General features: G+C 43.4%; 42 protein-coding genes, 1 tRNA gene and 1 pseudogene (2 of these 44 running past the window's edge). 25 read left to right on the plus strand and 19 right to left on the minus strand.

Annotation, left to right across the window (positions count from 1 at the left end; all coding sequences use genetic code 11):
* Together Q0486_RS08925 and Q0486_RS08930 are read right to left on the minus strand one after the other, a co-directional pair.
* A protein-coding gene (locus Q0486_RS08925; RefSeq protein ID WP_299232201.1) for a nitroreductase family protein crosses the window boundary here: on the minus strand, window positions 1-26 show its start. The gene continues 484 nt to the left of window position 1, outside the view; the window shows 26 of its 510 coding nt (coding positions 1-26); the start codon lies at window positions 24-26; its stop codon lies off the left edge, out of view.
* Between the two features lie 88 nt (window positions 27-114).
* Window positions 115-774, minus strand: coding sequence for a DUF2490 domain-containing protein (locus Q0486_RS08930; protein WP_299232202.1), 660 nt, complete (start codon window positions 772-774; stop codon window positions 115-117).
* A 112-nt stretch (window positions 775-886) separates the two neighbouring features.
* On the opposite strand from Q0486_RS08930, the gene Q0486_RS08935 reads away from it, so the two are divergent.
* Window positions 887-1,540 (plus strand): HAD family hydrolase, encoded by a 654-nt coding sequence (locus tag Q0486_RS08935; RefSeq protein ID WP_299232204.1) that lies wholly within the window; start codon window positions 887-889, stop codon window positions 1,538-1,540.
* A gap of 114 nt (window positions 1,541-1,654) precedes the next feature.
* On the opposite strand, the gene Q0486_RS08940 is transcribed toward Q0486_RS08935, so the two are convergent.
* The 4 genes from Q0486_RS08940 to Q0486_RS08955 form a co-directional block, all read right to left on the minus strand.
* Window positions 1,655-3,844 (minus strand): glutamine synthetase III, encoded by a 2,190-nt coding sequence (locus tag Q0486_RS08940; RefSeq protein WP_299232282.1) that lies wholly within the window; start codon window positions 3,842-3,844, stop codon window positions 1,655-1,657.
* A gap of 105 nt (window positions 3,845-3,949) precedes the next feature.
* Window positions 3,950-5,269, minus strand: coding sequence for an ammonium transporter (locus Q0486_RS08945; RefSeq protein WP_287678984.1), 1,320 nt, complete (start codon window positions 5,267-5,269; stop codon window positions 3,950-3,952).
* A gap of 146 nt (window positions 5,270-5,415) precedes the next feature.
* Window positions 5,416-5,772 carry a P-II family nitrogen regulator gene (locus Q0486_RS08950; protein ID WP_287678979.1) on the minus strand — a complete coding sequence of 119 codons (357 nt, stop codon included), beginning with the start codon at window positions 5,770-5,772 and terminating at the stop codon, window positions 5,416-5,418.
* A 68-nt stretch (window positions 5,773-5,840) separates the two neighbouring features.
* Complete coding sequence (locus tag Q0486_RS08955) at window positions 5,841-6,527, minus strand: hypothetical protein (RefSeq protein ID WP_299232285.1); 687 nt, start codon at window positions 6,525-6,527, stop codon at window positions 5,841-5,843.
* Window positions 6,528-6,942: 415 nt separating this feature from the next.
* On the opposite strand from Q0486_RS08955, the gene Q0486_RS08960 reads away from it, so the two are divergent.
* Window positions 6,943-7,515: a superoxide dismutase gene (locus Q0486_RS08960; protein WP_299232205.1), complete on the plus strand. Its 573-nt coding sequence runs from the start codon at window positions 6,943-6,945 to the stop codon at window positions 7,513-7,515.
* A gap of 90 nt (window positions 7,516-7,605) precedes the next feature.
* Here the strand turns inward: Q0486_RS08960 and Q0486_RS08965 are convergent, their stop codons facing one another.
* A complete protein-coding gene (locus Q0486_RS08965; protein WP_299232287.1) occupies window positions 7,606-8,400 on the minus strand; it encodes a hypothetical protein in 795 nt (264 codons plus the stop codon).
* Between the two features lie 301 nt (window positions 8,401-8,701).
* Here Q0486_RS08965 and Q0486_RS08970 point away from each other — a divergent pair.
* Window positions 8,702-8,774 (plus strand) — tRNA-Lys (locus Q0486_RS08970).
* Between the two features lie 104 nt (window positions 8,775-8,878).
* On the plus strand, window positions 8,879-9,046 hold the full coding sequence (locus tag Q0486_RS08975; protein ID WP_299232206.1) for an Arm DNA-binding domain-containing protein: 168 nt from the start codon (window positions 8,879-8,881) through the stop codon (window positions 9,044-9,046).
* Window positions 9,047-9,216: 170 nt separating this feature from the next.
* Here Q0486_RS08975 and Q0486_RS08980 read toward each other — a convergent pair.
* Window positions 9,217-10,380 (minus strand): annotated as a pseudogene (locus Q0486_RS08980) (IS4 family transposase).
* Window positions 10,381-10,940: 560 nt separating this feature from the next.
* Between Q0486_RS08980 and Q0486_RS08985 the strand changes: the two are divergent.
* The 4 genes from Q0486_RS08985 (at window position 10,941) to nagA (Q0486_RS09000) (ending at window position 17,865) form a co-directional block, all read left to right on the plus strand.
* Entirely contained in the window at window positions 10,941-13,550 is a 2,610-nt protein-coding gene (locus Q0486_RS08985) for a hypothetical protein (RefSeq protein WP_299232207.1), read from the plus strand.
* A gap of 15 nt (window positions 13,551-13,565) precedes the next feature.
* A complete protein-coding gene (locus tag Q0486_RS08990) occupies window positions 13,566-14,606 on the plus strand; it encodes a hypothetical protein (protein ID WP_299232208.1) in 1,041 nt (346 codons plus the stop codon).
* A gap of 904 nt (window positions 14,607-15,510) precedes the next feature.
* Entirely contained in the window at window positions 15,511-16,677 is a 1,167-nt protein-coding gene (gene nagA / locus Q0486_RS08995) for an N-acetylglucosamine-6-phosphate deacetylase (protein ID WP_299232209.1), read from the plus strand.
* A gap of 24 nt (window positions 16,678-16,701) precedes the next feature.
* Window positions 16,702-17,865, plus strand: a complete 1,164-nt coding sequence (nagA, locus tag Q0486_RS09000; RefSeq protein ID WP_299232210.1) for an N-acetylglucosamine-6-phosphate deacetylase — start codon at window positions 16,702-16,704, stop codon at window positions 17,863-17,865.
* 113 nt (window positions 17,866-17,978) lie between these two features.
* Here nagA (Q0486_RS09000) and Q0486_RS09005 read toward each other — a convergent pair whose 3' ends face one another.
* The 10 genes from Q0486_RS09005 to Q0486_RS09050 form a co-directional block, all read right to left on the minus strand.
* Window positions 17,979-18,467: a lipocalin family protein gene (locus Q0486_RS09005; RefSeq protein WP_299232211.1), complete on the minus strand. Its 489-nt coding sequence runs from the start codon at window positions 18,465-18,467 to the stop codon at window positions 17,979-17,981.
* A 113-nt stretch (window positions 18,468-18,580) separates the two neighbouring features.
* The gene (locus Q0486_RS09010; protein ID WP_299232212.1) at window positions 18,581-19,381 is read right to left on the minus strand and encodes a DUF1573 domain-containing protein; all 801 of its coding nucleotides are present in this window, start codon (window positions 19,379-19,381) and stop codon (window positions 18,581-18,583) included.
* Between the two features lie 19 nt (window positions 19,382-19,400).
* The gene (locus Q0486_RS09015; protein ID WP_299232214.1) at window positions 19,401-21,479 is read right to left on the minus strand and encodes a S8 family serine peptidase; all 2,079 of its coding nucleotides are present in this window, start codon (window positions 21,477-21,479) and stop codon (window positions 19,401-19,403) included.
* A 33-nt stretch (window positions 21,480-21,512) separates the two neighbouring features.
* A complete protein-coding gene (locus tag Q0486_RS09020) occupies window positions 21,513-23,306 on the minus strand; it encodes a BACON domain-containing protein (RefSeq protein WP_299232216.1) in 1,794 nt (597 codons plus the stop codon).
* A 26-nt stretch (window positions 23,307-23,332) separates the two neighbouring features.
* Window positions 23,333-25,990, minus strand: coding sequence for a DUF4458 domain-containing protein (locus tag Q0486_RS09025; protein WP_299232217.1), 2,658 nt, complete (start codon window positions 25,988-25,990; stop codon window positions 23,333-23,335).
* Window positions 25,991-25,996: 6 nt separating this feature from the next.
* Window positions 25,997-27,532, minus strand: a complete 1,536-nt coding sequence (locus tag Q0486_RS09030; RefSeq protein WP_299232218.1) for a hypothetical protein — start codon at window positions 27,530-27,532, stop codon at window positions 25,997-25,999.
* A 23-nt stretch (window positions 27,533-27,555) separates the two neighbouring features.
* Entirely contained in the window at window positions 27,556-28,449 is an 894-nt protein-coding gene (locus Q0486_RS09035; RefSeq protein ID WP_299232220.1) for a DUF4984 domain-containing protein, read from the minus strand.
* A 20-nt stretch (window positions 28,450-28,469) separates the two neighbouring features.
* Window positions 28,470-29,972 (minus strand): RagB/SusD family nutrient uptake outer membrane protein, encoded by a 1,503-nt coding sequence (locus Q0486_RS09040; protein WP_299232222.1) that lies wholly within the window; start codon window positions 29,970-29,972, stop codon window positions 28,470-28,472.
* A gap of 15 nt (window positions 29,973-29,987) precedes the next feature.
* On the minus strand, window positions 29,988-32,924 hold the full coding sequence (locus Q0486_RS09045; RefSeq protein WP_299232223.1) for a TonB-dependent receptor: 2,937 nt from the start codon (window positions 32,922-32,924) through the stop codon (window positions 29,988-29,990).
* Window positions 32,925-33,494: 570 nt separating this feature from the next.
* Window positions 33,495-34,772, minus strand: coding sequence for a hemolysin family protein (locus tag Q0486_RS09050; RefSeq protein WP_299232224.1), 1,278 nt, complete (start codon window positions 34,770-34,772; stop codon window positions 33,495-33,497).
* Between the two features lie 304 nt (window positions 34,773-35,076).
* Between Q0486_RS09050 and Q0486_RS09055 the strand changes: the two genes are divergently transcribed.
* The 14 genes from Q0486_RS09055 to Q0486_RS09120 all read left to right on the plus strand — a co-directional run bounded on the left by Q0486_RS09055 (window position 35,077) and on the right by Q0486_RS09120 (window position 54,472).
* Complete coding sequence (locus tag Q0486_RS09055) at window positions 35,077-37,407, plus strand: TonB-dependent receptor (RefSeq protein ID WP_299232225.1); 2,331 nt, start codon at window positions 35,077-35,079, stop codon at window positions 37,405-37,407.
* Window positions 37,408-37,433: 26 nt separating this feature from the next.
* Entirely contained in the window at window positions 37,434-38,828 is a 1,395-nt protein-coding gene (locus Q0486_RS09060; RefSeq protein WP_299232226.1) for a DUF4374 domain-containing protein, read from the plus strand.
* 19 nt (window positions 38,829-38,847) lie between these two features.
* Window positions 38,848-39,966, plus strand: coding sequence for a PepSY-associated TM helix domain-containing protein (locus Q0486_RS09065; protein ID WP_299232227.1), 1,119 nt, complete (start codon window positions 38,848-38,850; stop codon window positions 39,964-39,966).
* Window positions 39,967-40,284: 318 nt separating this feature from the next.
* Window positions 40,285-41,535: an HlyD family efflux transporter periplasmic adaptor subunit gene (locus Q0486_RS09070; protein WP_299232229.1), complete on the plus strand. Its 1,251-nt coding sequence runs from the start codon at window positions 40,285-40,287 to the stop codon at window positions 41,533-41,535.
* A gap of 14 nt (window positions 41,536-41,549) precedes the next feature.
* Window positions 41,550-42,854, plus strand: coding sequence for an ABC transporter permease (locus tag Q0486_RS09075; RefSeq protein WP_299232230.1), 1,305 nt, complete (start codon window positions 41,550-41,552; stop codon window positions 42,852-42,854).
* A gap of 6 nt (window positions 42,855-42,860) precedes the next feature.
* The gene (locus tag Q0486_RS09080; RefSeq protein ID WP_299232231.1) at window positions 42,861-44,171 is read left to right on the plus strand and encodes an FtsX-like permease family protein; all 1,311 of its coding nucleotides are present in this window, start codon (window positions 42,861-42,863) and stop codon (window positions 44,169-44,171) included.
* A 55-nt stretch (window positions 44,172-44,226) separates the two neighbouring features.
* Window positions 44,227-44,892: an ABC transporter ATP-binding protein gene (locus Q0486_RS09085; RefSeq protein WP_299232289.1), complete on the plus strand. Its 666-nt coding sequence runs from the start codon at window positions 44,227-44,229 to the stop codon at window positions 44,890-44,892.
* A gap of 19 nt (window positions 44,893-44,911) precedes the next feature.
* Window positions 44,912-46,231: an ABC transporter permease gene (locus Q0486_RS09090; protein WP_299232233.1), complete on the plus strand. Its 1,320-nt coding sequence runs from the start codon at window positions 44,912-44,914 to the stop codon at window positions 46,229-46,231.
* A 4-nt stretch (window positions 46,232-46,235) separates the two neighbouring features.
* A complete protein-coding gene (locus Q0486_RS09095; protein WP_299232235.1) occupies window positions 46,236-47,537 on the plus strand; it encodes an FtsX-like permease family protein in 1,302 nt (433 codons plus the stop codon).
* Between the two features lie 37 nt (window positions 47,538-47,574).
* Window positions 47,575-48,858, plus strand: coding sequence for an FtsX-like permease family protein (locus Q0486_RS09100; protein WP_299232237.1), 1,284 nt, complete (start codon window positions 47,575-47,577; stop codon window positions 48,856-48,858).
* Window positions 48,859-48,933: 75 nt separating this feature from the next.
* Window positions 48,934-50,232 carry an FtsX-like permease family protein gene (locus tag Q0486_RS09105; RefSeq protein ID WP_299232238.1) on the plus strand — a complete coding sequence of 433 codons (1,299 nt, stop codon included), beginning with the start codon at window positions 48,934-48,936 and terminating at the stop codon, window positions 50,230-50,232.
* A 31-nt stretch (window positions 50,233-50,263) separates the two neighbouring features.
* On the plus strand, window positions 50,264-51,757 hold the full coding sequence (locus tag Q0486_RS09110; protein ID WP_299232291.1) for a TolC family protein: 1,494 nt from the start codon (window positions 50,264-50,266) through the stop codon (window positions 51,755-51,757).
* A gap of 40 nt (window positions 51,758-51,797) precedes the next feature.
* Window positions 51,798-53,153, plus strand: a complete 1,356-nt coding sequence (locus Q0486_RS09115; protein WP_299232240.1) for a sigma-54 dependent transcriptional regulator — start codon at window positions 51,798-51,800, stop codon at window positions 53,151-53,153.
* 11 nt (window positions 53,154-53,164) lie between these two features.
* A complete protein-coding gene (locus tag Q0486_RS09120; RefSeq protein WP_299232242.1) occupies window positions 53,165-54,472 on the plus strand; it encodes an ATP-binding protein in 1,308 nt (435 codons plus the stop codon).
* 57 nt (window positions 54,473-54,529) lie between these two features.
* Here the strand turns inward: Q0486_RS09120 and Q0486_RS09125 are convergent, their stop codons facing one another.
* Complete coding sequence (locus Q0486_RS09125) at window positions 54,530-55,534, minus strand: aldo/keto reductase (RefSeq protein ID WP_299232244.1); 1,005 nt, start codon at window positions 55,532-55,534, stop codon at window positions 54,530-54,532.
* Window positions 55,535-55,665: 131 nt separating this feature from the next.
* On the opposite strand from Q0486_RS09125, the gene Q0486_RS09130 reads away from it, so the two are divergent.
* The 3 genes in view from Q0486_RS09130 to Q0486_RS09140 are tightly spaced (at most 45 nt apart) and all read left to right on the plus strand, a layout consistent with a single transcriptional unit that may run on beyond the window.
* On the plus strand, window positions 55,666-56,895 hold the full coding sequence (locus Q0486_RS09130; RefSeq protein ID WP_299232246.1) for a 3-phosphoshikimate 1-carboxyvinyltransferase: 1,230 nt from the start codon (window positions 55,666-55,668) through the stop codon (window positions 56,893-56,895).
* A 4-nt stretch (window positions 56,896-56,899) separates the two neighbouring features.
* On the plus strand, window positions 56,900-57,319 hold the full coding sequence (locus Q0486_RS09135) for a phospholipase (RefSeq protein WP_204391331.1): 420 nt from the start codon (window positions 56,900-56,902) through the stop codon (window positions 57,317-57,319).
* A 45-nt stretch (window positions 57,320-57,364) separates the two neighbouring features.
* Window positions 57,365-57,671, plus strand: partial view of a metal ABC transporter permease gene (locus Q0486_RS09140; protein WP_299232249.1) — the start only. Its footprint extends 503 nt past the window's final position; only the first 307 of its 810 coding nucleotides appear in the window; it begins with the start codon at window positions 57,365-57,367; its stop codon lies beyond the right edge, outside the window.

The following is a 57,671-nucleotide window of genomic DNA, read 5'->3' on the forward strand; positions in this document are numbered from 1 at the left end:
TTATTTACCAAATCAAGAAAACTCATAAATTAAAGTATTAAAGTTGTACAATTATAAAGCTGTCTAGTTGTCCGTTATAAAACTGTATGAGGCAAAATGTTTCTTTTTAATCTATTACAGATTGACTATAAATTCCACACCCGCAATATTGGTCTTTGTGGAAATATCATCCTGCCTGCAATAAAAAACTGATAATGAATACATATCAGTAAGATTTATCCTTAATCCCGGCATATATCGGATTCTTTCTGCTTTGAAAGAATCATTATTCTCCAAATCATTGAAGGCCTCAATTGAAAAATAAGGGACCAATATAGTTGATGGTATATTATAGTCAAACATCAGTCTGGAACGAATTATCATCTCATCATCGCCTAAAGCGAATGTATGCTGAAACCTCTCTCTCCAGCGGATTCTGAAATCGCCCTTCTTCCAGAATACTTCAGAACCCAAATGATATCTGTAGGCATTGAAGTTACCCTTCGAAACACTGCTCCTGCGATGATAGGCAAAAACACCTTTCACTTCCCATTTTGGCAGAACCCTGTAACCCAATCCGGCATTTATAAAAAATCTCTCAAAAGCACTGAAATTATCCCTTGACCTGACTTGCACTTTCGACATAATCCTAAGGTTCTTATTAAACTTATGGTTTACATTTACAGAAGTCCATGAACTCCAGTCAGCTCTTTCCTGTGCAATCAATGGAAAATTTACCAATGCAAGAAGCCCGCAAAATACCAACAATAATATACCCGACCTATGTGTTTTCATAATTTTATAACTTTTTACAATCACAAAGATATAACAAATCAAACGATTTAACTAAGTTTGCAGTCGATTTATAAACTATAGGATAATCAAACAAAAAGAAAATTCTTTATTCATGAAACTTGTAATATTCGATTTAGACGGCACATTACTGAACACAATAGCCGATTTGGCTGCGGCTACCAACTATGCACTTGAACAATATGGACTTCCTACACATAACGAAGAAGAATATAAGTTTTTCGTAGGAAACGGAATAAACAAGCTGTTCGAACGTGCATTGCCTGAAGATAAGAGAAACGATGAATATGTTATGAAAATACGCTCTGAATTTGTACCTTATTACGATGCGCACAATTCAGATCTGAGCAAACCTTATCCCGGAATGAACAGTCTTCTGGCAGATCTGCAGAAAAACAACATACAGATAGCAGTAGCTTCAAATAAATATCAGGCAGCAGCCGTAAAGCTGGTAAGACAGTATTTTCCTGACATAAACTTCTGCGAAATACTCGGGCAGCGTGATGGAGTTCCATCAAAACCGGACCCTACAATAGTAAATGAGATATCAGAACATGCAGGTATATGTAAAGAAGAAATCGTGTACGTTGGCGATTCATGCGTTGACATGGAAACTGGTAAAAATGCAGGAGTAAAAACTGTAGGAGTAAGCTGGGGATTCCGTCCTAGAACAGAACTTGAAGCATATAAACCGGATTTCATTGCCGATGATGCGAAAGAGTTGAAAAGTTTCTTATTGGAACAATAAATAAAGTAGTAAATACATTAATACTATCATAACAACACACAGAGCCGATACACCATCACGGCGTACCGGCTCTTTCTCTGAATTAAACAACCAATAAATAGAGAATCGTATATGTTATCGTATGAACAATAACTCACGATACTTAGGTAAAGTCCACATCTGATCGTCAACTATCAACTCAAGCTTATCAATATGATAACGGATAAGTTCAAGCATAGGAGCGATATTGTCGTGATAAGCTATGGCCTTTTCGCGTTCGGAACTTATCTTATTTGCTACCTTGCGGGCCTCAACCATTGCATCAACATGTTCCTTGATATATGCCGTACGTTCAGATATTTCTTTGATTATAGCAACATTACCTGCAGAAAGTTTCTCGGCTTCTTCAGCTGCAAACAAGCTCTTCATCTTGAATACATTGTCAATGAGTTTAGTCTGATAGCTGATAGCAACAGGCACTATATGGTTCATAACCAAATCACCCAATACACGAGCTTCAATCTGAATTTTCTTGGTATAAGTTTCCCATTTCACCTCATTGCGTGCCTCAAGTTCCTTACGTGTCATTACACCTGTAGATTCGAACATGGCCACACTTTCAGGTTTCAGATAGTTGTCAAAGATAACAGGACAGCTGGTCTCGCAATCCAATCCACGTTTGAGAGCTTCTTCTTTCCATTCTTCGCTGTAACCGTTGCCATCGAAACGGATAGGTTTGCTTTCCTTGATATATTTGCGCAATACCTGAAGAAGAGCAGAAACCTTAGGTTCACCCTGTTCTATAAGGGCATCCACTTCTTTTTTGAATATAACAAGCTGTTCTGCAACTGCCGTATTCAAGGCAATCATCGCACTTGCACAGTTAGCTTCCGAACCTACAGCACGGAACTCGAATCTGTTTCCTGTAAACGCGAAAGGTGAAGTACGGTTACGGTCTGTATTATCTATCAACAATTCAGGAATCTGAGGAATATCAAGCTTCATACCCTGCTTTCCACCAAGGGAAACCAAATCTTCGTTGGCATTTTCCTCGATATGGTCAAGTACTTTGCTCAGCTGTGAACCAAGGAAAGAAGAGATAATTGCTGGAGGTGCTTCGTTAGCTCCCAGACGGTGAGCATTTGTCGCGCTCATGATAGAAGCTTTCAGCAATCCGTTATGTCTGTAAACAGCCATCAATGTATTTACTACGAATGTCACGAAACGAAGGTTCTCTTCCGTTGTCTTTCCTGGCCCCATCAGCAACACACCTGTATCTGTACCAAGCGACCAGTTGTTATGTTTTCCTGATCCGTTTACACCCTTGAATGGTTTTTCATGCAGAAGAACACGGAATCCGTGAGCACGTGCCACCTTACGCATAAGCGACATAACCAACATATTGTGGTCAACAGCCAGGTTACATTCCTCATAGATAGGAGCAAGCTCAAACTGGTTAGGAGCTACCTCATTATGACGTGTCTTAACCGGAATGCCAAGTTCAAGTGCCTGAATTTCCAAATCTTTCATAAATGCAGCCACTCTGGTAGGAATTGCTCCAAAGTAGTGGTCTTCAAGCTGCTGGTTTTTAGAAGCTTCATGTCCCATCAGTGTACGTCCTGTAAGCAACAGGTCAGGACGAGCAGCATACAAACCTTCGTCAACGAGGAAGTATTCCTGTTCCCATCCAAGGAAAGCCGTAACTTTCTTTACATTAGTATCAAAATAATGACATACAGCCACTGCAGCCTTATCTACTGCGCTAAGTGCTTTTAGCAAAGGAGCCTTATAGTCGAGTGATTCACCTGTATAAGCTATGAACACTGTAGGAATACACAATGTATCACCTACCACGAATACCGGTGATGAAGGGTCCCAAGCACTGTATCCGCGAGCTTCGAAAGTGTTACGGATACCACCGTTAGGGAAAGACGAAGCATCAGGTTCCTGCTGTACTAGAAGTTTTCCTGAGAATTCTTCCATCATTCCACCCTTTCCGTCGTGTTCTACGAAAGCATCATGCTTTTCCGCTGTTCCTTCAGTCAGAGGCTGGAACCAGTGTGTATAGTGTGTAGCCCCAAGTTCGCTTGCCCAACGTTTCATACCTGCAGCAACTTCATCTGCAGTAGCTCTGTCAAGAGCTGCTCCGTGATCCATTGCATCTACCAGTTTTGCATAAACCGTACTAGGAAGATACTTGAACATCTTTTCCCTGTTAAACACATATTTTCCGAAATACTCACTCGGACGGCAGCTTGGTACGCTTACCTCCATTGGCTTTGCCTGGAAAGCCTTTTCTACTACATTAAAACGAATCATATTTATTTAGTTGTTGGTTATTCAATGAATAATTAATAATTAAAAATTAAAAACAAGTTGATGTTTTCATTATTCACTATTAATTATTCATTGTTTATTATTAATTATAAATCATCTGTTATATGCCGATTCACCATGTTCATAAATATCCAATCCTTCTTCTTCAATACGTTTTGAAACACGGAGACCGAATATCTTGTCAAGAGCTTTGAAGATTACAAATCCCATAAATGCAGCCCATAAACCTACTATTATTACACCAAATACCTGTGCTCCGAGGAATCCCCATCCACCTCCATAGAAGAGACCGTCTGAGGTTGCAAAAAGTCCTGTAAGAATTGTTCCAAGAGAACCGCAAACACCGTGTACTGATGATGCACCAACAGGATCATCTATTTTCAGTTTGGTTTCGATGAACTCAACAGAGTATATCATTACAAATCCACAAATAGCACCGATAATGGCAGCACCTAAAGGAGAAACGAGGTCACATCCTGCAGTTACACCAACCAGACCGGCAAGAATACCGTTCAGAGTAAATGACAATGAAGGCTTTCCGTATTTAACCCATGTTGTGAATAGTGCAACTATACCACCAGCACATGCAGCAAGGTTTGTTGTAAGAAACACATGCGAGATTGCTATTCTGTCTGCCTCACCAGATGCGGCCAACTGTGAACCAGGGTTGAAACCGAACCATCCGAACCAAAGGATAAATACACCAAGACATGCCAATGTCAAACTGTGTCCAGGTATAGCCTTAGCCTTACCGTCATGACCGAACTTACCTACACGAGGGCCAAGGATTGCAGCACCAACCAATGCTATCCATCCACCTACTGAGTGAACCACTGTTGAACCTGCAAAATCATGGAAAGCGATACCGAACCAATCTCCCATCAAAGAACCTTCGGAAGCATTGCTCAACCATCCTCCGCCCCATGTCCAGTGTCCTGAAACAGGATAAATCAATACGCTGATAGCTACTGTATATATAAGATACATTGAAAATTTTGTACGTTCCGCCATAGCTCCTGAAACGATTGTAGCGGAAGTAGCACAAAACACTGTCTGGAAAATAAGGAATCCTTCGATAGGCAGACCGTTATTGATAATAGAATCCATGATCTCCAGATTTCCGAGATGCGGAGCTCCTACAAATCCTCCGATACCGAACATAAGTCCGAAACCTATAATCCAGAAAAGAATGGAACCTACCATAAAGTCCACAAGGTTCTTCATCAATATATTAGCTGTGTTTTTGCATCTTGCAAATCCTGCTTCAACCATTGCAAAACCAGGCTGCATAAAAAATACCAGCATAGCAGCCAAAAGCATCCATACAGTATCAAGACCAGTTGTAGTCTGTGCCAGAGTCTCGGCAAGTGTATCGACAGTTGCCGCTTCTTCAGAAATAGTATCCTGAGCCATAACAACGCCAGGAAGTGCTAACGATAGGGATGCGACGCCCCTGAGGAATGTACTGCTACATCCCTTTGATATAAGAGTTTTCATAAAAATCAAAGATTATTTAAACGATGTATTCTGTTTTACAATAAAAATGACAAGCCATGCAATCATTTCTCCTGTTCGGCATTATAAAGAGCGATATCACCTCTTTCACCTGTACGTATGCGTATAGCATCCTCTATAGGAATCACAAATATACGTCCGTCGCCAATCTCGCCTGTATGTGCGGCTTTCATTATGGCTTCAACTGTTTTTTCCACATTCTTGTTTCTCACAACAATAGAAATCAGAATACGTTCTATCGAACTCGTATCGTAAACTACTCCACGATATATACGTCCTTCCCGTGTTTTTCCCACGCCTCTTACATCATAATAGGAAAACCATTCAATATCGGCTTCCAAAAGCGCTTCTTTTACATCGTCGAACTTTGTCCGGCGAATGATAGCTTCAATCTTTTTCATAATCTCGTCTCGTTATTGTATTTGTATGTTGTATATGTATATTGTATTTGTATGTAGATGCTAGAATATCAAAAACTGATTCCGGCTACGAAATATGCTCCTTTAGTTGTAGGATTCCAGATAGCCTGAGCCCAAAGCGGAAGAGAAAAACAATCTGTTATCTTTATCTCTTTTGATGCCTGAAGACTTATGGCAGAAACTTTAAAACCGTTGGAATAACCATTATAGAAATCATTAGCCCAAGGAGTGGCTCCAATCTCTGCTGTCCAATCAATGCCTCCCAATGAGAATGGTGCCGAAACAGAAAAATATGAAGCATATGCATCTTTACCATCTTCGTTTACACCTACCGAACCAGCAAAATTAGTAAACCAATTGACCGCTACAGGTCCGAAATCGTAACCCAAGGCAACTTCAAATGTATGAGCATCCTTATAATCGGAATAACGTGCAGGCGAATCCGCACTTGTAAACCAATAGTCAGTCACTCCGACACTAAAACCACCATACTCATATCCAAGGGTCAAATCAAGTTCTTTAGTATCTGTGCCTTCAAAACCTACAGACCCCCAGGCCGACAAAGAGAAACCTTTGTACGAAAGTCCTGCTCCCGGCTGGATGCTTACACCACCCAGATCCTGACCACGCCAGATGTAACCACTGACCAAGTCAGCTCCTACCGACGCTTCAACCTTGTCCTGCGCCTTAACACCCGATGCTGATGCCAATCCAATAATAGCAAAAAGCAACATCATTTTTCTACCTTTAATCATTTTCATATCTCTTTACCTTTTTAAAATGAACTTTTGTCTTATTTAAACCAACATCCATGGATTATTGCTATCTATTAGAAAGCATTAAAGTTATATTTATATCTTTATGTCTTTCTTTACTGCAAAAGTACAGCTTTTTGAAAGAAAAAATTCAATTTACCTATACTTTATGTACACTAAAATGCACAAGTAACAAATCCAAAGAAAATAAGATATTTTTAATTACAGTTTTCAATTATTACATATATCATTTTTACTATTTAATACATCGCTAAAATATAAGAGAAAATATATACCGGATTTATGCCATACAACATATAAATAACTCCTTCTTTTGACAACATATTATACTAAAGTTTATAACTTTGCAATATAATGATTTTAAAACGTTTTTACTATGATTCACGAAATGCCAAAGCTTCCTTACGACATGGAAGCACTAGCTCCTAAAATGAGCAAAGAAACTTTCGATTACCACTATGGCAAGCACCTGCAAACCTATGTAAACAACCTGAACAAACTTATAGCAGGTACACAATTCGAGAACATGAGCCTGGAAGACATCATCCGTAACGCCCAAGGACCAACATTCAACAATGCGGCACAGACATGGAACCATACATTCTTCTTCATGTCGCTCACACCTGAGCAAAAGGAAATTCCATCAACACTGTCCGACAAGATAAACTCCATATTTGGTTCCATAGAAAAATTCAAAGAAGAATTTACCAAATCAGCATTAGGCGTGTTCGGCTCAGGATGGACTTGGCTCGTAAAAGACAATGAAAATAATCTGAAAATAATGAATACAGCCAATGCCGGCAACCCTATCACCGACGGTTTTACACCACTTATGGTTATTGACGTTTGGGAACACGCATACTATATTGACTACAGAAATAATCGTGCAGCTTTTATTGAAAACTTCTGGTCACTTATCAACTGGAGCAAAGTTGCGGAAAGATTATAAATAGGCTTTCAACACCTCATAAAAAAACGCTTTGACGTTTTAATTAAAATAACAAAGCATTTTAGTTAAAACGTCAAAGCGTTTTTATTTTTACTCAATCACGGTCTCAGCTATCTTCTTTTTAAGAAACTGAACCTTCAAATTAGCTTCTTTCTGTTCTTTTCTAATCTCCTCCATCGAAGCCAAAACCTGTGCCAATTTGCTAACCTCAACTATTGCCTTGATATCAGGAGAATACATTACAGTCCTATATGTTCTATCACCAATAAATTCAAGTTTCAATGACTTGGCATCTTTATTTGCTATTATAAATCCAACTACTCCACCATCTGAACCAACCTTATAATCTGCCTTTTCTATCTTACGTCCCAAATCTGAAGTGACATACATATCTGGTGATGCAGGTGTCTGAGCAAATGCATCACTAGAACTAACTTTTACCGAAGTATGGTTCAGCGTTCCTCCGGCACAATAAATCGAAGTGAGAGACATTTCTCCTTTTTCGCTAACGCAAGCCCTAAGAAACGTACGACCTATATTCTTTTCTACCACCTGAGAAGGATAAAAATAGTTTCCTACCTCCTGATATGCTGTATCTTTTTCCAATACGAATCCGACTTTCATCGAGTCTAAAACAGATTGTTTAACAGCCAACATGCTGTCAAGATATGCCAATGAAATATTCTGTTCTTCCAGTTCAACCTGCTGCATTAACTTTATTGCTTTCTTACGCACATCAAACACTTTCGGATATAAATTTCTGATACTGTCTATTTGCAACTTGGCTTCACTATAATTTGCCGAACGAAATGAAGCTTCTGCTCTGCTCAATAGTTCTGAAGCTTTTTTTTCTTCTTGTCCACATGAAACAAGAAACAAAATCATAAACGGTACAATAAATCTTCTGACTTTCATATGTACATTATTATATATTAATACGGCAAAAATACATAATATTACATCAAACAAACACATTATTTGATAAAAAATAATCACAGAGTTATCTTTCTATTCCTAAAACACAAATAAGAACAAAAAAACATCATTTACATAACATCTGATTATCAAAGAATTACGCATCAAGCAGTAAAAATAATCACAAAAAAGTTTATAAATAATTTGCAGTTTCAAAAAAAAGTCATACCTTTGCACTCGCAATCGAGAAATAACGATAGCAAACAGGATTGATTCGCTAGCTCAGCAGGTAGAGCACAACACTTTTAATGTTGGGGTCTTGGGTTCGAGCCCCAAGCGGATCACTCAGAAATTCAAGCGATTATCTCAAAAAGATAGTCGCTTTTTTCATTATAATATACTACGTTTTGGCGCATTTGTGTAAACCAGTGTGTAAACCGAAAAACAAATGAGCGAAACAATTAAAGTACTATGTTACAAATCAAAAATTCTTAGTAATGGAGAGTATCCCCTGATGTTATGTGTCTGCAAAGACCGTAAAAGAAAGTTTCAAAGTCTTGGACTATCCATAAAAGCGGAACAATGGGACTTCAAGACGAACAAGCAAAACAGGTAAGGGAAGCATATAATTTCATGCGAATAAAGATATTAGACCATATTCATTATTTCTAATGCAGGTTACTACAGTTTTACGGATGAAGTGATACTGTAACATTAAGGGCACTCAATCGGGTGTCCTTAATTTATAATATTCACTTCACTACTGTCCACTAAAAATGGACAAGGTTAAAAATTAAATAAATTCGGTTCACTTGAATCATATCGGTCTTTGACATTTTTGAAATTCGATTTGTCAAACAAGTCACTGAGATGTGTTTTGTCGGTCAGAGAGATTCCGAGTATTTGGAGAATTTCATAGACGTTACGTTCTAATTTCATATCGTGTTTGACTATTGCTACTAAGCAGTAAGTGATTATCGCACAATAGATTTGTATGCGTACAGCGTTTTCCGATGTTCCCCAGAACTTCTTAATCCTGAGGTGTTGTTTTTATCCATTTGAAGAACAGTTCAACACTCCATCTGTTTCGATAAAGCGATGATATAAACTCTGCAGATGCGTCAAGATTATTTGTCAGGAAGATGTATCGTGTACCGTCTTCAGGATTTTCAATGATGAGTTTTCTAAGTTCCTCTGGGTAATCCTTAGAACTTTTATAAACCGTAAAGCATCCGATTACATCCGATACTACACCTTCTGGCAATCTTCGTTTCCAGGTTTTAGGCTTGATCCGTACATTTGTTTTGGCTCGTACAATGAAGAAAGCACCTATACGATTTATTGTATTAAGGTTGCTGAAATCGTTATACCCTCGGTCGAATATATAATGCGCTCCTGATTCATATGGAATCTCAGGCATAGCCTTTGAATCGTGAATATTGGCAGGTGTAATATACACAAATGCAGGCACTTCCGCTTCAATATCGTAGAGTGTATGCAACTTTATTCCGCCTTTATGTTTGCGAAATTTAGCCCACTCAAACACTGACAGGCACAGATCAATCGTTGTAGAGTCAAATGCATAAACATGACCGTCAAGTTCGAATATTTTATTGATTCTACGCTTGCGGGCCTCGGCAATCATGAATGTTGCGTACTCTTCGAAGATGAGGTAGTTACGTTGCTCATTAGCCTTACTAAGATTGCTCCGAGTTACAGACTTCCCGATTCCGAGATGGTAAAGTTTTCCAGCATGAGCTTCAATAGCCACAATCAAATCTCTAAGACTATCTCGATTGGAAGCTGACCGAACATCATCGTAAGCAGCTGATTCCAACAGGTATAGCTCTTGATATACTTATCGCCTTCATACTTTGTAACGATACGATTGAATTTACTTCGGTCAAGGAACTTAACTAATTGGGCAAAAATATATGGGTCTTTATGCATAACGGCCTGAAAATTACTACAAAAGTAAATTCAAATCCGTTCCCCCAAAAATCTCCTATAACAAATTGAATTTCAATAATTTCAAAGAACTTCTATGATTTTTTAGTGGACACTAATGAGAATCTCTATATATTTATTTGTTAAACTGATTAATACAAAACAAAAATGATAAATAGATTAATTACTTTTTTTATTAGGGATAATAATCTCCATACCACTATTAGCCGATAGAGGAGAACGTGGCGCCTGGAATGAGGTTAATAAAGATTCATCATCAACTCCATTCTGGCTCATTGCATTATTAGTCATTGTAGGTTATATAACTTACAACATTTTTAATGATGATGATGAAAATGATACGCCTAAAGGTTGCATAGCAACAATAATTGTTTTCATTCTCATATTTATACTTATTTACATTATTAACCATTAGGAAATTATAGAAAATATCTTGTGCATTTTATAATCTCAAAGTATTAATTTTCTAAAGTTAATAAGTTGATAATTTTATTAGTCTAAATAATATTATATCTTTACCAAGAGATTAATAAATGAATGTTATGGCAGAAATATCTGATATTCTCAAGATAGGAAAAGAAAAATACTTGAAAGAAAATCTTCAACAAGAATTCTATGAACAAATAAAAATGTTTAGCGGTCGTACAACAAGTTTTCAATGTAAGGAAGAATACGGAACAAAAAGATATGAAATTAAAACTTTCAAACTTTATCCCGATATGCATCGAGAAGAGCGAAAATATCAAATTGATGAAAAAGATGGCGAATTTATAATTAAATATGGACTTAAACCTTATTTAATTTTACAAGCCCTTCCTTATCGTGATAAAGAAGATTTTCTAATTGAATTCAAAGAAAGGTTAAATCGGTTAATTTCTAAAGTTAGAAAAGAAGACTATGATAATAACAGAGCCTTTTATGAAGAAGTACACCTAATGAATAATATGATTCTTGACATAGAAGACCCTGTACATGACCAAGAAGGTCTTATACGCTTAGGTTCAATGACATATAATGATAAAGAAAAGGAATTTGCAAAGAAGTACGGAGATAATTTTTTAGCTGATTGGAAATCTTTTAGAAATAAGCAAAAAGAGGATTATAAAAAAATAGAAAATTATTATATAATTTATGAAGATTTATACAATAGTCACTTTGAAGATTTAAAATTATATTCCTTAATGTTTAGAAATGTATGGCTGGGTAACTATTATAGTGACCCATTGTCTGTAATATATTTTTCTGAAAACTACAACAACATTGTTGGATATAAAGAAAAATTAAAAACGCAAAATACACCAAAATCACAAATTGCATTTCTCTATTATGAAAATGAAGCATTATTTCCATATATCTGTAGTGAATATGCTCAAGTATGTTTTTCGAGAAAGACCCAAACTGTTCCTATTATAAATGCTCTGAATATATTTCAATCAGGAATAATACCTCAAGTCTTTAGCATTGGCAATATGACAGAGGAACAATGTCAAGACATTTTAGATAAAATGGATAATCTAAAAGAAAAATACTTATCAATATATGACAAATGCGGTAAGTCAGAAGTAAATATATGCTATAATAAAATTCAATTCACACAAGAAGTTTTTATTCCTATACTTGCAGGAATTAACTATTATTTTAGTGGGCTTAGCATAGAAAAGCATGATTATTATTATAAGTCTTTTGAAAGAAAAAGATTATTTCGTTTCCTTTTTAAAAAATATAATAAAAAAGATGATGTAAAAGATGAGGTTCAAAATATTAAAATCATTTTTAATTCGTATGTCAAACAAGTAAACGATAGGTTACAAGAACTATATTATCAAATTAGTAGTCTATCTAATAAAATTCATGCAATAAAAGAAAATATTCAGGCACAAGAAAGATATTGTGAACTAAATGCAAATGGTTATGATTATTTTTCAATAAGAGATTATGAAATGAATCAAGAACTTGAAAGAAAAAAACGAGAAATAACGAACAATTTTATCAAATGGGAAAATGAACAAAACCAAAAAATCCAAGAGTATGATAATATTATCAATGGAATAAGAGGACAAATAGATACAACAAAAAAACATTTTGACAGTGAAATAACGAAATTATTGAAAGAAACCTCTCTGTGGAATTTTGTCTATAACAACCAAAAAGAAATAATATATTACATTAACAATTGTAATATTAGGGCATATTATATATGCTGGATAAAAAAGCCAGATAAAATGAGGAAATTAGATAAAGATAAATCTATTGCGCCAAATTTTAATTTACATTACAGATGTTTATTTTCAAATGAAACAAACAATATACATATATCTTACTCACACCTAATACAATTATGGATAGAGAACATTAAATTAGAAGAAAAGAAAAAACTGGAGCTTAAAAAACAAGAAGAAGAAGCACGTAAAGAAAAATTCAGATTTAATCAAAGGAATACTCATCCTCTTGATTCTAATATATCTTTCCATGCGTCTGACCATACTTACATAGTAAATGGAATCCATTTAGAATCTGTAACAACATTTGTTAATAATGCTTTTCCTAAATTCGATGTAGAAGTTCATGCGAAACAGAAAGCTGAGAAACTGGGCATTTCCATGCAAGAAGTAATAGAAATGTGGGAGCAAAAAGGAAAAGAAAGTCGAGATTTGGGTACTATAATGCATCAAAATATAGAAAACTATTTCAAAGGCATTGATTCTCCTAACGATAAAACTTTTATGTTGTTCAAAACATTTGCAAATAATTTTAAATTATCTCCATACCGTACAGAATGGTCTGTGTATGATTGGGATTATAAAATAGCAGGAACTATTGATTTTGTAGATTATCAAAATGGAGAATTTTCTATTTATGACTGGAAACGTAGTGATAAAGTTATTACAAACGGACTTCCAATAAAAAACAATAAGTATGGAGAAAAAGGAATTTATCCACTAGAGAATTTAGACAACTCGCCTTATTATCATTATGCTTTACAATTAAGTTTATACAAATTTATATTGGAAAGAAATTATAATATCAAAGTTTCAAAATTGAGATTAGGGATATTCCATCCAAGCTATAACAAACCATATATTTTAGAAATGCCATATCTTGAAAAAGAACTAAATTCAATATTTAACCTTCACTCTGAAATTATATTTTAATACTATCATAAATTTATGAAGAAGATTCCCATTCTTATATTAATAATTATACTGCTTGCATCTTGCAACATTAAAAACAATAACACAAGTAATGTTTCCACCATTGATAGCACGATGAAAGAGGAAAAAGAATTAAATTCTGGACTGTTTACTGAATGCTCTAAAGAGGAACAAACATCAGATGTTGAAAGTCTTGAATTTTGGACAGCAGATATAGTTCTGCAAACAAACCGAGAACTCGTTACACTGATGAGCCCTCTTTATCAATATGTTTATGCAGATTCATTATCCAGTCTTACTTTCGAGAAAGATTTAAAGTGGATGAATGAATACCGTAATAAACTATGTAGTTATTATAATGCAAATGAGTTGGGAACAGATACTATCTCACCTTATGCAAAAGCTGATGCAGTAATTGAAGTAAGCCGTAAATTGTGGAAACTAGATTCAGATGATTCTACAATGGGAATGAATGTAAAAAATGGAGTAGAATATACTCGTCTGGTTTTCCAACAATTTAATGAATATGCACAATTACTGGATATATGTAAAACAGAGAAGCAAAGGAAGCTATTGAAAGATGAAATGATTGCATGGTATGAATTAGAGGAATTACTATCAAAAGCCTATACAGATTGTACTTATTTAATACGTTGGGGTGGCTCTTGTGCCAGTACTGCATCTTCTGCAGGAATTCTGAATATTTGGGAATTACATATTAATCTATATAGAAAGAATAAAAGCATATTGAAATATGACTTTAAAACACCGAACACTCAAGGAGTCTATGTGGAATACGTTAAAAAACTGCCAGTAAACTGCTTCCTCAAAAAATTAAATGAATGCATCTTCGAAGAAGAAAACGGAGATAAATACACAGAACAATTAAGCACTACCAAGAAAGATATATATAAGCTATCTTCAAAAATCAACAATTGGATTACAGCATATCAATTATGGATAAAAGAAATGGACGAATATAACTTAGAAGATATTTCTGATAAATATTTAGGAAGAGTACTTATTGAATTATCATGCTTAATTAGTTCGATATAACTATACAAAATAATAACAAAAGCCAACCTATCCAATAAAGCGGATAAGTTGGCTTTTTCAGTTCTATATAAACATCATATTAACATACAATCATATACTTAAATACTCGATATTGCAAATCAAAATAATGAATTAATCACAGGTGGATTTTTATGAAATAATTGTCTTATATAGCCATTAGATAATTTTACACCGTTATCATATAATCTACTTTAGATACTATATATGAGTGAATTTATTGGACAGAGAAATCTACAGAAATTCAATATATGCAATATCGTATGATAGACAAAAAAGTAACTGTAATCATCATAACTATTATGATTATTCATTGCATAAGAGAGCTATATTGAGTAATTTTGTGATGCAGCAGTAAAACTGCAAAGAGATTATTAATTTATTGTTGAATTTACATTGATATTCACAAATGTGTAAACCACAATACTAATTGAAGAAAGAAGCAGAAAAGTAATAGATAATCGAAAGCTTCGCTAGTTCAGCAGGTTGCCTTTGAAAGTCGAGCCATAGGCGAGGCTTTTAAAGGTCTTGAGAGTAACAATACTTTTAATGTTGGGGTCTTGGGTTCGAGCCCCAAGCGGATCACTAAGAAAAAGCGGTTATCTAAATAAAGATAATCGCTTTTTTATTTATATATACTACAACGTAAAAATCTGAGGGATTCTCGAATTACATATTTTTTATATATTCTATACAGAAAAATAAATCTGACTAATATACAGGTCTATAATTAAAAAGGACTATATATAGATAAAATAATCATAAATATTCACGCAATACGACTTACATATAATAAAAAATGACATACCATGAGAACATTAAATAATTTTATTGATTAAATTTGCAGCATAAAAGAAAATATATAAGAAAACAATCACTTTTTATCATGTTAACCCAAATAATTAATGCTCGCATTTTAACGCCACAAGGATGGCTTAAAGATGGATCTGTAATAATCTGCGACAACAAAATTCTAGAAGTAACCAATTGCGATCTAGCAATTGTAGGTGCCAAACTGATTGATGCAAAAGGTATGTATATTGTGCCTGGAGGAGTAGAAATTCACGCTCACGGAGGTGGAGGAAGAGACTTCATGGAAACCACCCCCGACGCATTCAGAGCCGCAATAAAGGCGCACATGCAGCACGGAACCACAAGTATATTCCCCACGCTGTCGTCGTCCACAATGCCGATGATACGCGCAGCGGCTGAAACCACAGCTATGATGATGAAGGAGCGGAACAGCCCGGTGCTGGGGCTGCATCTGGAAGGACACTATTTCAACATGAAAATGGCAGGAGGACAAATGCCGGAGAACATAAAGAATCCGGACCCCGAGGAATACATCGGCCTGCTGGAGGAAACGGACTGCATAAAGCGATGGGACGCCGCGCCCGAGCTGCCGGGGGCGATGCAGTTTGCCAAATATATCACCTCGAAGGGGGTGCTGGCGGCGGTGGGACACACACAGGCCGAATATGAGGACATACTGACGGGATACGAGGCGGGATATACGCACGCCACGCATTTCTATAACGCCATGCCCGGATTCCACAAGCGAAGGGAGTATAAGTACGAGGGGACGGTGGAGAGCATATACCTGATAGACGACATGACGGTGGAGGTGGTGGCCGACGGCATTCACGTGCCGCCCACTATACTGAGGCTGGTGCACAAGATTAAGGGTGTGGAGCGCACGGCCCTCATTACGGACGCCCTGGCGTGTGCGGCAAGCGACAGCACCGAGGCCTTCGACCCCCGTGTGATAATAGAGGACGGGGTGTGCAAGCTGGCGGACCGGTCGGCGCTGGCAGGAAGCATAGCCACCATGGACAGGCTGATACGCACAGCCGTGCAGAAGGCGGACATCCCGCTGGAGGACGCCGTGAGAATGGTGAGCGAGACTCCGGCGCGCATCATGGGTGTGCTGGACAGGAAGGGTACGCTGGAGAGAGGTAAGGACGCCGACATCATTGCCCTGGACAGGGAGCTGAACGTAAGGGCCGTGTGGGCCATGGGCGAGCTGGTGGAAGGCACGAACAGACTGTTTTGACATGAAAAGGAAAGGAGGAACAACATGCTGACACAACTTATAAACGGATGTATTCTCACCCCGCAGGGGTGGATGAAGGACGGTTCGGTGCTGATGAGCGACGGACGGATTCTGGAGGTGACGAACAGCGATCTGGCTGTGATAGGGGCCAGGGTGATAGACGTGAAGGGGATGTACATTGTGCCGGGATTCGTGGGCATGCACATCCATGGAGGCGGCGGACACGAGTATACGGAGGCCACGGACGAGGCTTTCGCCGCGGCAACAAGGGCGCATCTGGCGCATGGGGCCACTACGGTGTTTCCCACTCTGACTTCGGCGCCTGCCGGGGTGATAGCCCGTGCGGCGGAGGTGTGCCGCAGGATGATGGCGGCGGACGGTGTGACGGGTGGTCTGCACATAGAGGGGCCGTATCTGAATCCGAAAATGGCCGGAGCGCAGTGGAAGGAGTTCCTGAAGATGCCGGACAGGGAGGAGTATGCGGCGCTGACGGACGAGGCGGGATGCATACGCCGCTGGGACATCAGTCCGGAGCTGGAAGGGGGATACGAATTCGGAAGATATGTGTCCGAAAAGGGTATCCTGGCGGCCATTACGCACACCGAGGCGGAATACGAGGAGATAAGGAAGGCGTACGAGGCGGGATTCAGGCATGCGGCGCATTTCTACAACGCGATGCCGGGATTCCACAAGCGCAGGGAGTATAAGTACGAGGGCACGGTGGAGAGTGTGTATCTGACGGACGGCATGACGGTGGAGGTGATTGCCGACGGAAGGCATCTGCCGGCCACTATCCTGAAGCTGGTGTATAAGCTGAAGGGGGTGGAACGCACGTGCCTGGTGACGGACGCGGTGAAGTATGCGGCGTGGAACGGCACGGTGGACGACGAGCGCTATGTGATAGAGAACGATGTGTGCAAGCTGGCGGACCACTCGTCGCTGGCGGGAAGCCTGGCCACTATGGACACTCTGGTGCGCACCATGGTGCAGAAGGCCGGTGTGCCGCTGGAGGACGCGGTGCGAATGGCTTCGGAAACTCCGGCCAGGGTGATGGGAGTGGACGCCGCAAAGGGCTCGCTGCAGAGGGGCAAGGATGCCGACATCGTGATCCTGGACAGGGAGCTGAACGTGAGGTGCGTGTTCTCGCACGGGGTGATTGTGGAAGGTACGGACACACTGAACCGCTGACACGGGGCGGACAGTGGGGATGAAAAAACGGCTGTGCCGGCATGACTCGAATGTGGTCTTGCCGGCACAGCCTGTTATTGCGGATGCCGCACACATGCGCGTGAAGCGTGGGATCAGCGGCTTCGCGAGCCCTGAAGCACTTCGTCGGGTACGGCGGCGCAGCGGGTGTAGACGGACACATCGGAGGCGTCGTCTCTGACGGTCCATTTCATGGTGTCGGAGGTCATCTCGGAAACCACGTACTCTCTCCATGGGGCGTGCGAGAAATCGTACTCGCCTGTCAGGATGTAGCCGTCGGTATCGTCCTCGGTTATGAGGTATGTGCCGGTGGATTTGTGGGAGTACATGCTCGACATGTTGTCGTACATCACGAAGGTGTGTTCCTTGCGGTCGAAGGTGATATATACGTAGCGGCCTTCTTCAATGGGCTGTCCGTTGTGCTCGGTCAGGGTCCATGTGCCGCTCAGGGTGGAGTAGTTCACTGCCTCGTATGCCACTGGCTCGTCGGCGTCTTCGCGGCACGAGGTGAAACCGGCGGCCAGCATGAGGCACAGGGCCGCGGTGCGGATAAGCTTTCTCATGTATATGCTGTTTGTTCTCATATATGCTGTTTTTTTCTGATTATAGGTTTGTTTTTTCTGATTATCGGTCTGTTTCTTCCGGTTATCGGTCTGTTTCTTCTGATTATCGGCTTGTTTCTTCCGGTTATCGGCGATTATTCCGTTATCTCCATATCTGCCTCTATCGTCCTCTCGGAAGGACGTGTGTCGATGCCCTCGAGGAGTATCCTGAAGGTGCGCTTTCCGGAGATGCCGGAGGGGATGCGGCCGTCTGTCTGCAGTATCAGGTGTCCTTCCTCCGAGGGCTGGAGCACCTGTGGCTCGGTGCGGATGGTTATGAATCCGGGAGCGAAACCGGGGGCGGCGCTTATCTTCAGGGGCCTGCTCCCGGCATTGGCGCAGGCTATGCGCTCTGTCCTGACGGTGCCCCGGCGTATCTGACCCGCACGGAAGACCTTGGAACGCAGCTTCAGGGGGCCGCAGGTGTATCTGTAGTCTTTCCACAGCGTGGCAGAGGGTGTGACCTCGCCGCTTACCGTGAGCACGGCTATGGGGCTGACGGACGAAAGGCTTGAATAGACAAAGGCACGGAGGAAGGTTTTGCCGGGATGTCCGAACGGATTGAAGACCAGACGCACACGGGCATCGCCACCGGGCTCTATCACAGGATTGCTGACTACGGCCTCGGTACATCCGCACGTGGTGGATATACGGGTTATGACTACGGTGTCGCGGCTCACGTTGCGGCAGCTGAAGACGTAGCTTCGGGGGCTGTCGTCCTCCGATATGGTTCCGGCATCGGCCGAGGTACGGTCGAAACGCAGGACATCGTCGCTGCCGGAAAGCACGGAGGGGTTCATCATGGAGTCGAGCTCTCCGGTGGTGAATACTTTCTGCGGAAAGAGTGTCGCCGCCGGAAGTATGAACATCATTGTCAGGAACAGGGCTTTTCTCATATCTCGCTCCTCCGGGGGATTACATCCAGCCGTTGCCGGACGTGCCGCGCACTGTTATGGTGAATTCCCGGGTGCTGCCGTCGGTAGCGGTGACGGATGCCTTTGTGGCTCCTGTGGCGGTGCCTTTCACCTGAAGGATATTGCCGCTCAGGGTGACGGAGGCGATATTGCTGTCGGCCACATGGCATGACGCGGCGGATGTTCCTTCGCTGTAGACGGTCGATAGATCGAACGTGTATGTCTCGTCGGGCGACAGGCATACGTTAGGGATTCGCATCGGACGGGCGCCGTATTTATCGCCTTCGATATTGTCGAGCAGCATTCCGGCGTCTATCAGTCCGCCCATCATTCCTCTGTAGGCCGAAAGGTTCATCGTCATGTGAGGTGCCGATTCGCCGTAGACTGACCAGCCGTACCAGTAGGATTTTGAGCCGGTCAGGTTGTCTTCAATCGGTCTGACAGAGTTGAGAAGCATTTCCCTGAAGTCGTCGGCACGGTAGTGCTTGCGGAGTTTGGCCGCATACGAGAGGCCCAGGGCCGCCACTCCCGACACGTGAGGACAGGCCATTGAGGTGCCTTCCATGTATCCGTACGAGCTCTGGTTGGCTGTGGGGTCCTCGCCCTCCACGGCGAAGGTCGGTATGGTGGACAGTATGAGGCCTTTTCCGTTGCGTGTGCCTTCGCCGTCGCCGCCTGGAGCGGCTATCATGTTGCGGTTTCCGCTTGGGGTTCCGTAGTTGGAATACGGCGCAGGCGTTCCGTCAGGACCTATCGACGACACGCAGATGAAATCCTTGTAGGCTCCGGGATATGCGGCCATTGGGGCATACTCGTTGCCGGCGGCGAAGATTATCAGTCCTCCTTCTATCACTCCGTTGGGGTCGCCGGCATAGCGCATGAAGTATTCCATTACGTCTTTCTCCAGGACACAGCTCTCGGACCACTGCTCGTCGGAAGTGAAGCCGGGAACGTAGTTGTTCATGTTGGCCAGACCGGAGTTGTAGCCCCAGCTGCACTGAAGGATGACGGCGCCGTTGTCGGCAGCGTATTTCACTGCTTTCGCCTCCATGAGGAAAGTGGAACCTGTGGCTCCGGCAAATATCTGGAGCGACATTATCTTTACTCCTGAGTCCGGCTGGCCGTTTCCGCCGGCAATGCCGCATACTCCAGTTCCGTTGTTGTTGACTGCGGCTATGGTTCCTGCCACGTGTGTGCCGTGGCCCACATCTTCGATATTCGAGTAGGTGATGATGCCGCTGTCGGTCACGAAATTGTATCCGTGAACGTCGCCGGCGTATCCGTTGCCGTCTCTGTCCTCGTCGCTGCCAAGTTCCTCCTGCGGATTGGTCCACATATTGGCCTTGAGGTCCTCATGACAGTACATCACGCCCTCGTCCATTACGGCCACGATTATAGAAGGATCGCCGGTGCATTTCTCCCATGCCGCCTTGCAGTTTACGTCGTATCCCGCTACAGCCTGCACGCCCGGCGCTTCACCGGGTTCCGGATTCAGTATGGTTCCGTCGTTGCTGTATCCCCACTGAAGACTGAGCTTGGGGTCGTTGAAACTTCCGTATACTCCGGCTCTTGTCATTACGGCCGGATTTCCTGCCATGCGGGCCTTTTTCGATGTGTCGTACGAGCGCTTTATCTGGCGGTTGTACTGTACGGTGGCCACCTCGGCCAGTCCGGACATGTCGTGAGCCACTTTCTTCAGGTCGGCATCACGGTCGAACTTCACAAGATACCACAGATGAAGGCCGCTCTCGCGTGTGCGTGTCTCGTTGCGTCTGTCCACAGGAAAGACTCTCTCAAACTTATACGCTCCGGCTATGTCCAGCACCTCGTCTACCGAAGGAATGGAAGAGCGTGACACTCCCGCACCACGGCTCAGGACACCGGCCTTGTCGAGGATATCGGCTACCTCCGGCTTGAATTTTACAAACAATTCTCCATTGACAACATCTTCCGGGACATTTACCAACGCTGAATTACCGTTGTCTCCATTGCCCGGTCCGGGGACAATCATTTCCGAATCGCCGCAAGAGAATAGCAATGACGCTGACAGAAGCGTCGAAAGTATATATTTTCTTTTCATATTTCAGTGTAAAAGTTTTTTTGATTGCTGGTATCAGTTTTTATCGGCGTCATAACCGGGTATTCTGTTAGGATAAACCTCGTAATAACTGCCTTCCGTATAAGTGGTGTTCGAATAATTGCTCAAGTTGACAGGCTCGTTTGTAAAACCGGCCTTGTTGCCGAACGTGTCTGTAGCCCCGGTCTCCTGGGTGAATATCATCGTAAACGGATTCCAGAACGACAGGTACGGGTGATACAGTATCCATTTAGGCAGCTTGCCCGTCAGGAACGACAGGTTGAACGAGAGTACCCTCATCTTAGGCCATACCTTAGGGGCGGGATTTCCTTCCTTTATCAGATATTTGCGGGCATGGTCGAGAGTAATCGAGTCGTTCTCATAATAATCGGCCGATGTGATGTCCTCCTCTGTATATCTCGGGAGTCCCAAGGCTATCAGCTCTTCGTCCGACGGAAACTCTCCCTCCAATAGGTTTATCGACAAGGACAGCTCCTCGAGTGTATCCCACCTGAGCAGATTCTTGAAGAACACTCCGTTGTTGATGTTCACACCTTCTGGCATCTCTCTGTCGGCCGGATATCCTGTAGTCCATCTGAAACCTACTGTATCTGTCTTCACGTTCTGAAGGTCTTTTGTCGTGTCGAAACGGTTAATCTTGTTCAGACGAAGTCTCTTCAGCTTAGGGAAGTTCTCTTTGGTCAGCACACCGAGCTTGTTGTGCTCGAAGTTGTTACTGCTCAGGTCTAGGGTCTCAAGACTCTGTCCCAGCTTGGCAAAGTCCGCAGGCAGGGTGTTCAGTCCGTATGCGCTTATGGTAAGCTCCTTCAGGTTGCCGTATTGGGCCAGCTCGCATATCTCATTTCCCAAGGTAATGCTCTTGAGGAATGTGTTGGTATTTCCGGAGAAATAAATGGATTTGGCGGTCTTGAGGTATTTCACCTGATACGGGATAGACTCGTACGTGTTGAACAGTCTGAAACGCACGTTTTTCACACGGCCCAGAAGCTCAGGCTTGGCGTGTACCTCCTCGTCAGTGGCCTTCCAGAGTTCCACTCCGTCCCAGTACATCATGTTTTCGCTGGAATCCCAGCCCAGCATACCGTTCATCGATTCGTATATGGCAAGAATGGCCAATGAGTCGCCGGCACGGCTATCCGTTATTTTAGGAGCGGACTTCTGTCTGAAGTTCAACACTACCGGTTCTCCGTCGACAGGAGTAATTGTTACAGTAGCTGTACGTTCTTCTTCCTGAACGTTTGTCTCCCATTCAAACCTCTGGTTGAAGGTACGGGGACGGTCGCCGTAATCATAGTCGGGAACCTCGTCTTTGTATTGCAACCAGTTCGACTCACTGTCAACTGTCACTGTGAAAGCGGTATTGGCTGTCATCTGCAGATTATAATAGCGCTTTCCGAATTCGGCAGTATTCTCGATAATGATTTCCTGATCCGCATTCTCTATAAACAGACCTTTCTTATAGCCGGACTGCACTACCTTTACGATTTTCACATCATTTCCTTCAGCCATAAAATGAATCTCGGCATTACGGAAATCGGCAACAACAGATGAATCCACTTTTACCTCACAGAGAGTGGAGCCCATACCGTTGGAAGGCATAACTCTAACCCAAGTGGCATTTACCGACGTCTGCCATTTTACATCACCATTCACCTGTATGGTTTCCACACCACCATTTTCCCCTATCGCAATCTCTGCTTTATCCACAGAGAAGGCAGAGGGCAATTCGTTTTCGTCCTTACATGAATTAAGCGAGACAATCGCAAGAACGAACAAACATGTGATATAATATTTATAATTAAATTTCATTACCTATAATTTATAAATCCTTATTCTTAATCAAGTTCCAAAGCATCACATCCACGTATATCCTGTGTACGGTCGTAAATCAGGGTATATAATCCGGCCTTGATATACGGGCACACGCTTGATACGTTCAATATCAGGTTAGGATTGTCACTCACATCAAGAGTATATATCAGATATGATATTTTTTCAGTCTCCGGGATTTTGCCCAAATCGTTACCTCCAAGGAAAAGCGCGCGCAAGCCTTTGTGCTGTGCCACTCCTTCAGGCCATTCCGACATGGTTCGGTTACCGTTGTCGTCACGCTGGTTTCTCAGCGAGAGCACTGTGAGATAAGAGATGTTGAGCGCCCCCCACGGGAATCCGTTGAGCTGGTTTCCGCTCATGTCCAGACCGTAAAGGTACGGAAGTGTCTTTCCGTCGAAATCGGCAGGCAACTCTTTCAATCTGTTATATGTAAGATCGAGCGTAGTGAGCATATACGCGTTCTTTCCTTCCAGGTCTCCTTTTTTGAACTCGGAAATTCTGTTTGCGCTCAGGTTCAGTACGGTAAGAGGAGAACCTGAGGAAATCAGCTTTTTAGGGAACTTGGTAAGCTTGTTTCCCGCCAGCGAAAGGTTGGTAGTGTTGATACCCTCCGTCTGGTTAAGCCCCTCGTCTGTGATTTCATTGTAGGCGAAACTTACAGACGCCATGATATAAATAGATTTTACATCAAAGATATCAGGCAAAGTGGTGAGCTTGTTATGTGCGAAGGAGATTGTCTCCACGTCGTCCATACCGCAGAAAATCTGCTTGCCGGCATCGTTTGCCATTGTTCCTATCTTTGAAATCTGATTATAGTCGAAATTAGCCTGTACCAGATTGACATCCTGTCCGAAGGCAGGAAGCTCTGTAAGCTTGTTCTTTATCAGGTCAATCTTGCCCAGCTTCGTCATTTTACAGATGTCCGCCGGAAGTTCCTCTATGTTGTTGTATCCAAGATACAGAATCTGTATAGTCTGCTTGTCCTGTTCCGGATTGCCGTTTCTGTCGATGAGAGCCTGTATTCCTTTTGTGAACTCGCTTCCTGACATCTGCTTGTTCATAGCCATATTGAGCTGGATAAGCTCGGGCAACTGTCCCAGCACCATAGGGAACTCCTTCATGTTAGGGCAGTTGTAGATTTCCAAATCCGTAAGCTTTGTAAGTCCGGCAAATCCCTCGTATTCGCCCTCGGCCTCGGGGAGTTTCTCTATCGGCGCATTGGCGATATACACCACCTCGAGATTCTTCAGGTTACCTATGGCCGGATGAATGCCGGTGATGCCGTTGGTGAGGTTTCCCCAGTTGATATCTCTGGCACCAGCGCCACCGTTACGGTGTGCGGCGCGAGTGTAGTCGCCTTTTATCTCCATTGCCAGCTGCAAAGGTTCGGACAGGTCCTCACGGATGTCGTGCGCCACATAGTGGTCCATGTAATCGGCACGTATCGCGGCCAGTTTCTCCGGAGTAAGCTCGCCTTTAAGAGATGTCAGGGCCGACTGCTCTTCGCCCGGCACATATCCAAGGAGGTCATTGTGAGTGCCAAGAGCCAGTGTCTGCAATGCTGTGAGCGCTCCTATCTCCTCGGGAACGATACCTTTCGCCCTGAATTCGCCCAGGTTCAGCGAGGCCACACGTCCGTTGTTGTCGAGAACCACGCCCGGCTGTTCGCCCCACAGGTCGATGTCCTTATTGAAATTCCAGTTGATGCCTTTAGGATAAGACTCTCCGCCGTACGACCAGTTCGGTCCGTCCATTTTGTCCCAGATAGCTTTAAGAGCGATATAATCGAGGATATTGGCAGCCGATTCCACGAGATTCACAGGTACGTCTGTCTCGACGGTCTTATTGTCGGCCACAGTGAATACCGTCTCCTCCAACACCTTGTCGCTGAAATACTCGAGAGGTGTGGTGCGGTTGTAGGCCACGTATGAGAGAATCTTATACGTTCCGGCCTCCATAGACACGAGAGAGTCGATTTTTCCAACCGACGTACGTCTTCCGTCGCCATCTCCGGCGAAATCCTCCACATATTCAACCTCCAGCGAGCTGAGAGTTCTCTTCTCTCTGGTGTCGACATTCTGTACAGTGATGTCCACCTTGTTGATATCGCTGAACGGATAAGTCTTCGTATCGGCTGTAGCGGCCCTTGACTTAAGAAGATTCTTCACCAGAGTGAAGCGCACGGTACCTCTGGCTATCACGTCGGCCATGAGGTCCTGTACATACAGTTCGCCTTCCTTCACGGTGAATGTGGTTTTTTCCGTCATCTGTCCGGCAAAGATCTGTGTCTCGGTCTTGTCGTACAGATAGAAGCCTCCCACCGTATATTCGCCCGGCTGAAGTTCCAGTTTGTCGCTTCTGAGTCCATATTCGGCCGTAGTCTCATTATAAGCGTTAAGGTTGAGTGTCTGCGCGAAGTTGAACTCCTCGTTGCTGAGCATGACCTTGATTTTCTTCGCGTCGTTCAGATAGTCCAACTGATTGTTTCCGGCACGTGAAGCCGGATCCTGATTCTCCGGCGCGCTTTTATACACCTTAAACTGAACGTAGCCGCTACCGCCCCGCACAGCCGTGTTATCGTCGGTGCAGGAGGCGCAAGCCAGCGCCGTCCCAATCGCAAAGATATAAAATCTGTTTATATAGCTAGATAATTTTTTCATATTTTCTTATTCCGGAATAACATTGATAATTAATGCCTTGTACGTATCTCCATCATTGAAGATCATATACATGGATGAAGATGGAACCATAAAGCTGACGTTCCAGAAACCTGACACGGTGGCACCTCCCTCGAAAAACACGTCGTCGCCCGTAGAGGCATGAGTGAAATAGAAGGCACTGTAGAAGTCGGTTGTAGGCTCGCCGCTCATGAACTTAGGCGAAACGCTGAGATATGTCTGCGGATACATGTCGACAGAGCAGATGTTCTGCGCCCCGATGCCATATTCCGAGGCGATATATTTCGCTGTTTCGGACTCGGAGTCGAACTCGCACGCGATATCCTCGAAACCGTTCTTTGTCACCACGAACGGCATCTCCACCTTCGATGTCTCCTGCCTGAAGGCGTACACCACCTTGTCGTCGTAGGCCGGGTTGAGGTCCGTATCGTCGTCATTCAGCAGGATGCCGGTATACATTCCTCCGGCCTGGTTCACCTGCTCCATCATGCTGTCATACTCGGCTGTGCTCAGGAGTACGATGTACGCCATACGCTCGGAGTCGGAGTTAGGCGCCACCGGATCAATCACGATATTGCCGTCGCCGCCGTCGCGTAGAGAGAGATACACGTTCTCGTCCACTCCCCAGAACTGCATACCCCAGTTCTCATACTGCTCCACCACCACAAGCCTGTAGGCATTGTCGCGTGCCAGCACCCTGAAGCCCGAAGGCAGCGCTATTTTCTCGGGTTCCGTTCCGTCCAGGCTTCCGTCTTTCCAGAAAGTCTGTCCGTCGGCCGCTATTTTCCACCAGAACGGATTTCCGTCCACACCGTCAACCTCCACCACGCCTTCAGGCAGTCCGGCATACACCACGGGTATTGTCAGCCTGTCGTCCGAAATCATCGATTTCACCGTCACGCTGCCCGTGTTCTGCTCCACCCAGTACGTTTTCGGCACATTGAAAGTGACGTTCACCCTGCTTCCCCCTTTTCCTCCTATCAGAGATTCAGGATTCACCGTAACCCATTCCGGCATCGATTCCTCCTCGATTTTCCAGTCGAAATTGGCCGAGAAGGTGATGATGTTCTTCACGTCGCCGTTCTTATACTCGAACCTGAGCGGATTCTCCTCGGAGTAGACAGTGCCGTTCACGTCGGCTATGACAGCCTCGAAACCGCCTCTGCCGTATCTGGCTATCACCTTTTCCTCGCCGCCCATGCGGAGGGTGATTTCCGCCACATCATCGTCCAGGCTCCACGCGTCGGCGTTTATGTCGAGAGGCACAGTGACAGCCGTACCCGCCTGTCCGTTTATCGAAGTAAGACCGTTGGCAAACTTGCACCACACGGCCGAAGAATACAGTTTCCAGTCCAGATTGGCATCAAATGTCAGGCTCACGGTCTGTCCCGGAGCCACCGCCACCGTCTGCTGTTCCGAAGGGAATACAGGAGCCACCGCCCCTTCCTCGTTTCCGGCGCACGCCACACAGGCCGCCACCGTCAGCAGAAGGCATATATCAGAAAAAAACTTCAATCGTTTCATTTATACACATCTATTTATTTTGATTAATATCCCTGGCTCTTCAGATAGTTATATTCCTCTTCGGAGATCCATTCCACCACATTGGCATACGTGCCCACGGTGCCGATGTCCTTCACATGGAAAGTGGTGTACAGCAGCACATAGCCCTGACACGAGTTGAAATACGACACCGCTCCCTGCGGCTGCACGGCCCTGAGCTTGTCGTCGCCCCACACCGTGCCCTGGAAGGCATCCGCCGTGGTGCCCACAATCTGTTCCTCGGGCCACATCTTCAGCACGGGTTTCAGCGGGTCCGCCGTGTCGAAGTTCACCCTGATGTCGTATCCCCCGTAGAGGAAGTCCTTCATGATGACCCCGTTCTCCACCTCCGGATCCTTCACCACCTCCAGCAGGCGGATTTCAGTGGAAGTCATATATTCGGCAAAGAAGGTCGATGTGAGCACCGCATGTCCCACGAATCGGTTCACATCGAACGGACACACCTTCACCAGCACCACCTTCGTGTCGGTTCCGTACATGTCCCACACCTTGTCAGCGGGAGCCACCAGGCGCAGCTTTATCCCTATGGAGTCTGTATCCTCGAAACTGTCGAAATGTCCGCGTATCCTCACCGCCGACGCCAGAGTGCCGGCCTTTATCGTCACATTGTTACTCTCGAGGTCGTAGTGCACCCCCTCAATCGCATTGCTGCCGGCATCCACCACCTCCACCGAGTAGGTGCGGTCGTAATCCACCGCCGTAGTGGCCGACACCGGAACGTCATGATATGTCTCTCCGTCCTGCACGGCTATGCTCTGCAGAGTATCGGCAAACATAACGTAGTCAGGTCCGCTATAGACCGTATTCCCGTCGCCGCATCCCGTCATCACGACAGCGGCCGCAACCAATACGCCCAAATTTCTTAATAGTCTGTTCATTGTCATTCCTTATTATTATATTATTTGTTACTTTCATTAGGCTGAATATTTGATCCCGGCAAGTCCAGTTCATGCTGAGGAATCGGCCATACGAACAACGGATTTCCTGCCTCAATCTTCAGACTACTGCCATTGGCTATGCTCTGAGTCTGCGGCTTGCGCTCGAATCCGCGTCCCCACCTCTTGAGGTCGTGCAGGCGGAATCCCTCCATGAAGAGTTCCCTCACACGCTCATTACTTATCTCGTCAAGCCAAGTATCTTCGTTTAAAGAGGCAGAACCGTATGAAGAATATCTTGCTTTACGCAAAGTAGTAATATCAGATGAAGCATCAGAGAATTTCTTCAGACGGCAGTTCGCCTCCGCCCTTATCAGATACTGCTCCGACAGGCGGAACACTTTAGGCATGCTCACGTGCAGAATCCTGTAGTTGTTCATGAAGTCCTGATTGCCGTGATATTTTATCAGCAGCGGCCACGTAAGCCCATACCCCGTAGTGGTCTGTCCGAAGAAGGCGTTATATCGCAAATCCCCCTCCTGATAGAGGCTCAGGGCAGCGTTTCCCGGCACATAATCCGGACGATAAGTCTGATAGTCGTAGTTCAGGAACACCTGCCCCAGACGTCCGCCATAAGATGTAGCAGTGAATCCCACCTTCCAGATAATCTCCGTCGACTGGTCGTACTGCCACATATAGTCATAATACGAATAATTGCCGGTATAAATTGTATTTACATCCGAAAGAATAAAATAATCACTGTCTATCACCTCCGATGCCGCCTTCACCGCATTATCCCAGTCCTGCATATACAGATACACACGTGCCTGCAGCGCACGGACCGTATAATAAGTGAAGTAAGGAGTGTTCATCACATTATTAGGATCTTCATCCTCATCCACCTCCAACATTTCGGCAGCCTTTTCAAGATCCGCCAGGACAAACTGATATGAATCGTAAAGAGACGCGCGTGTCATTTCTCCCGGATTTGAATAGCTCGACACAAGAACAACACCAAGCTCATCGCCGGCAGTTGCCGGATCGTATGCCTTGCAGAAGCACTTGATAAGTTCGGAATAAGCCAAAGCCCTGGCAAAATACGCCTCTCCCTTAATTCCCTGCAGCTGCTCGTAGGCAGTGTCATCATCTATATTATTCTCCCATTTCGCCACTTCCTCGAAAAAGAAGTTGCAGTCGCCTATCACTTTATAAAGACTACCGTACACAGCCTCTATATCAGAGTTCGTGGCGTTGATATTCCAGCGCCATACATCTCCATACACATTAGAATATCCGTTCACGGCATAAACCAAATCAGCCTGAATGTCCGGAAGCAATGTCAGATTTCCACTATAAAGATATGAGCTTTTAAAATCGGCATAAATACCAATCATGGCCTGATTAGCCTCACTCACATTGGTTATTGCTTCATCGGCAAGAATAGCATGAGTAGGTTCTTTGTCCAGACACGAAGCGGCCAGCGTCATCACCGCCGCCCCCAACAAATATATCTTAATATTTTTCATTACCATTTCAATAAATTAAAAGTTCAACTCCACTCCAAGTGTAAACTGTCTTGTCATAGGATACTGGGCACGATAGATATTGGCGCTCACCTCAGGATCAAGCCCCGTAAATCCGGTGAAAGTCAGAAGATTCTGCCCCTGAACAAACACACGCGCGGCATCGAAGAAACGAGTTTTCCCCAAAACATCTTTTGGAAGACTATATGACAACATAAGGTTTTTCAGCCTCAGGAACGACGCGTTTTCCAGATAGTGAGTATCAAACTGAGGAGTCACTCCATGACGTGGAATATCCGTCACGTCACCCGGCTTCTTCCAGCGGTCGTACAGCAGACGGTTCGACTGGTTGTACGATGTGTAAAGCCCGTTACTCTCGTCCATCAGACGGTCATTGTTATAAACCCACCTGTCCGCCATCCAGCTGAACTGTGCAGAAAGCATCAGTCCTTTCCACGAAAGAGTTGTTCCGAAACCACCCTGCCATGGAGCGTCAAAGCTTTTTCCCTCGATGAACACACGGTTTTCTTCGCTGAATTCATTTGTTATCTCACCATCCTTTGTGTACCACAGAGCATCACCGTTTGCAGGATTCACCCCCGCATATCTCACCATATAGAAACCACTCACGGTCTGTCCCACGGCATACATCGTCACATTGCTGTCCACATACTCGTCTATACCGTTATAAAGTTCCGTCAGTTTGTTCTTGTTGTAAGAAACATTTGCCGTCACATTCCATGAGAAATCCTTATTGCTGAAAACAGTAGCGTCCACCGAAAGTTCAACACCACGGTTCACCATGGCGCCCACATTGTCCCAATATGCACCGTAACCTCCATCAGCATAGCTCACAGGAACCTGCATAAGCATATCTGTAGTAAGCTTGTTATAGAATTCGGCCGTAAGGTTCAGGCGGTTAAAGAATCCCAGACGAAGACCAACGTTTGTTGTCCAAAGCTTTTCCCATGTAAGCTCTTTATTTCCTCTCTGCGAAGGAGAGATGCCCGTTTCGCCCATATAATTGTTATTTCCTGTAACAAGTGCCAGGTGTTCATAATTAGGGATTGAAGAGTTACCAGATGTACCTGTACTGAAAGTGAGCTGTGCATTTGTAAGCCACCCGTATCCGCTAAGGAAATCTTCCCGTCGCATATCCCACATCAGCCCGACAGACCAGAATCCGGCCCAACGGTTTCCCCGTCCGAAGCGTGATGAAGCGTCGGCACGCACGGAGAAATCTGCATAGTATTTGCTATTGTAATTATATTCAGCACGGCCGAAGAACGACAAGAAGCCATAATCGCTGGTTGTATCACTCCATGATGAAGCATACGAACCTGAAGCCATATTTGTCAAGGCATCATTTGTCTGTCCGTCCGTCACAGCCTGAAACGACTCATAGTGATAGTTCACACCTTCCTGACCAATCATGAAGTTCAGGTCATGAACATCGTCCACATTCATACGGTAATTGGCAGTATTGGTTACAGTAAGTGTAAGCCCGTCCGACGAAGCCCTGCCGGCAGAACCCGAACCATTATTAAGTATATAGCTTGGGAAAGACTGCATAAAGCTTGTAGAATGAGAGTAATCCGCGCCGAACTGCGAACGTATTGTCAGATTCTCAATAGGAGTTACTTCTGCAAAAACCGACGAAATAACCTTATATGTCTTATGTTTCACCGGATTGTTCTGCATCCATTCTATAGGATTCTGACCTGCTCCGTTCCATTCACCTTCAGTCTGCGAAGCCACCGATCCGTCGGCATTATAAGGATTCCAGTAAGGCAACATGAAGTGCGAAGCCGAGATAGGGGCATACAGCGCATATTCGCCATCCTCGGCCTGCTCTATGTCCTCGTATGCCAGCAGTGTGTTTGTCCCCAGCTTCAGCCATTCCTTGGCACGGTTCTCAATGTTTGCCCTGAAGTTATAACGACGGAAGGCAGAACCGATAGTGATACCGTCCTGATCGAAGAAGCTACCTGATACGTAATAATTAGTCTTGTCAGTAGCCCCGTTCACAGAAATATCATAATTCTGAGATGGTGCATTATTGTTATAAACAGCATCCATCCAGTTTATATCTATATCCTTAATCCTGTTATAAAAATCATCACCCTGGTCCATGCCTATTTCTTTTTCATACTGTATGCGCTCTGCAGTATTCATCAGATTCCAGTTATTTCCGGCAAGCTGTGAAAATCCCCACTGGCCACGGAATGTAACCTTTGCGCCGTCAGTGTTGCGGCCACGCTTGGTGGTGATGACCACAACACCGTTTGCTGCACGCGCACCATAGATAGATGTAGAAGAAGCATCTTTCAATACAGAAATACTTTCTATATCACTTGGGCTGATTGCGTTAAAACTTGAAGCTTCTACAGGCACACCATCAAGAATAAACAATGGCGAAGTTCCTGAATTGATAGAGTTGGTACCACGAATCTGGAAAGTGGCAGCTGCACTTGGCTCACCTGAATTCGAAATAACTGTCAAACCAGGTGTCTGTCCTTGTAAGGCCTGATCAAAGCTTGCAGTAGGAACGTTTTCCAGTTTTTCACTTTTTACAGTAGAAACAGAACCTGCAATAGTCCCTTTCTTACGTACACCGTAAGCCACTACAACCACCTCATCTATCATCTCCGCATCGGATTTCAAACTCACGTTCAAAACTCCGGTGGACGCATTCACCTTATGGCTCTGCGCCTGCATACCGATGTATGAGAAAACCAAGGTAGCATTCGCTGCTCCCTTCACCTCGAAGCTGTAGTTACCATCTATATCGGTAACCACACCATTAGTAGTTCCCTCTTGCAATACTGTTGCACCTATCAACGGTTCGTTGTCCTCATGACTTGTAACCGTTCCTTTCACCACAAAATTTTGGGCAAAAGACGAGTGTAACGTAAATAATGCGAGAGAGATAAACAAAAGAATAAATCTTTTCATCTTCCGCTAGTAAATATTAAATATTAAAAATTAAACGAATATTCATACAAATGAATAAATACATAAATATGCTTCACAATCATATATTTCCTCTGAAATTACGACACATACTCATGCTATTAAGATAACATATCAGTACATAAAGAATGTAATTCAGAAACACTTTTCTATATATACATTACAGGTACTAAAAAATGAGTCACATACTTTGACATTTTGAAACACAAGATACCTATTAACAAAAAACAGAAAAAATCCCATTAAATAATTCATCTTTAATCCTTAAGTTTAATTTTATGTGCTGCAAATTTACAAAAGTATGTTATAACATAAAAATGAAAAATGTAGATATTACATTTCAAAATAAACGGCTTTGCTTACAATACATTTATTCATATTACACTTTACTGTATAAACAGTTATAAATATAACATATCGTCAGCAAAACCATTCACATTAATACAATATAATCGCCATTACAAATGTAACATTACTTACGATTTGAAAGCATAAATATTGTTAATCCGTATATTTATAACTATATTATACAGACTAAAATAAATTCGAATGTTAATCCTGTTTAATTTGAGTTACAAGAACCTTGTCAATCCTTGCCCCATCCATATCAACTACTTCGAAGTTAAAACCGTTCCATTGAAGAGTTTCCCCACTCTGAGGTACATGTTGAAGATGTTGGAGTATAAGTCCTCCAAGGGTATGGAAATCCGATACTTCGAACAGCTCCGGACGGTTGAAATAATTAAGAAAATCGTACATAGGGCACTGTCCGTCAACCAACCATCCGTCGTTATTGACTCTCTTGATAATGTCCGGTTCATCATCGGCATCATCTACAGTTCCAACCAATCCTTCCAGAATATCTTTCAGCGTTATAATACCGGTACATGCCCCAAACTCGTCACATACAAGAGCACGGCTGATTTTCTTCATCTTCATTTGTTCCAAGACCTTATATACATTCATGTTCTCATGAAAGAACACTGCATTCTGGGTCAAAGATACCAGATTGAAATCATCTTCATTCAAATGTAATACCAAATCCTTCAAATGAATAACACCTTTTACATGATCAAGATCGCCATCGGCTATAGGATAGAACTCATAAAGATTGTCGCTTACTATAGTTTTCACATCATCCACAGTCATATCTGTGTCCAACCATACTATATCCGACTTATGTGTCATAATAGAGCTGACTTTCAAATCACCTAAAAGGAACACTCTCTGCATGATATCCTGTTCCACAGGCTGTACTTCGCCGTCTTCAGCTCCTTCTTTTATTATAGACTTGATCTCTTCTTCCGTCACCTTGTTATCCTCTTCTTTTACACCAAGGAGATTGAAGATAATCTCAGTGCTCTTTGCAAGCAGCCATACGAAAGGAAGTGCAATGACTGAAAGAACATTCATAGGCTGTGCCATTACCTTTGCAGCCTTTTCTGCCATACTCATACCTATACGCTTAGGTACGAGTTCACCAAAAATGATAGTTAGATATGTAACTACTACTACGATTATACCTTGAGCCAATCCGAATGCATAAGAAGATGAAACTCCCCATGATTTCATAGCCTCAGTCAGATCGACTGCAATCTGGTTTCCGGAATAGATACCGGTGAGGATTCCTATAAGAGTAATACCAATTTGTACTGTTGAAAGAAACCTGTCTGGTTCATTAGCAAGTTTTAGAGCTGTTTTTGCCGATTTGTTTCCGTTTTTAGCGTCAGCGGAAAGACGTGATTTACGGGCTGAAATAAGTGCTACCTCGGACATTGCGAAAACTCCATTAAGCAATATCAACCCGATAATAATAAAAATTTCGTTCATATATATATTAAATGTTTTCAACAGCAAAAATAATAGATTGTTCACGCTTAACACAAATTAATAACATTCTATTAGAAAGTTTTAACAATATGTTTATTATCAATTTTGAGCTATACCTAAAAATAATTAGATACACCGCAAAAACAGTAAGAAATATACCTAAAAATTGCGATTGCGACAAAAAGCCTATGACAGTAACTTTGCATCCGGAATTAAAGAATCAGAAAATATATTTATAAGGTATTAGTTTATGGGCAAAACACTGTGGAGTCAGTATTTTAAATTTTTATTTCTGTTTACCGCTATGGCTTTTTGTTTAACAGCCAAAGCTGAAGTCCGGAAAATTATCCTGTCCGGAACAGTAAAATCGACAGACAAGAATCCTGTAGATTTTGCAACGGTTTATCTGAAGAACACCAACTTCGGATGTACCACTAATGAAAAAGGTGAATACACACTTAATGCTCCTGCTGGAGAATACACTCTTGTTGTTTCAGCAATAGGTTTCGAGACATACGAAAAGAATGTAACAATAAGCAATCAAAATTACAATCACAAAGTAACATTGAAACCGTCTGTAACAGAACTGGACGAAGTGGTTGTAGTGTCGAACGGTGTAAGTCGTCTCAAGCGCTCGGCGTTCAATGCAGTGGCTGTAGATACAAAGGATATGAAGAACAGCACGAAGAGCCTTAGCGATGCACTGGCCAAAGCTCCGGGTATGAAGCTCAGGGAATCAGGTGGTGTAGGTTCGGACATGCAGATGATGCTCGACGGATTTAGCGGCAAACACGTAAAGATCTTTATAGACGGTGTTCCACAGGAAGGTGTTGGAAGCTCGTTCGGCCTCAACAATATTCCAGTAAACTTTGCCGAAAGAATAGAAGTATATAAAGGAGTAGTTCCGGTAGGGTTCGGTTCGGATGCCATAGGAGGAGTTATCAATATAGTAACAAACAAAAAAAAACGTAACTGGTTTCTGGATGCTTCGTACTCATACGGTTCGTTCAATACACATAAATCGAACGTTCATTTCGGACAGTCTTTGAAAAACGGATTTACCTACGAAATAAATGCTTTCCAAAACTATTCAGACAATAATTATTACATAGACGGTCCGATAAAGGATTTCGAAACAGGAAATATAAATGCCGGAACAGGCAGAGTAAAAAGGTTCAATGACACTTATCACAACGAAGCTGTCATCGGGAAAATAGGAGTCGTGGACAAGATATGGGCAGACCGCCTTATGTTCGGATTTACCTATTCAAACATGTACCAGGACATACAGACCGGCGTGCGACAGAATATTGTCTATGGAGAGAAACACAGGAAAGGTCACTCGTTTATGCCTTCTGTGGAATATAGAAAAAGAGACCTTATAGTTAAGGGGCTTGAACTGACACTGACAGGAAATTACAACAGGAACACTACTTATAATGTAGATACTGCAGCCTACGAATACAACTGGCTGGGCGACAAAAAACTGATGAATTCCCGTGGCGAACAGTCTTATCAGTATTCGCGTGCAGACAATGACAACTGGAACAGCACACTTACACTGAACTACAGAATAGGCAAGGCACATTTCATCACATTTAATAATGTGTTCAATGCATTCAGACGCGAAAACACTTCCCTACTGACAAAGGAAGAACAGACAGATCCGATAGACAAACGTACAAGAAAAAATATCAGCGGACTTTCATACAGACTGATGATGTCGGAAAGATGGAATTTTTCAGCTTTCGCAAAGCAATATTTGCAGTATGTGTCAGGTCCGCAAGCCACAGACTCCAATAATTCAGACTTTGTGCGTACAGACAGAAAAGTAAGCTCAACAGGCTACGGAGCGGCAGGTACATTCTTCGTAATACCTTCATTGCAGATAAAACTCTCGTATGAAAAAGCCTACCGTCTGCCTACCATTGAGGAAATGTTCGGTGATGAAGATCTGGAAATGGGTGATGTAAGTATTCGCCCTGAGAGCAGTGACAATATAAATCTGAATATAAGCTATAACAAGACTTTTGGCAAACATAGTATTTATCTGGAAGGTGGACTTGTATATCGTGATACAAAGGATTATATACAGAGAAACATTGCCGACCTCAGCGGTGGCAAAATGGCTGCAACATATATCAACTACGGAAAGGTTCTTACCAAAGGAGTTAATGCTTCAATAAGATACGGATTCAGCAATTGGCTGAGTATCGGAGGGAATTTCACCCGAATGGATGTAAGGGACAATCAGGAAATGGCAATAGGTACCAACCAGCCTAATCTGGCTTACAAGGAACGTATGCCAAACATACCTTATATGTTTGCCGATTCGGACATAAACCTATACTGGCACAACCTGTTTGAAAAAGGTAACACACTAACCTTTACTTACGACAACCAGTATCTGCACAGCTTTTCATACTATTCGCAGGTAATAGGCTCAAGCAGCGATTACATAGTACCAAATCAGTTTTCGCACAACATAAGCCTTTCATACAGCATGAAGAAAGGAAGATACAACATCTCCTTCGAATGTCGCAACCTGACGGATGAAAAGCTATACGACAATTTCAGTCTCCAGAAAGCAGGAAGAGCTTTCTACGGAAAACTGAGAGTATATTTCGGAAAATAAATGATAAATATAAAACGAGTAAAGATATGAATAAAAAGAATTTCATCAAAAGCGCAGCTATCGTATTTGGAATAGCTGTTTCTGCCGCATCTTGCACAGAAGAGAATATCGGTAACGATAATAATAACAACAATTCAAAAGGACAATACGTAATAGCCGCATCCGTTACAGCATCAGGAAATACCACCAACGTACTTCTTACAGCCTCATCGCTTGATGAAGGGACTGTATCAACGAAAAACAACGGCCTTGTGAACGACGGAGCCACACAGTGGATATACTATAACAACCAGTACCTTTACGGACTGGCATACAATCAGGGGAATGCAGGTGTAACCACATCATTCATCCTTGATGCAAACAATGATATCAAAAAGAGAAACGGCGAATTCGCTATCAGACGATTTACAACTTTCGGCACATACGGAAAGTACATCATGACTACATCTACAGGCGACGGACCTACAGAGTGGAACGACGAGAACGGTTACACTCCGAAATCATTCCTGATTTCTTATCTTGATGCAGCAGGAGAAAAATACACCACAAACGATACTAAAAACGAAAAGTATCTGTCGGAAAATTTCCTTGGCAACGGAGAATATGTAACCTTAGCCGGCATTCTTGAAAATAACGGCAAAATATTTTCTGCAGCTATTCCTATGGGACTGAGCCAGTATGGAACAAAATTTGAGAATGGGAAATGGGTTTTGCCAGGCAATGAGGATTTGATAAAGACAGAAGCAGGCGGTAGCGGAAGCAGCTCATACAAGAAAGATGAACTGCAATGGACCCAATACCCGAATGAATGTCACATAGCAATATTCAGTGACGAGAGTCTTACAGAAAAGAAAATCATAACAACAGACAAGATAAGCTATGCGGCAGGAAGGATGAAATCGCAGTACTACCAGATGGTATGGAGTGCAGGCAACGGTGATATTTATGTATTTTCACCAAGTTATGCCAAAACAATGACAGACAACCGCCAGCAGACTACACTACCTGCAGGAGTAGTTAGAATACCTGCAGGAACAGAAAGCTTTGACGATTACTACTGCAACATCGAAGAACAGACAGGTGGAAAATCATTCATGCGCTGTTGGCCTATTGCTGACGATTATTTCCTTTTGCTAATGTATGACCGTCCATTCTCCGAAACAGGATATACAGCAAACCAGCTTGCAATCTTCAAAGCAGAAGACAAGAAGATTACTTACGTATCAGGAATGCCTTCTGACATAAGCGGATTCGGCAACACTCCATACGTGGAAAACGGAAAGGCATATATTGCCGTAACTACTACGTCTGGTTATCCGGCTATCTACAGAATTGATCCTGCCACAGGAGCTGCCACAAAAGGACTAACAGTAGAAGCAACACAACTTTCGGGTGTTGGAAGACTTAACATAACTGAATAAAAAAAATTAAAAGACTGGAATGAAAAAACTACTATACAAAATACATCTATGGCTATCCATACCGCTTGGAATAATAATCACAATAATCTGTTTCACCGGAGCCACACTTGTATTCGAACAGGATATCACACGTGCCCTCAACAAGTACCTTTATCAGGTGGAAATACCGCAGGGGAAAGAAAGGCTGAATCCTTCCAAAGTCATAAATATCGTCCAAAAGAGACACGGCGAAATGAAGATTTCATCCGTAAGCATCCCCAAAGCAGCAGATGCTACATATCAGATAAGTTTCAGTAACGGAGGAAAGAAAGTACTTTTCGTCAACCCTTATACCGGAGAAAGCATAGGATGGTCAAAATCATATCCTTTCTTTCAGACAATGAGGAAACTGCACAGGTGGTTCCTTGATGTTCCTAAGAGTAAAGGCAGCATGTCAACCGGTAAACTTATAGTAGGGATTTCCACTATAGCAATGACAATAATCCTCATAAGCGGGCTGGTAATATGGATTCCACGCACACGTAAGGCTCTGAAGAACAGACTTACAGTAGCTTGCGGCAAAGGTACAAAACGACTGATGTACGATTCGCACGTAGCACTCGGCTTCTATGCCACAATATTCCTACTTCTTATGGCACTGACCGGACCTACATGGTCGTTCGGTTGGTATAGAGAAGCTGCTTACTCACTCCTTGGAGCCGAACCTCAAGCCCAGAGCCAACAAGCCGGACACGGACACAGTCACGGGCATGATGACAAAAAAGATAGCGGCAAGACAGAACGCAAACAGGAAAATGCCATAGCATACGATGCTGCCCTAAAGGAAATACGAAGTCTCTACTCTGAATACTACTATATCAAACTGAGCAAAAACGAAGCTACTGTATCACTGAACAAAAACGGATACAGGAGTAAGTCGGACAATGTAAAGTTCAACCCGAAGACCGGACAAATAACCGAAATCAGGAAATTCGAGGATAACAGTGTGAGACAGAACCTCAGAGGACTGATTTATTCGCTGCACGTAGGTACATGGGGCGGTCCTGTTACCAAAATCCTATATTTCCTGGCTGCACTGATAGGTGCCACTCTCCCACTGACCGGATACTATCTTTGGCTTAAAAAGAAGATGAGGTAACAAAACTCCAAACATCAAATCAGAAAGTTAGTAACGAGCTAACATATTCTATAAATATAACTTGTGTTTATATAAATTACAGTGTGGTTTGTATAAACACAAGTTGTATTTTTATAAACCACACTGTGGTTTATAGAAAATAAGCTGAAGAAAATACTTTTTCGACGACAGTATTTAAATATAAAACCGTACAAGGTGTCCGTTTTCGGACACCTTATTTTTTTGTCTTCCACTGATAATCAACGGATTAATATTTTGGCACACATCTTGCATAATAAAAAGCGTCATAACGAACAATTTTATTCAAAACAGATTATTATGGATAGAGAAATACCAAAAGATGTACTGAAAAAGGAACGTAACAGACGGATTTTAAAATATGGAGGTATAGGAGGTGGTTGCATTGCCCTCATCCTAATACTGTTTTCCCTGATGCGCAGCAGTGTGAAAGAAAAAGACCTGGTATTCTCGGAAGTGAGCAAAGGTACTATAGAAGTTAGTGTCAGCGCTTCAGGAAAGGTGGTTCCCGCATTCGAGGAAATTATCAACTCCCCTATCAACACACGTATATTGGAAGTATATAAGAAAGGTGGAGACAGCGTAAATATAGGTACACCTATTCTTAAACTGGACCTGCAGAGCGCAAAGACAGAATACGACAAGCTGCTGGATGAGGAACAGATGAAACGCTATCAACTGGAACAGCTGAAAGTGAACAACAGTACGTACCTGAGTGACCTTGAAATGAAAGTAAAGGTGGCTGAAATGAAACTGAACCGCATGAAGGTGGAACTGCGCAATGAACGTTATCTCGACAGTCTGGGTTCGGGTACCATGGACAGGGTTCATCAGGCAGAACTGAATTTCGAAACAGGAAAGCTGGAATTGGAACAGCTGCATCAGCAACTCGCCAATGAACGAAAGGTCAAGGCAGCCGACCTGAAGGTAAAACAACTGGAATATGAAATTTTCCTTAAAGGACTTGCCGAGACAAAACGTACGCTTGACGAAGCACAGATACGCTCACCACGCAAGGCTATTCTGACGTATATCAACAATCAGATTGGAGCTCAGGTAAACGAAGGTTCGCGTATAGCAGTCATTTCCGATTTGAGCCATTTCAAGGTTGAGGGTGAGATAGCCGACACATACGGCGACCGTGTTGCAGCCGGCGGAAAGGCTGTAGTAAAGATAGGTAGTGAGAAACTTGAGGGCCAGGTGAGCAGTGTGACACCGCTTTCAAAGAACGGAGTCATTTCATTTACCGTTCAACTGGAAGACGACAGTAACCGCCGTCTCCGCTCAGGACTGAAAACAGATGTGTATGTGATGAATGCCGTAAAGGAAGATGTGTTGCGCATTGCCAATTCAAGCTATTACGTCGGGCGTGGCGATTATCAGCTTTTTGTACTTGACGGTTCAGATGAGCTGGTAAAACGAAAAGTCCGTCTGGGAGATTCCAACTTCGAATATGTGGAAGTGGTGTCAGGTCTTCAGCCCGGTGACAGAGTTGTTATTAGCGACATGAGTCAGTATAAAAACAAGAACAAGTTGAAACTAAGAAAATAAATACAGCGATAAGTATGATAAGGAATTACTTCAGACAAGCATGGACACTTGTCAGACAACACAAACTTTTTACCGGTATATACGTGGTGGGTACTGGTTTGTCCATTGCGCTGGTAATGACTCTCTTCATTATCTTCTACGTAAAATTCGGTCCTGTCTATCCGGAGTATAACAGGGATAGGACACTGGTAGTCAAGCCGATAAAACGCTATCCGAAGGGTAAACCCGAAAACTGGAGTATCAACGGCGGTATGGCTTATTATGTAATTGATGAAATGCTTGTAGACCTGCCCCATGTGGAGTTGGTAGCCGGTAGTATGTTTGATTTTTGGGGAAATTATCAGGTGTCTGCTACGGGTGTAAAGCCTTTCAAGGCAGTTCCCCGTTTTGCCAACGAAGACTTTTGGAAACTCTTTTCTTTCCGTTTCATCGAAGGCCACCCTTTTACACAGGAAGATGTTGAAGCCAAGTCACCGGTAGCCGTCCTTAGCGAATCACTGGCCAGACGTCTGTTTGCTACGGTCGAGGGAGTAACGGGACGTCATTTCGGTTTCAATGGACGTGATTACCGTGTGTGTGGTGTGATACAGGACGTATCCAATGCTACACCAGAAACGGCAGGAGATCTTTGGCTGCCATTGCTCAATGCACAATACATCCGGAAAGAGTTGGACCGTATGGGATTGCTGGGTAATGTGTACGCTTACCTGTTGGTTGACGATAAGGCGAATATTGAAAAGGTACGTAGTGAGGTACAGGATGTGTTCCGCCGGTATTCACAGCAGGACAAAGACTATGAATACGACCTGATGGGACAACCGGACATATATTGGCTCAGCACCTTCCGTCAGGATTTGGATAAGGTACCGGACACTATGGATCTAGCTAAAGATTTTCTCTATATCCTGCTGGCTTTACTTTTCATTCCGGCACTGAACTTGAGTGGAATGATTTCTTCGCGGATGGACAGCCGTATTTCAGAATTGGGACTCCGCAAGGCATACGGAGCTACCCGTCGATGTTTGTTGGAGCAGGTACTTTGCGAGAATCTCCTGTTGACCTTATTGGGAGGACTGATGGGACTGGTATTCTCATATTTGATTGTATTGACGGCCAGCGACTGGATTCTGACACTATTCGACAAGAACATTTACGATACCTCCCTTTCCACTTCGTTCACGGTAGAGATGTTGTTCAATCCTGCGGTATTCGGTATTGCCTTGGCCGTGTGCGTTGTGCTCAATGTGGTGTCGGCGCTTGTCCCTGCTTTGTATGCGCTGCGACATACCATCACAGAATCGTTGAACTCGAAAAGATAAAATGTAATGATACGAACTATTTTACACCAACTATGGAACCAGCGCCGTCAGAACGGCTGGATATTCTTGGAATTGCTGGTTGTCAGTTTTTTCTTATGGACGGTTATCGATCCTATCTATGTATTGACCGCCAACCGTGCTATCGACCGTGGCTATAATCCCGAAGGACTTTATGTGGTGAACATCGGCATGTACGACGTGACGAACGGGAACTTCAATCCCGATATGGCTTCCGACTCTATGAATCTGGTGGCTTACCATCGTATCGCCCGCATAGTGCGTGAGCAGCCTGAGGTAGAGTGCTGGTCCATTTCCGCAAACCAAAGTTTTCCTAACAGCAACTCGTGGAGCGGAACACAAGTTTTTGCCGATACCGCCTCTTTACACAAAAAAGAAGGCTACGTACATGCCCAGTGGTACAATTTCATAACACTTGATGGTAGCAATCTGCTCCGTACCTACGGCATGAAAGATGTCCGTACGGGCGATGATATCCGGTTACCCGAACAGACTCAAGGAAAAGTCTTCATATCTGAACTGTTAGCCCTACGTCTATTTGGTACAGCAGATGCAGTAGGGAAAAAAGTTTATGAGGACGATGAACCTTCAGAAGTAGCAGGTGTATTCCGTGACTTCAAGCACCGTGATTACGAACAGCCTTATCCGCTCATTGTACGCATGTATGATGATATGCAAGGAAGTCCTTATATGGCGTGGATGTATCCTTTTGTCATCCGTCTGAAACCAGGTGTAGACGAATCAGCCTTCATACAGCGTTTCCAGCAGGAAGTGGGGCCTCAACTATCCATTGGCAATTTCTATTTTGACAGTCTGAAAAAATTTTCAGACATGAGTGAGGCCTATGCGATGGCAAGCGGTGTCACCAACAAGCTCCGCCTGCAATATGCCTTGACTGGTTTCGCCCTGCTTTGCATCTTCTTGGGTATGGTGGGAACCTTCTGGATTCGTAGCAATGCCCGTCGGGAAGAGATAGGTGTTATGCGTAGTATAGGAGCATCGCAAAGGTGTATTGTGCGACAATTCCTTATCGAGGCATGGTTATTATTGACAACAGCTTTCGTGCTGGTCATTCCTTTCTTGCTTTATCATGCGTATATCAGTGGTATGTATGCGGTAGAAATGAGGAGTTATTTCGTACCGAATCCGGAATACTGGCAGAACCGTTTCGGCTTCCACTTCTCAATAGTTCTGATAATCAGTTATCTGATATTGCTGATAATTGCGCTGATAGGCACATATATTCCGGTTGTACGGGCTGCACGCACTTTGCCGGCAGATGCTTTGAGAAATGAATAAAGATTTATAATAAAAAAACATATAACTAACAATTAAATAACAACAGACTATGAACATGATTGAACTGACAGGAATCAACAAGATTTACCGTACTAATGAAATAGAGACACAGGCCTTGGAAAATGTAAACCTGAATGTGGAAAAAGGTGAATTTCTCAGTATTATGGGACCTTCCGGTTGTGGAAAATCAACATTGCTGAACATTATGGGACTGCTGGACGCTCCTACAAGCGGAACTATTAAAATAGCAGGAACAGTAGTAGAAGGGATGAAAGACAAGGAACTGGCTGCTTTCCGCAACAAGAACCTGGGATTTGTGTTCCAGTCGTTCCATCTTATCAATTCATTGAATGTGATTGACAATGTGGAACTTCCACTTCTGTACAGAAACGTATCGGCAAAAGAACGCAGACATCTGGCGGAAGAGGTTCTGAAGAAAGTAGGACTGAGCCATCGTATGCGACACATGCCTTCACAACTATCCGGCGGTCAGTGCCAGCGTGTTGCGATAGCACGCGCAATTATCGGAAACCCTGAAATAATACTTGCCGACGAGCCGACTGGAAATCTGGACTCAAAGATGGGTGCTGAAGTAATGGAACTGCTACATCAGCTCAATAAGGAAGACGGACGCACGATAGTGATGGTTACACACAACGAAGAACAGGCAAAACAGACTTCAAGAACAGTACGTTTCTTTGACGGACGTCAGATAGGATAAAATACCAAGAAACTTCTATATGATAAAAACATACTTTAAACAAGCCATTGAATTGATGAGGCAGGACCGCTTATTCAGTACTCTTTACATTACAGGAACAGGCCTTGCCATTGCAATGACGGTTATCATGGCTGTAATTTACTATGTAAAGCTGGCACCGGTGTATCCCGAAGGAAACCGGAGCAACACTTTATATTTGACTAATGCCATGTTTCATTCGGAAAAAGAGAAATCCAACTTGAATGCAGGCCTAAGTTATCGTGCATTACAGGAATGGATATATCCTCTAAAAAACGTTGTAGCGGTTTCAGCCCATTTGGGAAGAGGAATGTCTGGAGCCGGATATATCCAGCCAGCTGACCGTAGCGGAGATTTTCGCCCGGCATTAAAGCTGGTAGACCCTGCTTTTTTCCGTATCTATCCATTGCGTTTTGTAGATGGCAATCCATTCACTGATTCTGATTTGGAAAGCGGAATACGAACTGCTGTCATATCGGATGATCTAGCCCGACGACTTTTCGGAAGCACAGAGGAAATAGTGGGACGTTCGTTCACACTTGACTATATCGACTATCGTGTGTGTGGAGTAGTCCGTGGAGCAAGCTACCTTACAAATGAATCGTACGCACAGGTCTATCTACCCTATTCGGTTATTCCGAATTATAAGAAACCACTCACCGAAAGGTTTCCTTATTGCGGTCAATATAACATTACTTTCCTTGTTAAAGATGATGCTCAGGCTGATGCCCTACGTGCCGAAATAAAGGAACTGACAAGACGTGTAAACCTGGAATACAAGGATTCCTGGAGTATAGATTTGTGGGAACAACCCACTTCACATTTTGTAAGTGTTTTTCAGGAAATCCCATCAGATGTCAGATTCAGTTTCTGGAAATCGGCAGGATATCTTATAGTCGTGGTATTGGTACTGTTGTTGGTACCTGCCCTGAACCTGAGCGGACTCATTGCCAGCCGTATGGAAAGCCGTCTGCTGGAGATGGGTGTCCGCAAGTCATTCGGAGCCAACAGAGGAGCACTTCTGTCGCAGGTTATGTGGGAAAATCTCTTCCTTACCGTAGCAGGCGGCATTATAGGACTGATTGTGGCATGGACAACCGTCTATCTGGGACGTGAATGGATTTTCACTCTACTCAGCGACTGGCCGACAGCCACTCCTGAAGATGCAAATCTATATGTGTCCGGCGAAATGCTTTTCGCACCTGCAGTGTTTGGCATAGCCTTTCTGCTCTGCCTTTTGCTGAACCTTCTGTCAGCATTACTCCCAGCATGGATGTCGCTCCGTAAACCTATTGTATATTCTCTTTACGAAAAAAGATAATATTATGCTAAAACTTATACTTAAGAACTTATGGTCCCGTCGCCGTAACAACGGTTGGCTTATGGCTGAACTGATATTGGTAGCTGTACTTTCGTGGATTATATTCGACCCTGTCATTGTTGTTACATACGACCGTCAACGTCCACTTGGTTATGATGCAGACCGTCTATGCATGGTGTCAGTAGCCATGCTCCAGCCACAAGCCCCAGGCTATGATCCCCAAAGCACAGATTCAGCTTCTCTGATGCAAGCATACATGAATATTGTTGAACGTACACGGCAGCATCCGGATGTAAAGAATGCCACTCCTATGGTTTCTTTCGCATATCCATGCTCAATAGGAAGCAGCAGCTCAGTTCTGACAGCAGAAGGTGATTCTACAGATTTCAACATCATGAATATTTACTTCTGGCCACATACCAATTTCTTTGAAACATACGGTTTCAAGCGTGGAGAAGGCAGCATGACAGAAAGCCAACTTTCCGACTATACCTATAAAGAGTCCGATATAATACTGACAGAAGATGCTTTGGAAGGCATGTTTCACACCAAGACTTATAACAGACAGCGTTGTTGGGAGGCAGAGGGAAAAGATACCATATATATGTCAGTTGTGGGTACTGTAAAACCTTTCAAATATGCCAATGACCTTCGTCCTTTACCGACAGTATTCATTCCAGAAAGTCATCCTGATATTCTTGATAATCTGGAAGATATGCATATTGTAGTCCGTATAAAAGACGGAATCAGCATGGAACGCTTCCTTCATGATTTCAAGCCATGGATGCTTCGTGAAATGCGGGCGGGCAATCTTTATGCACGCGACCTTCAATCGTATGACGATCTTATTGCGGATAGCGAATTTTACAGCAGCACTTCACTATATCGCCGAAATCTGAGTGTAGCGATGTTCTTCCTTATCAATCTTTGCCTCGGTGTAATAGGCACTTTCTGGCTACAGACACGTACACGACGTGAAGAAATCGGGGTAATGCTGTCGTATGGAGCTACACCACACAACATCCGACGGCTACTGCTTGGCGAAGGTGTGGTACTGACAACCATAGCTACACTTATAGGATGCATAATATATATGCAATATGGTCTCAGTGAAGGGCTACATGAGGTCAGCAGCTATATCAATGCCACAACACAGCCATGTTGGATTGACAATTTCGGGCAACACTTCCTTATAGTATCATTCATCATCTATATCATCCTGCTTCTGGTAGTACTGACAGGTATCTATATTCCGGCACACCGTATAAGTAATATTGCACCTACAGAAGCTTTGAGAGACGAATGAAACAATAATTGTAAAAAATCAAAACAGAATTTGAACAATGATTAAACAATATTTTAAACAGGCGATATGGCATCTGCGTGAGAATCCGGTCATCAGTTGGATTTCCATACTTGGTACAGCACTTTCCATCTGTATGATTATGGTGATTGTCATTACCATACGAGCACGCATAGCCGATTGTGAGCCTGAAATAAACCGAAGCCGCTCATTATACGTTCCAAATATGTCTTATCGTGCCAAGGGTAATACAAAAGGAGGTTCAGCAAACTCGAGAATGTCTGTACAAACTGGCCGTGAGTGTTTCAAACCGCTGACAACAGCAGAGAGCGTTACACTTATTTCAAAGATAAGTAAAGTACGAACATCATTACCAGCCGGCAAAAAAATGACAGCGGATATGGTTCAGACAGACGAAGCTTTCTGGAAGGTATTCAGTTTCCGTTTTATAGACGGTAAACCTTTCACAGAGGCCGATTTAAACAGCGGATTATCAAAAGCTGTAATAGCAGCATCCGTAGCACGACATCTGTTCGGACACACCAATGTAACAGGGAAGCATCTGGAATTAAATCATGTAGATTTTCAAGTATGCGGTGTTGTAGCAGATGTATCTACACTGGCAACCGAGGCTTATGCCCAGGTATGGATACCTTACACTGCCGGCAATGCAGAAGCAGAATCATGGGGATATAACCTTATGGGGCCGATGCGAGCAGTTATTCTGGCTCATGACAATGACGATTTTTCTGCCATCCGCGAAGAATGCGAACGCTTGAGACAAAAATACAATGACGCTCAGGACGGTGTGGAAGTCTTTTATCGCGGACAGCCGGATACACAATTCGTACATCTGTACCGTTCATGGTCGGAAGTTCCGGATATACAAGGAGTAATCATACGATATATAACTGTTATACTGGTTCTGCTTGTCGTACCTGCTATCAACCTGAGTAGCATGACACTATCACGTATGCGCCGTAGAATATCAGAAATAGGAGTACGCAAAGCTTTTGGGGCCACTGAAAATGAATTGTTATGGCAAGTATTCGTTGAAAACCTGATACTGACATGCATGGCCGGCATTCTAGGACTGGCATTAAGTTACGCGGCTACTTTCGTACTGAATGATTTTCTTTTCGGAAATTCCACCAATGCATATTTCACCGGAGAAACAACTCTTACTGCAGGAACTTTGCTCAACCCCTGGATATTCCTGATTGCATTTGCATTCTGTCTCCTGATGAATACGCTTAGTGCCGGAATTCCGGCATGGCGTGCGTCAAGAATGAATATCGTAGAAGCCATTAACGGGCGAATTTAGGTAAATAGACTTTTATTCTTGGTCAGTTTACTGACTGATTACACTTTACTTACTTCAAAACTAAAAAATTGATTTATGAGAACTATATTCCGACAACTAAAGAATGAATGGCGAAGCAACTTCCTGTTGGGAATTGAATTGCTGGTCGTATTCGTTATATTGTGGTATATCGTTGACTGGTGTTGCGTGACGGCACGTGTCTATTTTTCGCCAATGGGATTCGATACAAATCATTGCTATTGCATAATGCTGAACCGCCTTACACCGAACTCAGCCCTTTACGATGCAGAACGTACTCCTGAAAACGATATTGACGATTTACTGGAAATAGCCGAACGCCTGCGTCATCGTCCGGGTGTGGAAGAAGTGGCAATCTCGCAAAACAGTATTCCTTACGGAGACGGCAGCAATGGCATGACAGTATGTGCAGATACTGTACAAATCAATGCCATGCGCCGCTGGGCACAACCTGACTTTATACGCTTATTCCGTATCAAAGGTGTGGCCATTCAGGATATGAATGGAAAAACAGTCTATACAAATAGTTCTGATTCACTGGCTTCAGTTTTAACCCCCAATACCATCATACTGTCACGTAACGTAACTAAAGCCTACGAGGAACTTCAATTACCGGACGCTACTCCCTTGCTGGGACAGCAGTTGCCATTATGGGTACCTGACAATGAATTCCGTATGCGTGTAGCCGGTATTGCAGAGCCTTTACGCTGGAGTCACTTTGATACTTCCGACCAGTGGGGAGGACCTTTCATCGCCACAGATCTTCCACGCAACGTAATGATAGAATTCGGAAATCCGGCCTACCTGCAATTAAGCGTGCGCGTAAAACCAGAAACAGACCACAATTTTATAGAAACGCTTATGGATGATGCAGACAGACTATACAGAATAGGAAATGTATATATCCTTAATGTATTGCCATTTTCTGTATTACGTACAATTGAAGAAATAGAAGATGTAAACGAAGTCAAGTCACAACTCTGTATTTTGGGATTCCTGATGCTGAATATCTTCCTTGGTGTTACGGGTACATTCTGGTTCCGCACACAGCATCGCCGTAAAGAAGTTGCACTCCGTATGGCCATGGGAAGCACCCGTAAAGGTGTTTTCATACGCCTGATAAGCGAAGGACTACTTTTATTCACCATCGCAATGATACCTGCAGCATTAATCTCGCTGAATATCGGTTTCTCAGAACTGGTGGAAGTCAAACAATTACCGTTCGACACTATCCGTTTTCTGCAAGCATGGGCTTTCACTGTCCTTCTCATGGCTCTGATGATTGTTATGGGCATCTGGTACCCAGCACGCCGGGCCATGAAGATACAACCCGCCGAAGCATTGCACGATGAATAAACATTATAAAGAATTCTATTATAAAGGATATATGAAACGAACTGTTATACTTATTTGTTCTCTAATCTCTCTTAATATGGTGCTAGCAGCCGGAGAAACAGACTCTCCGGTGCAGCGACGCGCCATCTCACTGGACGAGGCTATCACATTGGCACGCGTACAGAGTGTGGATGCAGCGGTAGCATTGAACGAACTGAAAACAGCCTATTGGGAGTATCGTACATTCCGTGCCGACCTGTTGCCTGAAATAAACTTTTCTGCAAATCTGCCTTCGTACAACAAGAACTACAACTCCTACCAGCAGGAGGACGGTTCATATACATTCGTCAGAAACAACTATATGCAGATGAACGGACAGCTTTCAATCGACCAGAACATCTGGTTTACGGGAGGTAAACTGTCATTGAACACTTCACTCGATTTTCTGCGTCAGATGGACGGAACAGTAGGAAACCGATTTATGTCCGTCCCTCTAGCACTGACTTTGAGCCAGCCTATTTTCGGAGTGAATAACATAAAGTGGAACCGCCGTATAGAACCGGTACGCTATGCCGAAGCCAAAGCTGCTTTCCTAAGTGCAACCGAGGAAGTGACAATGACAACCATAAATCATTTCTTCAACCTGCTGCTGGCAAAGGAAAATGTAATGATAGCGCGTCAGAACCTTGCCAATGCCGAAAAGCTTCACGAAGTGGCAAAAGCTAAACGACGTATGGGACAGATTAGCGAGAATGATCTGCTGCAATTGGAACTGAATGTGCTCGATGCGCGCTCTACCCTGACTTCAAACGAAAGTTCGTTGAAGAGCTGTATGTTTACTCTCCGTTCTTTCCTCGCTCTAAGTGAAGACGAGGAACTCGAACCTATAGTCCCCGATTCAGTACCGGACGTGCGGTTAGATTATGATGATGTACTACAGAAAGCTCTTGCCAATAACTCTTTCGCCCACAACATCCGTCGCCGACAACTGGAGGCCGATTATGAGGTGGCAAAAGCTAAAGGAAATATGCGTGAAATTACTCTCTTTGCACAGGTCGGTTTCACCGGTACGGACAACCGTTTCGACAGCGCCTACCGCCGTTTGAAAGACAATCAGGTAGTAGAAGTAGGATTCAAGATTCCAATACTGGACTGGGGCAAGCGTCGCGGACAGGTAAAAGTGGCACAGAGCAACCGCGAAGTGACAGAAAGCAAACTGCGTCAGGAATCCATGAACTTCAATCAGAATATCTTTATACTGGTTGAGCAGTTCAACAACCAGCAGACACAGCTTCATCTGGCTGATGAGGCTGACCAGATAGCCAGAAAACGCTATCATACCAATGTTGAAACTTTCATGATAGGAAAGATTTCCACACTCGACCTGAACGACTCGCAAAGCCAGAAGGATGAGGCACGCCGCAAGCATATCAACGAACTGTTTTATTACTGGTATTATTATTATCAGTTGCGCAGTCTGACACTTTGGGATTTCTCGACTGACACCGGGATTGATGCCGACTTTGAAAAGATTGTCAGAAGATAAAACCACAGATTAAAGGAATTATATTTACTTTTGCAGAGTTATGATACTGATAATTGATGATGATAGTGCAATACGTTCCTCGCTCAGTTTCATGCTGAAGCGGGCAAAGTACGATGTCCTGGCTGTTTCCGGTCCTAAAGAGGCTATAGAAACAGTCCGTTCCGTTACACCACAACTTATTCTGATGGATATGAATTTCAGTCTTTCCACCAATGGCGAGGAAGGTCTGATACTGCTCAGGCAGGTCAAGCTGTTCTGTCCAGAAGTTCCTGTAATATTGATGACAGCGTGGGGAAGTATCCCGCTGGCAGTACAAGGTATGCAGGCAGGAGCTTTCGACTTCATCACAAAACCATGGAATAACGCTGCCCTTATGCAACGCATAGAAACAGCTCTGGAACTGACATCAAAAGACAAGTCTGCAGATACGGTTTTAACTGACGATGACGGATTCGACCGCAGTCATATCATAGGCAAGAGCAAGGCATTGCTTGATGTTCTTACAACAGTAAAAAGAGTGGCACGTACAGGTGCCTCTGTACTGGTAACGGGAGAAAGCGGAACAGGCAAGGAACTTATTGCTGAGGCCGTACATATGAACAGTCCGCGCAGAAACAAGCCGTTTGTAAAAGTCAATCTTGGAGGTATCTCACAGACTCTTTTTGAAAGTGAGATGTTCGGACATAAGAAAGGGGCATTCACCGATGCCGTAACTGACCGTAAAGGACGTTTTGAACTGGCGGACAAAGGAACAATCTTCCTTGATGAAATAGGAGAGCTGGATCTGTCATGTCAAGTCAAGTTGCTCCGTGTCCTGCAGGAGCAGACATTCGAACCTCTTGGTGAAAGCCGCCCGCGAAAGGTAGATGTGAGAGTGGTGTGCGCTACGAATGCCAACCTGGAGCAAATGGTGCGTGAACACACATTCCGCGAAGATCTTTTCTATCGTATAAATCTGATAACGGTACATCTTCCGGCATTGCGAGAACGAAGGGAAGACATACCATTGCTTGCACGTCATTTTGCCGACAGCCGTTGCAAAGCCGACGGTCTCTCTTCTGTTAAATTGACTGACGATGCTCTGGATTACCTGAGCCGCCTGCCCTACCCCGGAAACATACGTGAGCTGAAAAATCTGGTAGAACGTACATTGCTGGTATGTGGCAAACAACAGCTTACAGCAGATGACTTCAAGGCACAGTATCATCCGGCTTCTACTACATCCGTTACAGAAAACCTGCAAGGTCTGACCTTGGAGGAACTGGAGAAACGTACTATCATGCAGGCACTTGAAGCACACGGCAATAATCTTTCACAAGTAGCTCTTTCATTAGGTATCAGCCGCGCAGCTCTATACCGCCGTCTGGAAAAATACGGCATTTCGTTCAACGACTAAATCAAATAAGGATGAAACTGAAAAACCTGTTCTTTCTGCTGGCTATATTACTGATATTTGCATGGGGTATCCTGTTCTTCTTCACTTTAAAAGAAAAGGGTACACTCCACTATGTAGGCGAGACAGTCATAACGCTCAGCCTTATTGTTTTGGTTTATTTCTACCGCAAAGTGGTAAAACCTCTGGACAGTATAGCCAACGGAATGGATTTGCTTCGCGAACAGGATTTCAGCAGCCGTCTTGCTCCTGTAAGACAGGCTGAAGCAGACCGTATAGTAGATATGTTCAACAGAATGATGGACCAGTTGAAAAACGAACGGTTAAGACTCCGCGAACAGAATTACTTCCTTGATTTGCTTATCAATGTTTCCCCAATGGGAGTTATCATACTCGATTTCGACGGAAAGATTTCCATGATTAATGCTGCCGCACTACGCTTTCTGGGATACACATCGGCAAACGAACTGACAGGAAAAGAGTTCAAGAATCTGGAATGTCCGCTGGCTGAAGAGATAGATCGGTTGCCCAAAGATACAACAGACACTATCCGACTGAGCGACTCGATGATTTACCGCTGTTCACGGCTTTCGTTTGTTGACAGAGGATTTGCACACCCCTTTGTTCTGATAGAAAGTCTGACTGCCGAAGTGGTTAAAGCCGAAAAGAAAGCATACGAGAAGGTTATCCGCATGATAGCCCACGAGGTAAACAATACCACGGCAGGTATTACTTCCACGCTGGAAACAGCAAGCGAGGCCCTTCAGGGAATAGAAGATACGGAAGACATACAGGAAGTTATGAAAGTATGTGTGGAACGCTGTTATGGCATGAGCAGCTTCATAACCAATTTTGCAAATGTAGTCAAGATACCGGAGCCAAATCTTGAACAGGTAAGGCTGAACGACAGAGTTTCCGCCTGCCGCATGTTTATGGAGACTGTCTGCCGCGACCGTAAAATAACTCTCCACAACGAGCTTTGTCCGGAAAATCCTGTTGTAAAAATAGATACTGTACTGTTTGAACAGGTACTGGTAAATATAATAAAGAATGCCGCTGAAAGTATCGGCGAGTGTGGCGACATATACATCCGTACTACGGATTCACCCGTAACGCTAGAAATAGCAGATACAGGTAAAGGTATCAGCCGGGAAGTGGAAGCCAAACTTTTCAGTCCTTTCTTCTCTACAAAACCGAACGGGCAAGGTATCGGTCTGATATTCATCCGTGAAGTACTTACCAAGCACGGATGCACTTTCTCCCTGCGTACATATTCTGACGGACTTACGCGTTTCCGTATATCTTTCCCCAATATACAATAAAAAAAGTAGTATAGCATACATTGATACTATACTACTTCCATATATAATCTGTTAAAATCAATCCTTTATAATCTCATCAATACGTTTGAGTTCAGCCTCATCGAATGATGTGTTCTTCAAAGCCTTGATATTATCGGATAACTGCTCCACAGAACTTGCGCCTACTATTACGGATGTCACCTTATTATCCTTAAGCAACCATGCCAATGACATCTCGGCAAGAGTCTGTCCACGTTCCAAAGCTATACGGTTCAACTCAGATATCTTCGACAACATTTCAGGAGTGAGCGCTTCTTTCTTCAAGTATCCACCTCGTGCAACTCTGGAATCTTCTGGTATTCCATTCAGATATCTGTCTGTCAGCAGGCCTTGGGCAAGTGGAGAGAAAGCTATAAAGCCAACACCTGTATTATAAGCTTCATCCAGAATACCTTCTTCCTCAGGTCCACGGTTAATAATATTATATCTGCCCTGATACAACAGACACGGTACTTTTTCGGACTTCAGATATTCGTATGCAAACCTGGCCTTGTCGGCAGGATATTTCGATATACCGACGTATAATGCCTTACCCATTCTGACAATATCTACGAGTGCCTGCAATGTTTCTTCCAACGGAGTTTCAGGGTCATACCTGTGGGAATAGAATATATCGACATATTCGAGGTTCATTCTTTTAAGACTCTGGTTAAGGCTGGCAAAAAGATATTTCCTTGAGCCCCACTCTCCGTATGGTCCGGGCCACATATCATGTCCGGCTTTGGTAGAAATAAAGAGTTCGTCACGATACGGAGCGAATGATGTCTTCATTATATGTCCGAAAGTCTCTTCCGCCGAACCGTACGAAGGTCCGTAGTTATTGGCCAAATCTATATGGGTTATACCATTATCGAAGGCAAAATGCAACTTTTTACGACTGTTTGACAATGTATCAACATCGCCGAAGTTATGCCACAAGCCCAATGAAATCTCAGGGAGAAGAATTCCACTCTTACCGCATCTGCGATACTTCATCTTCCCTTCATATCTGTCGGGAGCTGCAGAATATACTGGTTCTATCATAATTATACTAGATTTATGTATTTAAGTTAGTATGCTACAAAGATAAAAATATTATATGAAACTCTATTCCAACAAAAAAACAAATAAATACATTATCTTTGCAATCTAAACGAACACTGAAAGATTGCAATATGGGTAGAATAAAAGTTTCAGCACCTGAAAATATAAATACAAACATACTTTTACCGTCGTCAAAGAGTATATGCAACAGGGCCCTTATTATAAAAGCACTGTCAAAACATGACGGGAAAATAGAGAACTTGTCCGAATGTGACGACACTTTCGTAATGGTGCGCGCACTTAGTGAAATGACCGACACTATAGACATCATGGCGGCAGGTACAGCCATGAGATTTCTCACCGCATATCTTTCGGTTACAGAAGGCGAACATATCATTACAGGGACTGAAAGGATGAGACAGCGCCCTATAAAAATTCTGGTGGATGCCTTACGAAGCTTGGGAGCAGACATTGAATATACCGAAAAAGAAGGTTTCCCCCCACTGAGAATCAGAGGAAAAGAGCTTAATGGAAATTCTATCTCACTGCCGGGAGACATCAGCTCGCAATACATATCCGCCCTTATGATGATAGGTCCTACTCTTAAAAACGGACTTACTCTCAACCTGACCGGCAACATCGTTTCAAAGCCATATATCAATCTCACAATCCAGATAATGAAAGAGTTCGGAGCTGATGCCGTATGGGCAGACGAACATACCATAAGCATTAGCAACGATACTTACAAACCTACTCCATATTATGTGGAAAGTGACTGGAGCGCTGCTTCTTACTGGTATGAGATGACAGCCCTGTCGGACAACGCCCGTGTGAAACTTCCGGGACTTTTCGAAAAGAGTTTCCAGGGAGACTCAAAAGTAGCTGAATTGTTTGAGCAACTGGGTGTAACAACCGAATATGGAGACAAGAATGTAGTTCTGACAAAAAGCGGAAAGGTTACAGACAGAATGGAATACGATTTCGTAAACCAGCCGGACCTGGCACAGACATTCGTAGTGACATGTTGCATGTTGGGAATACCGTTCCGTTTCAGTGGTCTGCAAAGTTTAAAGATAAAGGAAACTGACCGTATGGCTGCACTTATAAATGAGATGAAGAAACTGGGATACGTAATATCGGAAAGTGACAATTCGGTATTGTCATGGGACGGAAAAAGATGTGAAGGTGACACAAACCCAGCCATAGACACATACGAAGACCACAGAATGGCAATGGCATTTGCACCTGCAGCACTGAAGCTGAGGAACATCAGAATAAACAATCCGCAAGTGGTTTCAAAATCTTATCCCGGATTCTGGAATGATTTGACAAAAGCAGGTTTCAACATAATGGAGGAATAAAGACATGTGGATACTCGTTTTAGCACTCATCGGTGTTGCACTGTTCGGACTTATTGCCGGATATTTCTATAACCGCAACATCCAGAAGAAAATTGAAAAAGGAGAAATAACTGAAGAACCGCAAGTGGTTGAAGTGGACAGCGAATGTTGCGGACAGCACGAGACATGCGAAAAAGACAGTCTGCTGGCAGCCGTAAGTAAGAAAATAGAATACTACGACGATGAAGAGCTGGACCGTTTCAAGGGACGTACATCAGACAGCTACACCGAGGAAGAGATAGAAGAATTCAGAGACATTCTTTACTCCACTCAGGAAGTAGAGGTGGCAGGATGGTGCCGAAGTCTGCAACTGCGCGGCATTGAACTTCCGGACGAACTTAAGGACGAACTGTTCCTGATTGTGGGAGAAAGAAGAATACATTAAAAACTCGTCAACTTGTCAACAAACATAAAAACTCAAAAACTTAAAATGACCGATTTTATAGAACTGTTCCAATATACATTTTTCCAGAATGCACTGCTGGGAAGTCTTTTTGCAAGTATAGCCTGTGGAATAATAGGCACATACATCGTGACAAGACGCCTGGTATTCATCAGCGGAGGCATAACCCATGCTTCATTCGGAGGAATAGGAATAGGACTATATACAGGTATTTCGCCGCTACTTACAGCCGCCATATTCTCTGTGTTATCAGCATTCGGAGTGGAATGGCTAAGTAAAAGAAGCGACATGCGGGAAGACTCTGCCATTGCCGTATTTTGGACTTTCGGTATGG

Source organism: uncultured Bacteroides sp. (genome assembly GCF_937912035.1).
Taxonomy (GTDB): Bacteria; Bacteroidota; Bacteroidia; order Bacteroidales; family Bacteroidaceae; genus Phocaeicola.

What these genes read in the sequence shown, in the direction of transcription:
- Q0486_RS08960 (WP_299232205.1), top strand. Translation starts at nt 6,943, where the DNA reads ATGATTCACGAAATGCCAAAGCTTCCTTACGACATGGAAGCACTAGCT.
- Q0486_RS09110 (WP_299232291.1), top strand. Translation starts at nt 50,264, where the DNA reads ATGAAACGAACTGTTATACTTATTTGTTCTCTAATCTCTCTTAATATG.
- Q0486_RS09125 (WP_299232244.1), bottom strand. Translation starts at nt 55,534, where the DNA reads ATGATAGAACCAGTATATTCTGCAGCTCCCGACAGATATGAAGGGAAG.
- Q0486_RS09120 (WP_299232242.1), top strand. Translation starts at nt 53,165, where the DNA reads ATGAAACTGAAAAACCTGTTCTTTCTGCTGGCTATATTACTGATATTT.
- Q0486_RS09045 (WP_299232223.1), bottom strand. Translation starts at nt 32,924, where the DNA reads ATGAAAAGATTTATTCTTTTGTTTATCTCTCTCGCATTATTTACGTTA.
- Q0486_RS09050 (WP_299232224.1), bottom strand. Translation starts at nt 34,772, where the DNA reads ATGAACGAAATTTTTATTATTATCGGGTTGATATTGCTTAATGGAGTT.
- Q0486_RS08990 (WP_299232208.1), top strand. Translation starts at nt 13,566, where the DNA reads ATGAAGAAGATTCCCATTCTTATATTAATAATTATACTGCTTGCATCT.
- Q0486_RS09085 (WP_299232289.1), top strand. Translation starts at nt 44,227, where the DNA reads ATGATTGAACTGACAGGAATCAACAAGATTTACCGTACTAATGAAATA.
- Q0486_RS08950 (WP_287678979.1), bottom strand. Translation starts at nt 5,772, where the DNA reads ATGAAAAAGATTGAAGCTATCATTCGCCGGACAAAGTTCGACGATGTA.
- Q0486_RS09055 (WP_299232225.1), top strand. Translation starts at nt 35,077, where the DNA reads ATGGCTTTTTGTTTAACAGCCAAAGCTGAAGTCCGGAAAATTATCCTG.
- Q0486_RS09095 (WP_299232235.1), top strand. Translation starts at nt 46,236, where the DNA reads ATGCTAAAACTTATACTTAAGAACTTATGGTCCCGTCGCCGTAACAAC.
- Q0486_RS09060 (WP_299232226.1), top strand. Translation starts at nt 37,434, where the DNA reads ATGAATAAAAAGAATTTCATCAAAAGCGCAGCTATCGTATTTGGAATA.
- Q0486_RS09025 (WP_299232217.1), bottom strand. Translation starts at nt 25,990, where the DNA reads ATGAAAAAATTATCTAGCTATATAAACAGATTTTATATCTTTGCGATT.
- Q0486_RS09100 (WP_299232237.1), top strand. Translation starts at nt 47,575, where the DNA reads ATGATTAAACAATATTTTAAACAGGCGATATGGCATCTGCGTGAGAAT.
- Q0486_RS09080 (WP_299232231.1), top strand. Translation starts at nt 42,861, where the DNA reads ATGATACGAACTATTTTACACCAACTATGGAACCAGCGCCGTCAGAAC.
- Q0486_RS09075 (WP_299232230.1), top strand. Translation starts at nt 41,550, where the DNA reads ATGATAAGGAATTACTTCAGACAAGCATGGACACTTGTCAGACAACAC.
- Q0486_RS09090 (WP_299232233.1), top strand. Translation starts at nt 44,912, where the DNA reads ATGATAAAAACATACTTTAAACAAGCCATTGAATTGATGAGGCAGGAC.
- Q0486_RS09030 (WP_299232218.1), bottom strand. Translation starts at nt 27,532, where the DNA reads ATGAAACGATTGAAGTTTTTTTCTGATATATGCCTTCTGCTGACGGTG.
- Q0486_RS09115 (WP_299232240.1), top strand. Translation starts at nt 51,798, where the DNA reads ATGATACTGATAATTGATGATGATAGTGCAATACGTTCCTCGCTCAGT.
- Q0486_RS09135 (WP_204391331.1), top strand. Translation starts at nt 56,900, where the DNA reads ATGTGGATACTCGTTTTAGCACTCATCGGTGTTGCACTGTTCGGACTT.
- nagA (WP_299232210.1), top strand. Translation starts at nt 16,702, where the DNA reads ATGCTGACACAACTTATAAACGGATGTATTCTCACCCCGCAGGGGTGG.
- Q0486_RS08930 (WP_299232202.1), bottom strand. Translation starts at nt 774, where the DNA reads ATGAAAACACATAGGTCGGGTATATTATTGTTGGTATTTTGCGGGCTT.
- Q0486_RS09040 (WP_299232222.1), bottom strand. Translation starts at nt 29,972, where the DNA reads ATGAAAAATATTAAGATATATTTGTTGGGGGCGGCGGTGATGACGCTG.
- nagA (WP_299232209.1), top strand. Translation starts at nt 15,511, where the DNA reads ATGTTAACCCAAATAATTAATGCTCGCATTTTAACGCCACAAGGATGG.
- Q0486_RS09130 (WP_299232246.1), top strand. Translation starts at nt 55,666, where the DNA reads ATGGGTAGAATAAAAGTTTCAGCACCTGAAAATATAAATACAAACATA.
- Q0486_RS09105 (WP_299232238.1), top strand. Translation starts at nt 48,934, where the DNA reads ATGAGAACTATATTCCGACAACTAAAGAATGAATGGCGAAGCAACTTC.
- Q0486_RS09020 (WP_299232216.1), bottom strand. Translation starts at nt 23,306, where the DNA reads ATGAAATTTAATTATAAATATTATATCACATGTTTGTTCGTTCTTGCG.
- Q0486_RS08955 (WP_299232285.1), bottom strand. Translation starts at nt 6,527, where the DNA reads ATGATGTTGCTTTTTGCTATTATTGGATTGGCATCAGCATCGGGTGTT.
- Q0486_RS08935 (WP_299232204.1), top strand. Translation starts at nt 887, where the DNA reads ATGAAACTTGTAATATTCGATTTAGACGGCACATTACTGAACACAATA.
- Q0486_RS08965 (WP_299232287.1), bottom strand. Translation starts at nt 8,400, where the DNA reads ATGATTTTGTTTCTTGTTTCATGTGGACAAGAAGAAAAAAAAGCTTCA.
- Q0486_RS08985 (WP_299232207.1), top strand. Translation starts at nt 10,941, where the DNA reads ATGGCAGAAATATCTGATATTCTCAAGATAGGAAAAGAAAAATACTTG.
- Q0486_RS09035 (WP_299232220.1), bottom strand. Translation starts at nt 28,449, where the DNA reads ATGAACAGACTATTAAGAAATTTGGGCGTATTGGTTGCGGCCGCTGTC.
- Q0486_RS09005 (WP_299232211.1), bottom strand. Translation starts at nt 18,467, where the DNA reads ATGAGAACAAACAGCATATACATGAGAAAGCTTATCCGCACCGCGGCC.
- Q0486_RS09015 (WP_299232214.1), bottom strand. Translation starts at nt 21,479, where the DNA reads ATGAAAAGAAAATATATACTTTCGACGCTTCTGTCAGCGTCATTGCTA.
- Q0486_RS08975 (WP_299232206.1), top strand. Translation starts at nt 8,879, where the DNA reads ATGAGCGAAACAATTAAAGTACTATGTTACAAATCAAAAATTCTTAGT.
- Q0486_RS09070 (WP_299232229.1), top strand. Translation starts at nt 40,285, where the DNA reads ATGGATAGAGAAATACCAAAAGATGTACTGAAAAAGGAACGTAACAGA.
- Q0486_RS08945 (WP_287678984.1), bottom strand. Translation starts at nt 5,269, where the DNA reads ATGGCTCAGGATACTATTTCTGAAGAAGCGGCAACTGTCGATACACTT.
- Q0486_RS09065 (WP_299232227.1), top strand. Translation starts at nt 38,848, where the DNA reads ATGAAAAAACTACTATACAAAATACATCTATGGCTATCCATACCGCTT.
- Q0486_RS09010 (WP_299232212.1), bottom strand. Translation starts at nt 19,381, where the DNA reads ATGAGAAAAGCCCTGTTCCTGACAATGATGTTCATACTTCCGGCGGCG.